Source organism: Bacteroides rodentium JCM 16496 (genome assembly GCF_000614125.1).
GTDB lineage: Bacteria > Bacteroidota > Bacteroidia > Bacteroidales > Bacteroidaceae > Bacteroides > Bacteroides rodentium.
The window spans coordinates 173,014-216,488 of the sequence record NZ_BAKJ01000001.1; the positions used below are offsets into that span (position 1 = coordinate 173,014).

At 53.0% G+C, this 43,475-nt stretch carries 25 protein-coding genes and 9 pseudogenes (1 of these 34 running past the window's edge); 19 read left to right on the plus strand and 15 right to left on the minus strand.

Translation table 11 applies throughout. The features are described from left to right. The 9 genes and pseudogenes from JCM16496_RS00655 to JCM16496_RS00695 all read left to right on the plus strand — a co-directional run. Positions 1 to 332, plus strand: partial view of a glycoside hydrolase family 9 protein gene (locus JCM16496_RS00655; protein WP_025831619.1) — the 3' portion only. 2,122 nt of this gene lie to the left of the window's left edge; 332 of the gene's 2,454 nt are visible here — the last part of the coding sequence; its start codon lies beyond the left edge, outside the window; its stop codon occupies positions 330 to 332. Between the two features lie 12 nt (positions 333 to 344). After that, positions 345 to 1,370, plus strand: a complete 1,026-nt coding sequence (locus JCM16496_RS00660) for a heparan-alpha-glucosaminide N-acetyltransferase domain-containing protein (RefSeq protein WP_244440165.1) — start codon at positions 345 to 347, stop codon at positions 1,368 to 1,370. 205 nt (positions 1,371 to 1,575) lie between these two features. After that, positions 1,576 to 2,975, plus strand: a pseudogene (locus tag JCM16496_RS00665) (family 10 glycosylhydrolase). Then, complete coding sequence (locus JCM16496_RS00670) at positions 2,972 to 3,724, plus strand: carbohydrate-binding family 9-like protein (RefSeq protein ID WP_025831620.1); 753 nt, start codon at positions 2,972 to 2,974, stop codon at positions 3,722 to 3,724. The pseudogene JCM16496_RS00665 and the gene JCM16496_RS00670 overlap by 4 nt, the downstream one beginning before the upstream one ends. A gap of 150 nt (positions 3,725 to 3,874) precedes the next feature. Continuing rightward, positions 3,875 to 4,990, plus strand: a complete 1,116-nt coding sequence (gene prfB, locus JCM16496_RS00675; protein ID WP_005830350.1) for a peptide chain release factor 2 — start codon at positions 3,875 to 3,877, stop codon at positions 4,988 to 4,990. An 80-nt stretch (positions 4,991 to 5,070) separates the two neighbouring features. After that, on the plus strand, positions 5,071 to 5,205 hold the full coding sequence (locus JCM16496_RS24510; protein WP_005830349.1) for a hypothetical protein: 135 nt from the start codon (positions 5,071 to 5,073) through the stop codon (positions 5,203 to 5,205). Between the two features lie 19 nt (positions 5,206 to 5,224). Then, positions 5,225 to 5,692, plus strand: coding sequence for a CYTH domain-containing protein (locus JCM16496_RS00685; RefSeq protein ID WP_025831621.1), 468 nt, complete (start codon positions 5,225 to 5,227; stop codon positions 5,690 to 5,692). A 34-nt stretch (positions 5,693 to 5,726) separates the two neighbouring features. After that, positions 5,727 to 7,022, plus strand: coding sequence for an MgtC/SapB family protein (locus tag JCM16496_RS00690; protein WP_025831622.1), 1,296 nt, complete (start codon positions 5,727 to 5,729; stop codon positions 7,020 to 7,022). A 149-nt stretch (positions 7,023 to 7,171) separates the two neighbouring features. Beyond that, positions 7,172 to 9,703, plus strand: a complete 2,532-nt coding sequence (locus JCM16496_RS00695) for a TonB-dependent receptor (protein ID WP_025831624.1) — start codon at positions 7,172 to 7,174, stop codon at positions 9,701 to 9,703. Positions 9,704 to 9,854: 151 nt separating this feature from the next. Here JCM16496_RS00695 and JCM16496_RS21210 read toward each other — a convergent pair. The 4 genes and pseudogenes from JCM16496_RS21210 to JCM16496_RS00730 all read right to left on the minus strand — a co-directional run bounded on the left by JCM16496_RS21210 (position 9,855) and on the right by JCM16496_RS00730 (position 18,516). Then, positions 9,855 to 11,185 (minus strand): annotated as a pseudogene (locus JCM16496_RS21210) (glucoamylase family protein). A 25-nt stretch (positions 11,186 to 11,210) separates the two neighbouring features. After that, a pseudogene (gene bglX / locus JCM16496_RS00720) lies at positions 11,211 to 13,552 on the minus strand (beta-glucosidase BglX). A gap of 297 nt (positions 13,553 to 13,849) precedes the next feature. Then, entirely contained in the window at positions 13,850 to 15,370 is a 1,521-nt protein-coding gene (locus JCM16496_RS00725; RefSeq protein ID WP_025831631.1) for a RagB/SusD family nutrient uptake outer membrane protein, read from the minus strand. An 83-nt stretch (positions 15,371 to 15,453) separates the two neighbouring features. After that, positions 15,454 to 18,516: pseudogene (locus JCM16496_RS00730) on the minus strand (SusC/RagA family TonB-linked outer membrane protein). A gap of 237 nt (positions 18,517 to 18,753) precedes the next feature. Between JCM16496_RS00730 and JCM16496_RS00735 the strand changes: the two are divergent. Further along, positions 18,754 to 18,996 (plus strand): hypothetical protein, encoded by a 243-nt coding sequence (locus tag JCM16496_RS00735; protein ID WP_128809372.1) that lies wholly within the window; start codon positions 18,754 to 18,756, stop codon positions 18,994 to 18,996. Further along, complete coding sequence (locus tag JCM16496_RS00740) at positions 18,977 to 19,411, plus strand: type II toxin-antitoxin system VapC family toxin (protein WP_244440166.1); 435 nt, start codon at positions 18,977 to 18,979, stop codon at positions 19,409 to 19,411. The genes JCM16496_RS00735 and JCM16496_RS00740 overlap by 20 nt, the downstream gene beginning before the upstream one ends. A gap of 95 nt (positions 19,412 to 19,506) precedes the next feature. On the opposite strand, the pseudogene bglX (JCM16496_RS00745) reads toward JCM16496_RS00740, so the two are convergent. The 9 genes and pseudogenes from bglX (JCM16496_RS00745) to JCM16496_RS23205 all read right to left on the minus strand — a co-directional run bounded on the left by bglX (JCM16496_RS00745) (position 19,507) and on the right by JCM16496_RS23205 (position 34,777). After that, a pseudogene (bglX, locus tag JCM16496_RS00745) lies at positions 19,507 to 21,796 on the minus strand (beta-glucosidase BglX). A gap of 13 nt (positions 21,797 to 21,809) precedes the next feature. Continuing rightward, a complete protein-coding gene (locus JCM16496_RS00750) occupies positions 21,810 to 23,213 on the minus strand; it encodes a glucoamylase family protein (RefSeq protein ID WP_025831635.1) in 1,404 nt (467 codons plus the stop codon). A 17-nt stretch (positions 23,214 to 23,230) separates the two neighbouring features. Next, positions 23,231 to 25,329, minus strand: a pseudogene (locus JCM16496_RS00755) (family 43 glycosylhydrolase). Positions 25,330 to 25,338: 9 nt separating this feature from the next. Continuing rightward, positions 25,339 to 26,887: pseudogene (locus tag JCM16496_RS00760) on the minus strand (RagB/SusD family nutrient uptake outer membrane protein). 18 nt (positions 26,888 to 26,905) lie between these two features. After that, positions 26,906 to 29,927: pseudogene (locus JCM16496_RS00765) on the minus strand (SusC/RagA family TonB-linked outer membrane protein). A gap of 178 nt (positions 29,928 to 30,105) precedes the next feature. Beyond that, positions 30,106 to 31,890 (minus strand): helix-turn-helix transcriptional regulator, encoded by a 1,785-nt coding sequence (locus JCM16496_RS23195; protein WP_244440167.1) that lies wholly within the window; start codon positions 31,888 to 31,890, stop codon positions 30,106 to 30,108. After that, positions 31,818 to 32,957, minus strand: coding sequence for a ligand-binding sensor domain-containing protein (locus JCM16496_RS23200; RefSeq protein ID WP_244440168.1), 1,140 nt, complete (start codon positions 32,955 to 32,957; stop codon positions 31,818 to 31,820). The genes JCM16496_RS23195 and JCM16496_RS23200 overlap by 73 nt, the downstream gene beginning before the upstream one ends. Positions 32,958 to 33,265: 308 nt before the next feature. After that, positions 33,266 to 33,529 (minus strand): DUF4248 domain-containing protein, encoded by a 264-nt coding sequence (locus JCM16496_RS00775; protein WP_128809373.1) that lies wholly within the window; start codon positions 33,527 to 33,529, stop codon positions 33,266 to 33,268. 168 nt (positions 33,530 to 33,697) lie between these two features. Further along, positions 33,698 to 34,777, minus strand: a complete 1,080-nt coding sequence (locus tag JCM16496_RS23205; protein WP_369346645.1) for a DUF3987 domain-containing protein — start codon at positions 34,775 to 34,777, stop codon at positions 33,698 to 33,700. On the opposite strand from JCM16496_RS23205, the gene JCM16496_RS23210 reads away from it, so the two are divergent. Beyond that, a complete protein-coding gene (locus JCM16496_RS23210; protein WP_244440170.1) occupies positions 34,735 to 34,938 on the plus strand; it encodes a hypothetical protein in 204 nt (67 codons plus the stop codon). The genes JCM16496_RS23205 and JCM16496_RS23210 overlap by 43 nt on opposite strands. A gap of 46 nt (positions 34,939 to 34,984) precedes the next feature. Here the strand turns inward: JCM16496_RS23210 and JCM16496_RS23215 are convergent, their stop codons facing one another. Next, positions 34,985 to 35,953: a BT4734/BF3469 family protein gene (locus JCM16496_RS23215; RefSeq protein WP_244440171.1), complete on the minus strand. Its 969-nt coding sequence runs from the start codon at positions 35,951 to 35,953 to the stop codon at positions 34,985 to 34,987. Positions 35,954 to 36,140: 187 nt separating this feature from the next. Further along, the gene (locus JCM16496_RS00785; protein ID WP_128809374.1) at positions 36,141 to 36,719 is read right to left on the minus strand and encodes a hypothetical protein; all 579 of its coding nucleotides are present in this window, start codon (positions 36,717 to 36,719) and stop codon (positions 36,141 to 36,143) included. A 259-nt stretch (positions 36,720 to 36,978) separates the two neighbouring features. Here JCM16496_RS00785 and JCM16496_RS00790 point away from each other — a divergent pair, with 259 nt between their 5' ends. The 7 genes and pseudogenes from JCM16496_RS00790 to JCM16496_RS21215 all read left to right on the plus strand — a co-directional run. Further along, positions 36,979 to 37,494, plus strand: a complete 516-nt coding sequence (locus JCM16496_RS00790) for an HU family DNA-binding protein (protein WP_025831640.1) — start codon at positions 36,979 to 36,981, stop codon at positions 37,492 to 37,494. 155 nt (positions 37,495 to 37,649) lie between these two features. Further along, positions 37,650 to 38,090: an N-acetylmuramoyl-L-alanine amidase gene (locus JCM16496_RS00795; RefSeq protein WP_025831642.1), complete on the plus strand. Its 441-nt coding sequence runs from the start codon at positions 37,650 to 37,652 to the stop codon at positions 38,088 to 38,090. A gap of 23 nt (positions 38,091 to 38,113) precedes the next feature. After that, the gene (locus JCM16496_RS22600) at positions 38,114 to 38,218 is read left to right on the plus strand and encodes a smalltalk protein (RefSeq protein WP_159102424.1); all 105 of its coding nucleotides are present in this window, start codon (positions 38,114 to 38,116) and stop codon (positions 38,216 to 38,218) included. Between the two features lie 111 nt (positions 38,219 to 38,329). Then, entirely contained in the window at positions 38,330 to 39,532 is a 1,203-nt protein-coding gene (locus JCM16496_RS00805) for a hypothetical protein (RefSeq protein WP_025831643.1), read from the plus strand. 38 nt (positions 39,533 to 39,570) lie between these two features. After that, a complete protein-coding gene (locus JCM16496_RS00810; RefSeq protein ID WP_025831645.1) occupies positions 39,571 to 41,829 on the plus strand; it encodes an RHS repeat protein in 2,259 nt (752 codons plus the stop codon). A gap of 14 nt (positions 41,830 to 41,843) precedes the next feature. Then, the gene (locus JCM16496_RS00815) at positions 41,844 to 43,019 is read left to right on the plus strand and encodes a DUF6443 domain-containing protein (protein ID WP_025831647.1); all 1,176 of its coding nucleotides are present in this window, start codon (positions 41,844 to 41,846) and stop codon (positions 43,017 to 43,019) included. Next, a pseudogene (locus JCM16496_RS21215) lies at positions 43,016 to 43,475 on the plus strand (hypothetical protein); the annotation flags it as partial. The gene JCM16496_RS00815 and the pseudogene JCM16496_RS21215, both read left to right, overlap by 4 nt.

Sequence of the window (43,475 nt, forward strand, 5' to 3'; positions counted from 1 at the left end):
GAAATATTGCCGTACATTTGTCTACCGGAAAGGCTGCGGCTATTTGTGCCAGAGTATTGGAGGACAAGGCACTGAAAGACATTGCGGAACAGCAGCTCTTCTGGATTGTGGGCAGGAATCCTTTCGGACAGTCCATGATTTACGGTGAGGGAAGCAATTATCCGCAGCTCTACACGGCACTGCCCGGAGAGACGGTGGGAGAGATACCGGTAGGCATGCAGTCCTACTTCAACGAAGATGCCCCCTACTGGCCGCAGTTCAATACCGCGACCTACAAGGAGGTATGGGGCGCTTCGGCCGCCCGTTGGCTGATGTTGGTTTCTGAATTTTAAAGTTGAAAAGATATGAATGACAAGACTGTTTATTCGCGGCGTAACCTTGCCATCGACATGCTGAGGGCGTTGACCATGTTCACCATGATTTTTGTCAACGACTTCTGGAAAGTGCATGACGTGCCCCATTGGCTGGAGCATGCCGCTTATGGGGAAGATTTTATGGGGCTGGCGGATATCGTATTCCCCTGCTTTTTGTTTGCGGTGGGAATGTCCATACCTTACGCCATTGAGCGCAGATATGCCAAGGGCTTCTCGGCAGAGTCCACCTTGGGGCATATCCTTTCCCGCACCTTTGCCTTGCTGGTGATGGGGGCATTTATAACGAACTCGGAGTTCCGGCTTTCACCGGAAGCTCCCTATCCGATAGGAGTATACTGGTTCTTGATGGCCATAGGCTTTATCGGTGTGTGGAACCAATATCCGAAACCGGCTTCCGGCACTCAGAAGAACCTTTTCCGTGCTTTTAAGATAATCGGAGTATTGGTTCTTCTCTACCTTGCCTTCACGTTCCGCAATCCGCAGGGAGGTGTATTCGGTGCCTATTGGGGAATATTGGGCTCCATCGGCTGGACCTATCTGGTATGTGCCGTCATCTATATCTTCAGCCGTGACCGGTTGCAGTATCTGCTGCCTGCCTGGGGTACCTTTATCCTGATATGCCTGCTGGGTACGCCTTTGCGCGAGGGCTTTGGCGGTGAGGCTATCCTTGCCTTTCCCGAACGCAACTTCTATCAGGGCATGTTGTCCATCCTGCATATCGGCAACGGGGCTTTACCCGCATTTACAATGGGAGGTGTCATCCTTTCCATTCTCAGCGCCCGCTATGCCGGCAAGGGTGACGGCTGGAAACTCCGCAATGGGCTGACGGTTGCCGTTCTGCTTCTGCTGGCCGGCATCGGGACACACCATTTCTGGATTGTGGCCAAGATAGGTGGCACTCCTCCCTGGGTGTTCTATGTAACTGCCATTTCCGTGGGGCTCTACACCCTGCTCGGCTATCTGGTCAGCCATCAGGTCACGGCTGGTTCAACCTGATACGCCCTGCCGGAACGGCTACGCTGACCACTTATCTGGTACCTTATGTCTTCTATGGCTTTGCCGATGTGACCGGTGTTGTCCTGCCGGACTGGTTCACACATGGATTCATGGGGCTGGTCAACTGCCTCTGTTTCGCCTTTGTGGTAATCGGCGTTACCTGGGTGATGGAAAAACTGCATGTTAAACTTAAAATTTAGATAGAATGAAAAAGAGCTTTTTACCTGCATTCTTGCTGCTGTTCCTTGCGCTGGGCATGTTCTCGTGCCAGCAGGGAGCTAAGGAAACAACCAAGGAATATCCCATGTTCTGGACGTGGCTGGACTATCGTCCCGGCATGAACTTCGACTCCATCTGCCAAGTGATGAACGACATCGGCATGGACGGAATTATGCTGAATGCGCCGACTCCCGACGATTACCGGGCTGCCATACCGGTTGCCCATAAACACGGAATCGAAGTGTATGCCTGGCTATGGACCATGAACCTGGAACACGACCGTGACAAGATATTGAAGGAACATCCCGAATGGTTCAGCGTGAACCGTAACGGCAAGAGCCTGGCAGACACTACCGCCTATGTAGCTATTACAAGTTTCTCTGCCCGGCATTGCCCGAAGTCCGCGAGTTCATCAAGGAAAAAATCAAGGCCTACTGCGAAGTGGAAGGCTTGAACGGCATTGCCATCGACTATCATCGTTTTGTGGATGTGGTGCTTCCCACCACCTTGTGGCCCCATTATGGCATTGTGCAGGACCGTGAATACGCTGCGTGGGATTACGGTTACCATCCGGAGATGCTCAGGTTGTTCAAGGAGCAGTACGGTTATGACCCCCGCGAGCAGGAAGACCCTTCGCTTGATGTGAAGTGGCGCCAGTTCCGTTGCGACCAGATAACCGAAGTGGCCAATATGATTGCCGAAGTGGTGCACTCCTACGGCAAGACAATGGCTGCCTCCCCGTTCCCCACCCCGAAGATGGCTTCACGCATGGTGCGCCAGGACTGGGGCAAATGGAACCTCGACATCGTGTTCCCGATGGTTTACCATACCTTCTATACGGGCGATGCCAGCTTCATTTCCGACTGTACGGTTGAGAATGTACGCGACAAGAACGACATGACCACACTATACTGCGGCATGACCGCCACGGACGGGCCGATGATGTTTGAGTGCATGGATGCCGCCTTGAACAACGGCGCCCAGGGAATTGCCGTATTTACGATGCTCGGTCTGCGTTCTCCGGAGGTGAAGAAGCAGTTCAAGGCTTATACGGACAGTGTCAGAGCCGTGCGTGCCGCCAACGGTGGAGTGATAAAGGCAACCTATCCTAAGGTGGCCGAACCGGATCCGTTCAAACACCAAGGCATTATGAAACTGATGCAGGAACGCATGCAGCAAATCATAGCCACGGCTGCCGGGAAGGAAGAGCTGGCTCCGCTGGCACTGGGCGAGTACAAGGAGATGGATTCCTACGACGCAACACGCTGTTATCAGGTGGTAGACAATAATAGCAAGACTACTTTTGATGTGACGTTCTATCTTTACGGCGATGTCGTTTCCGGATGGGATGTAACAGCGGCAGACAAGGATTCTTCTAAGAAATGAAAGGACGTTTTATGATAGTGAGAGATTACGGGAGCAAACTTTTTCTGCTCTTGGTGTTTTCGATGGTAGGCATGGTTTATTGCAATGCTCAGAGTGGAAAGAGTTTGTCCGTAAGGAAAGTAATGTGTACGGCTTCACCGGAAGGTGGGGCTGTGCCGTCCTTGCTGGACGAAAACGGGATAGAGTTTCAGCCCCTTGATGTGGTCAACTGGAAAGACTATCCCTACAAGCCGGAAGTGAGTTTCCGCATTGCCCATACCGGGCATGAGATCCTGCTCCACTATAAAGTGAAGGAAGCCGATGTGCGTGCTGTGGCTGCCGGAGACAATGGCCGGGTATGGGAAGATGCTTGCGTGGAATTCTTTGTATCTCCCGAAGGCGATGATTGCTATTACAATTTCGAGTGCAACTGCATTGGCAGGTTGCTGGTTCAGGGAGGTGCAGTCAATGAGCGTCGTCCCACGGCAAGCCCGGAGGTGCTGGGTATGGTGAAACGTTGGAGCTCGTTGGGTAGCGAGCCTTTTGAGGAACATCCGGGTGAGTGCAGCTGGGAACTGGTGATGGTCATTCCCGTTTCTGCTTTCTTCAAGCATTCCGTCGATTCTTTGGATGGAAAAACAATGAAAGGGAATTTCTACAAGTGTGGTGACAAACTCCAGACTCCCCATTTCCTTTCTTGGAACCCTATCCTGCTGAAACAGCCTATGTTTCATTGCCCCGCCTACTTCGGAACGTTGTCTTTTGAATAGTCTGGGCACGGACTCATCTTCTATACCACGACTTATTGAGCTGATAGCTGCGAAATTATGCGTTTTTTTCATACCTTTGCCGTCCGAAGTGGGATTGATAATACCAACTTCAATCGTCAAATCGTAAATTGTCAAATCGTAAATAGACTCATGATTACCGCAGAACAACTGAAAGATATCAAAGAACGTACCGAGGCGTTGAACCGCTATCTGGACATTGAAGGAAAGAAAATACAGGTGGAAGAAGAGCAGCTCCGCACCCAGGCTCCCGGTTTCTGGGACGACCAGAAGGCTGCCGAGGCTCAGATGAAGAAAGTGAAAGGCTTGCAGCAATGGATTTCCGGCTACAATGAGGTAAAGACCTTGACTGACGAGGTACAACTGGCTTTCGACTTTTACAAAGACGAACTGGTGACTGAAGAGGAAGTGGACGATGCCTATGCCAAGGCAATCACTGCTGTCGAGGCCCTCGAACTCAAGAATATGCTTCGCGAGGAAGCCGACCAGATGGACTGTGTGCTGAAAATTAACTCTGGTGCCGGTGGTACGGAGAGCCAGGACTGGGCAAGCATGCTGATGCGTATGTATCTGCGCTATGCCGAGACTCACGGCTATAAGGCTACTATCGCCAACCTGCAGGAAGGAGACGAGGCAGGTATCAAGACTTGTACCATCGAGATTTCCGGCGATTATGCCTACGGCTACCTGAAAGGTGAGAACGGTGTACACCGCCTGGTACGTGTTTCGCCCTACAATGCCCAGGGCAAGCGTATGACTTCTTTTGCATCCGTGTTTGTCACTCCTTTGGTAGATGATACCATCGAGGTGAACATCGAACCTGCCCGCATGTCATGGGATACCTTCCGAAGCGGTGGTGCCGGTGGACAGAACGTCAATAAGGTAGAATCCGGTGTCCGTCTGCGCTATCAGTATAAGGACCCATATACGGGCGAAGAGGAAGAAATCCTGATTGAAAATACCGAGACGCGAGACCAGCCCAAGAATCGCGAGAATGCTCTCCGCCTTCTCCGTTCCATGCTTTACGACAAGGAACTCCAGCACCGCATGGCCGAGCAGGCAAAGGTGGAAGCCGGTAAGAAGAAAATCGAATGGGGTAGCCAGATTCGTAGCTACGTCTTCGACGACCGCCGCGTGAAGGACCACCGTACCAACTTCCAGACCAGTGACGTGAACGGCGTGATGGATGGAAAGATAGACGGCTTTATCAAAGCTTACCTGATGGAATTCGCGGGAAGCGGAGAATAAATTTTTTCTCTTTCATTTGCATTCTTCCCGAATTTCTTCTTACTTTGTTCATCGTTGAACTTTAAACTATAAAACACACCATGGGAAAAAGTAAAAAGAAAGCAATGCACAGCCAGAAGGAAGAGCAACAAGCCAAGAAAGTGATGATGACGATGGGAGTAATAGCCATTGTATTGGTCATTGCCATGTTCGTGGCTTACTCTTACTGGGGCTGATAAAATCACTGGAAACGACATGCCGCAGGAGATAGAACGGAAATTCCTCGTGACGGGAGAATACAAGCCACAAGCGTATGCACACAGCCGTATCGTACAAGGATACATCAGCAGTGCACGTGGACGGACGGTACGGGTGCGCATCCGCGATGAACGGGGATTTCTCACCATCAAGGGTGCATCCAATGAATCGGGAACCAGCCGCTACGAGTGGGAAAAGGAAATTCCGCTGTGCGAAGCGCGGGAATTGCTGAAACTGTGCGAACCGGGTGTCATCGACAAGACCCGTTACCTGGTGCGCAGCGGACAGCACGTCTTTGAGGTGGATGAATTCTATGGCGAGAACGAAGGGCTGACTGTGGCCGAGGTGGAACTCTCCTCGGAAGACGAGCCTTTCGTGAAACCTGCATTCATCGGACGGGAGGTGACGGGAGACGTCCGCTACTATAACTCGCAACTGATGAAGCACCCTTTCACCACGTGGTAACAAACCAATTGTATGCCGTACTTGTTTAATCGTCATGGAGAAACTTTACGACTACCTGCCAAGAGAACTGGTCACCTTCCTTTTGGTCACCGTATTCTCTTTACTCATCGGGCTTTCACAGCGTAAAATCAGCTTGAAGCGCGAAGGGGAAACTACGCTTTTCGGTACCGACCGCACTTTCACCTTTATAGGCATTCTGGGCTATCTGCTCTATATACTCGACCCTACGGGCTATCGTCTGTTCATGGGAGGAGGAGCCATTCTGGGACTGCTGCTCGGACTGAACTATTATGTAAAGCAGTCACAGTACCATGTGTTCGGAGTAACCACCATCATCATTGCACTCATCACCTACTGCATTGCTCCCATTGTGGCCACACAGCCGTCGTGGTTCTACGTCATGGTCATAGTGACCGTCCTGCTTTTCACCGAGCTGAAACACACCTTCACGGAACTGGCCCAGCGCATGAAGAACGACGAGATGATTACGCTTGCCAAGTTCCTTGCTATCAGCGGCATTATCCTGCCGATGCTGCCCAATGAGAACCTTATTCCCGGCATCAACCTGACGCCATACAGTATTTGGCTGGCCACGGTGGTTGTATCGGGCATTTCCTACCTTTCTTATCTGTTGAAGCGCTATGTCTTCCATGAGTCGGGCATTCTGGTTTCGGGCATCGTGGGAGGCTTGTACAGCAGCACGGCTACCATTTCCGTACTGGCGCGAAAGAGCCGCAAGGCCTCTGCGCAGGATGCTCCCGAATATGTGGCGGCCATGTTGTTGGCGGTCAGCATGATGTTCCTCCGTTTCTTGATATTGATAGGTATTTTCAGCCGGGAGACGCTACTGGCCATTTATCCCTACCTGCTGATAATGTCGGTGGTGACGGCAGCCGTGGCATGGTATCTGCATTCCAAGCGGAAACGGGTGGACGACGGCACGCAGACCACGGAGGACGAGGACGGCAGTAACCCGTTGGAGTTCAAGGTAGCGCTGATTTTTGCCATGCTGTTTGTGGTGTTCACTATCTTGACCCACTATACGCTGGTGTATGCCGGCACGGGTGGACTGAACCTGCTCTCTTTCATTTCGGGGTTCAGTGACATTACTCCTTTCATCTTGAACCTGCTTCAAGGAACGGGCAGTGTGGCGGTGCTGGTGATTACGGCTTGCAGCATGCAGGCTATTGTCAGCAATATAGCGGTAAACATGTGCTATGCGTTATTCTTTGCCGGCGGAAAAAGCCCTTTGCGCCCGTGGATATTGGGAGGATTTGGCTGTGTGATTGCCGCAAATATCTGTCTGTTACTTTTCTTCTATTTCCTCTAAATTGCTTTCTTTTTGCTTTTTTAACTCCGAAAGTCTCGTAAATGCATGAAAAGGGGCTATTTTTGCCGAATTCATTGTGACAAAACTCTAACAGAATACGTCTAATTCCAAGACAATAAACATGAATAGTCACTAAATATAAAAACGCAATGAGAACAAAATGGACTGTGCTGCTATGGATGCTGATGATTTCGGGACTGCTTGCAGCGCAAAACACGGCAAACACTTCTTTCCAGGTTAAAGGAATTTTGCTTGACTCACTCACCCAGGAGGGTGAACCTTATGCTACCATTAAAATCGTGAAGAAAGAGGCCCCTGCAAAGGCGCTGAAAATGCTGGTAACGGACATGAAAGGCCAGTTCCAGGAGAAAGTACCCGGTACGGGCAACTTCGTGATGACCATCACTTCCGTGGGACGTACTCCCATCGTGAAGGACTTTTCTGTGAAGGCAGGGGAGAAGCTGGTGGACTTCGGCACGCTGTATATCGTAGATGCCTCCAATGAGCTGGGGCAGGTGGAAGTAGTGGCGCAGAAGCCTCTGGTGAAGGCAGATATCGACAAGATAGAGTACAATGTGCAGGACGACCCTGACGCCCAGTCGAACTCCGTGCTGGAAATGCTTCGCAAGGTACCGTTGGTAACGGTGGATGGCGAGGACAATATTCAGGTGAACGGGAGCAGCAGCTTCAAGGTATACGTCAACGGAAAGCCCAACAACATGATGAGCAACAACCCGACGGAAGTGCTGAAAAGTATGCCTGCAAACAGTATCAAGCATATTGAAGTGATAACCAATCCCGGCCCCAAGTATGACGCCGAAGGTGTGGGCGGTATTCTGAACATCGTCACCGTGGGCAGCGGACTCGAAGGCTATACGGCTACGTTCAGTGCCAACGTCAGCAACCGCGGTGCAGGCGGCGGGGCATTCGGTACCATAAAGAGTGGAAAGCTGACCGTCAGCGCCCGCTACAATTACAATTACAACGACCAGCCCCGCAACTACAGCAGCGGCAGCCAGCACGTGACACCGGAAGCTGTTACGGAGAATTCTTCCAATCTGGACTATGACGGCAGCAACAAGGGACACGGTTCTTTCCAGTCGGGCAGCATGGAGGCCAGCTACGAAATAGATACATTACGCCTGGTCACCATGTCTTTCGGACTTTGGGGCGGTGGGAACAAGAGTAACGGCTCTACGGACTACATCGCTACTTTTCCGGAGAACATAAACGCTGCTCCCATTTACAGCTACTCTGCCTTCAACCGCAGCAAGTCTTCCTGGTATTCCATCGACGGAGGTATCGACTACCAGCGTCTGTTCAAGGTCAAGGACCGCATGCTGACGTTCTCCTACAAGATAAACACCCGTCCGCAAACGTCGGATTCCTATACGGAATATGAAATAGACAATGGCTATAACCCCGATTGGGCGGACTATCTGAACCGCTTGAAGAACCAGCATAACGACGGTGAGCAGAATACCACGGAGCATACGTTCCAGGCCGACTATACCACGCCTATCGGCAAGCTGCATACACTGGAGGCAGGTGCCAAGTACATTCTGCGCAACAACTCCTCCGAAGACGACCGTTTTGATGCGGACGATACCGGAAAGTATGAATACAACAAGGACCAGAGCTCGCACTACAAGCATTTGAACGATATTATCGCCGCCTATCTGGGATATGGACTGAAGGTGAAGAGACTTTCGGGCCGTTTGGGATTGCGCTACGAGCATACCATCCAAGATGTGAAGTATCTGGTGGGCCGCGGCGAGGATTTCACAAAGAACTTTGACGACGTAGTGCCTTCCGCTTCCATCGGCTACAAGCTGACGGATATGTCCAATCTGCGTTTAGGATACAACATGCGTATCTATCGTCCGGGAATCTGGTCTCTGAATCCTTATCTGAATGATACGGACCCCTCCTATATCAGCCAGGGTAATCCGGAGCTGGACAGTGAGAAGAGCCATGCTTTCAACTTGAGTTACAGTAACTTCACACAGAAGTTCAATATCAATATCTCGGCCCGCTACTCGTTTACCAACAACAGTATTGAGAATGTGACAAGGCTCATGCCCGATACGGAGATTGAGGGATTGAAGAACCCCACGGGCAAGGATGTGCTTTATTCCACCTATGCCAACATCGGTAAGACCCGTTATGCCAGTGTGAACGGTTACGTCAACTGGAATGCCACTCCACGTACACGTATCTACATGAACATGAGCGGCAATTACTCTTATCTGGAGGGTAGTGAAGGCATGCGTAACGATGGCTGGAGCCTCTTTGCCTACGGTGGTGCACAGCAGACGCTGCCCCATGACTGGCGCATCAGTCTGAATGTCTTCGGACAGACACCGTGGATTATGCTGCAAGGTAAGGGCAGCAGCTTCTTTGATTATGGCTTGAGCGTCAACAAGTCCTTCCTGGACAAGCGCCTCACCTTGTCTGCCTTTGCCAGCAACTTCTTCAAGAAGTATATGGACCAAAGCTCCACCACCGAAGGCAACGGTTTTATACGTGAAAGCAACTATAAGTACAGCCGCCAACGCTTCGGCATAAGTGTCAGCTACCGTATCGGCGAGCTGAAGGCAAGCGTGAAAAAGGCTGCGCGCACTATCAGCAATGATGATGTGAAGAGCGGTGGCAGCGGTTCCGGTGGCGGCGGTGAATAAGTTGTAAATACATGAGGGTGTCAAAATTCACCACAGATTACACAGATTTGCACAGATAAGCATCTTTGATTATCAGTAGATTAAGTCCATTCTGTGTTAATCCGTGTAATCTGTGGTGAATTTTGACACCCCCCATTTTTATGATAGTAAGTTACTTGCTGACTGTTGAGAACCCCAACTCCTTCAGCCCTTTCTGCACATCCGGATGACTCATGAAGAGCTTCCACAGCAGCCCCGACCGGTAATTTTCAATCATGACGGCTATCGGGCCCTGGTCAATGGCGAGGTAACGTTGCGGATACCAGTTGTCCGTTTCGCTGAAAGCATCGTAGAAGCCATAGGGGCCGAAGACCTTATCTCCCATCTCGTAGAGGTGGCGCATCACTTGCAACGACTGTTCCGGGGTATAGACGATGGATGACAAGGCGGCGGTTGGAGAGATGACTCCCTGGTCGTCGCGCTCGTTGGGAGCGTGGGCGGCATATCCGTTGACGGAGTAGCTGGCTGTCAGCCCCCAGCAGTCGGGCCCGAAGCCTTTGTAGTGCTTGGGGTTGCGGACACAGTAGGCACGGTTCACGAGCGTCAGGTTACGCATCTCGTCGAAGTAGTTGGCGCAGTATTCATCCTTCAGCGGTGGGGTCGAGGCCGAGGAACGAGTATTGCGCCCAGAAGAGCGGTCCGGCTTCTGTGCCTTGATAGCGCAGATGCAACTCGATATTCTCCACTTTATGGGGGGCTACAATGGCCCCGTTCTGCGCCCATCCCTCGTGATAGACTGTTGCAGGCACGCCGTGGGTAGGCGAGGCGGCGGCAAGGATATACATGATGAGGCATTCGTTGTAACCGTGTACGGGAAAGTTCATTTCCCAACCGTATTCCGGACTCCAGTGCCAATAGAGCACGTTCTGGCCGTTCTGGCGGTAGAAGTTCCAGTCCACTTCGCGCCACAGCTTGTCGATGCGGGCGGCGAGGGCTTGCTCTTGTTCACTTCCGTTTACATAGTACTGGTGGACAGAGAGCAGCGCCTGCATGATGAAGGCTGTTTCCACCAGGTCGCCGCCATTGTCTTTCCGCCCGAAGGTTTCACCTTGCCCGTATCGCCATACCACCAGTGCGGGTAGGCACCGTGGAAACGGTCGGCGGTTTCGAGGAAGGAGACGATTTTCTCCATCCGTTCCAGCCCTTCCTGGCGGGTGACATAGCCGCGGTCTATACCGGCAAGTATGGCCATGATGCCGAAGCCGCTTCCGCCGGACGTGATTACGTTCCGGTCGTTCTCCGGATAGACACCGTCCATGTGGATGCGTTCGCGTGCCAGTCCGCTGTTGGGCTCGGCACCTTCCCAGAAGTAGTTGAAGGTGCGGCGCTGCACGGTGTCCATCAGGCATCGTCACTCAGCCGGTCTTCTTTGGCGGCGGGGCTTTTGCATTGCGTGAAACCGAGCAACAGCAGGAACAATAATAAACTGTATTGTATTTTCATGTCTGAATATGTTTTCTTATTCCTTTTACTTGAGTGTCAATTTAGCCGTTTTCGTAGCCTGGCTGCTGCCACCTATCATCACATCGAACTCTCCCGGTTCGGCCACGTGGTTGAGGTCGTAGTCGTAGAAGCGGAGCAGCTCGGGGGTAATCTTGAAGGATACGGTCTTGCTTTCGCCCGCTTTCAGGAACACCTTTTCGAAGCCCTTCAGTTCGCGTACGGGGCGGGTGATGCTGCCTACGAGGTCGCGGATATAGAGCTGCACGACTTCTGCACCGTCGCGCTTGCCGGTATTGGTCACGGTGACTACGGCAGTGGCGGAGCCGTCTTGCCCCATGACCGGGGTACTGAGGGCGATGTCGCTGTACTGGAAAGTGGTGTATGAGAGGCCGTATCCGAAGGGATACAGCGGTTCATTGTCCACATCCAGATAATTGGAGCGGAACTTCTCGAACCAATTGCCGGCAGCCAGCGGTCGTCCGGTATTCTTATGGTTGTAGAACAAGGGTATCTGCCCCACGTTCTTCGGGAAGGTCATGGTCAGCTTACCGCTTGGATTCACGTCGCCGAACAGCACGTCGCCAATGGCATAGGCCGCTTCGCTGCCACCGAACCATACGTTCAAGATGGCGGGTACGTGTTCCTGCTCCCAGGTGAGCGTCAGCGGGCGGCCGGTGAAGAGGGTCAGCACAACGGGCTTGCCGGTCTTCAGCAAGGCCTCCAGCAGGGTGCGTTGCACGTCGGGGATGCCGAGGTCGGTACGGCTCGAACTTTCACCGCTCATTTCGGACGATTCGCCCAGGGCGGCTACAATCACGTCGGCACCGGAGGCCACCTTCAAAGCTTCGTCCAGCAGTTCCTTATCCGTACGGTTGTCCCGGCCCAGCGACCGGCCGAACAGGGTGGCGCGTTCCTCGTAGGCTGCATCACCGATGAGGTTGCTGCCTTTGGCATAGGTGATGTTCACCCGGCCGGCTGTCATCTCTTTCAATCCTTCGTACAGAGAGGGATAGTCGTCCAGGCGTGCGGCAACACTCCAGGTACCGGGCATGTTGCTGCGGGTATTGCCCAGGGGGCCGATGACGGCGACGGTGCCTTGCTTCTCCAAGGGAAGCAGAGCTCTCCCCCGGCCCCTCCCCCGTAGGGAAGGGGGGCTGCGCTACCGTTCTTCAGCAGCACAAAGCTTTCGGTGGCAATCCGGCGGGCGGCGGCGCGGTGCTCGCGGGTGAAGATGTCGCGTGCGGGACGGCTGAGGTCGCAGTATTTGTAAGGGTCATCGAACAGCCCTAACTTGTATTTCGCTTCAAGGATGCGGCGGCAGGCTGCATCCAGCGTCTTCATGGTTATTTTGCCTTCGGTGAGCGACTTTTTCAACGTGCCCACGAAACCTTCGCTCACCATATCCATGTCCACACCGGCGTTGAGCGCACGGGCAGAAACGGTCTGCAGATTGCCGATGCCGTGCTCCACCATTTCGGAGATACCGGTAAAGTCGGTCACCACAAAACCGTTGAAGCCCCATTGCTTGCGCAGCACGTCTGTCATCAGCCAGCGGTTGGCGGTGGCGGGCACGCCGTCCACTTCGTTGAAGGAGGCCATCACACTGCCCACTCCGGCGCGGACGGCTGCTTCATAGGGGTACATGTATTCGTTGAACATGCGGTTGCGGCTCATGTCTACCGTGTTGTAGTCGCGTCCGGCTTCTCCGGCACCGTACAGTGCGAAGTGCTTGACGCATGCCATGATTTCGTCGTTCCGTTTCAGTTGGTCGTTCAGGTCTTTTCCCTGATACCCCAACACCATGGCGCGGGCGATGGCGCCTCCGAGGAACGGGTCTTCGCCCGACCCCTCGGATACACGTCCCCAGCGTGGGTCACGGCTGATGTCTACCATCGGACTGAATGTCCATGAGATGCCGTCGGCACTGGCTTCTGTAGCGGCTATGCGGGCAGACTGCTCGATGGCTGCCATATCCCACGTGCAGGAGAGGCCGAGGGGGATGGGGAAGATGGTCTCATAGCCATGTATCACATCCATGCCGAACAGCAGGGGGATGCCCAGGCGGGAGTTTTCTACGGCCAGTTTCTGTACGTCGCGTATCTTGGCCACTCCTTTCAGATTGAAAAGCCCTCCCACAAGCCCCTGCTCAATCTTCTTGGCCACGTCGCTGCTCTTTGCCTGACCGGTGGTAATCTCTCCGGTCACGGGCAGGTTGAGCTGGCCGATTTTCTCTTCCACAGTCATCCGGCGCATCAGTGCGTCGATGAATCGGTCCATGTCCTGCGGAGACTTCTGCGCCTGCACGGTGGAGGCGCCCATCAAGGCAGCTGCGAGCAGCAGGCTTGTTCTCTTGAAAAATTTCTTCATATTTATATAGGTTTTACTGTTATAAAAATATTACAACAACTGTTCTCTTCATAATCTCCAGTCTCGACGGTGGTATCCTCTGTCGTTATGTAAGGCTGTCTCTGTCGTTATATGAGGCTGCCTCTGTCGTTATGTGAGGATGGCACAGTCGTTATCTTTGAATACCCCGCCGAAAGATGCTTCTGGCGGGGATTTTTGGCATCCGGACAGACAAGGAAGCTTGTTCGCGCATTTTTGCCCATCGATGATAAAACTTTACGCAGACCGGTATGCTCGATGCTTTCTGCACAATGGTTGTCAATAGTCGGGGTTCTGTACCAGTACTCCGTTCGATTTGTCTATCTCTGTCTGGGGCAGAGGCAGCAGCGCATTCTTGTCCTGATAATTCTTTCCGGCAGCTTGCAGCACTTCTTTGGCAATGCCCCAGCGCACGAGGTCGTAGAAGCGGTCGGGCTCCAGTGCCAGTTCTACGCGGCGTTCGTGGCGAATGGCGTCACGCAGCACAGACTGGCTGGCAGATTCTACCTTCGGAAGCACGTCTGCCAGTGTGCCGCGGGCATGGGCGCGTACTTGTTCCAGATACCCGGCGGCTTCGCCCGTCAACCCTTTCTCGTTGGCGGCTTCGGCAGCCATCAGCAGCACGTCCGGATAGCGGATGAGGCGGATATTTACCCAGAAGCCCATGCGGGTGTACTTGCGGCGCAGTGTCGGGTCCGTGTAGGCCTTCTTGTTGAAGTAGGCACCCATGGCGGTGGATACGGGTGACTCGCCATAAGGCTGGTTGGTATTCTCCGGTGTGATGGGCTCGTCCGTGCTGTGGCGGAAGTAGAGCAGTGTGGCGTCCCGGCGCGGGTCGCCCGGCTCAAAGGCCTTGCCCATCAGTGAGGTGGCCATGTGCCAGCCCCATCCCAGGTCCCACTCGCCGGCTCCGCGTACCCCTTGCACCTGGCAGAACTGGCTGCCGATGCTGGCGTCCTCTTTCATGGCGTCGGTGGCTTCACATTGCAGTTCGAAGATGCTCTCGCCGCAGTTTTCCCCTTCTACGGTGAAGACTTTGTCGACCGGTGTATTCAGGTTGTAGATGCCCGACTTTATCACTTCGGTGGAGGCTGTGTACATATTGTCCCAATCGTTCCGCATCATATAGGTGCGTGCGTGCAGGGAGCGTGCGGCGCCCCAGGTCAGCCGTCCCGTATAGTCGCTGTCCCACCGCAGGGGCAGGCATTCTTCGGCTTCGGTCAGGTCTTTGTCAATCTGCTCGTATATCTTTTCCGCCGTGGACTTGGGCACGTTGGCATCGGAGGCTTCCACTACCTTGATGGTGACCAGCGGCACTTCGCCAAAGGCGCGTACCAGGTTGAAGTAGCACCAGGCACGGAAGAAGAGCGCTTCGCCACGGTTGCGGATGGCTTCGGTGTCGTCCTTGTGTCCGCTCTTCTCAATGTCGTCCAGGATTTCGTTGCACTGGTAGATGATTTTGTAGTTCTGTCCCCAATAGGCATTCAGCGGCCCGTTGGAGGCAGTGTATTCGAAGTCGTCCCACATGGCGGCCTCGTTGCTGCCGTCGCCGGCGTCACTGCCTTTCTCGGAGTCTTCGCTGCGCACCATGTGCACCATAAAAGCAGGAATGCCGGCAGTGATGTTGTACGAACGCATCAGGTAGTAGACATTGAATATCTTCCCGCCGACAAGGGCGTTAGGAGAGTCATCTTCCGTGAACTGCCCCAGCGGGTCGCGGTCCAGGAAGTCGTTGCAGGATGTCAGTGAGAGGGCTGTTGTACCCACCAGCAATGTAAATATGTATTTTATCAGTTTCATAAATTTATATTTTTCATTCCCCGTTCCCTTTGAAGGAGTCGGGGGAGGTTTGAAGTTACTCTTTCTTAGTTAGGGGAGAGGCTTTAGAACGTCAGATTAAATCCGAACGTATAAACCGCCGGCATCGGATAACTGCCGTCGTCCACCCCGAAAGCGATGGCCGAGCCGCCCAGTTCCGGGGTATATCCGGTGTTGTGCTTCCAGGTCTTCAGGTTCTGTATGTTCACGTAGAGCTTCAGTGCCTGCATGCCTATCTTCGAAATCAGTGCCTTGTCGAAGTTGTATGCCAGCGACACGTTGCGGATGCGGAAGAAGGAGCCGTCCTCTATGTAATACTCGGAGTTCAGATTGTTGATGGTATGCTTGGTGTTCAGCAGTGGCTGGGTGTTGCTGGTACCCTCGCCGTGCCAGCGGTCCATGCGTTGCTCCATGAAGTTGAACTGGCTCCAGTTGTAGTTGTCCCAGGTGCGGTAAATCTGATTGCCGCCCTGTCCCATCATGTCTACTGCCAGCTCCCAGTTCTTATAGCCCAGTCCGAGCGTGAAGCCGTAGGTGATGTCGGGGGTGGGGTTACCAATCATCGTACGGTCTGCCGTGGTGATTTCTCCGTCACCGTTCACGTCGCGGAACTTCAGGTCGCCCGGGGTGACGGTTGCCAGTGTGTTCTTGGGAGAACGGTCAATCTCCTCCTGGGTCTGGTAGACGCCTTCCACCTTGTAGCCGTAGAAGTAGCCGATGGGGTATCCTGCCATGGTGTAGCTCTGCTGCTTGTCTCCGGCTATGATGGAGTAGCCTTCCTGCACGAGGCTCAGTACCTTGTTCTTGATGGTGGCAAGGTTCATACCGATGTTGTAGTTCCAGTCGCCTATTTGGTCGCGCCAGCTCAAGGCAAGCTCTACGCCCGAATTCTCGATGGAGCCGAGGTTGCCGATACCCGGTACGGTGCCCGAGATGCCCGGCACTTCGGCCAGCAGGTCTTTGGTTTTCTTCTTGTAGTACACCCCTTCAAAGTGCAGGCGGTTGCGGAGGAAGTTGGCTTCTGCACCGGCTTCCCATGCTTCTACCTTCTCCCAGCGCAGTTTGGGGTTGGGCAGGTAGGCAAGCTGGTAGCCCGGATAGATGGCGGACGGGGTGCCGAACACGGCGGAGTAGGCATTCGTCAGCAACGGTTCGGCGGGATAGGCACGGTCCAGGTTCTGGTTGCCCAGTGTGCCCCATGAGCCTTTCAGTTTCAGCATGTCCAGCCAGGTGATGTCCTTCATCCATGCCTCCTCGCTCATCAGCCAGCCCAGGCCGACGGAGTAGAAGTTCTGCCATTGGTTGCCGGTGTAGGAAAAGGCGGAGGAGCCGTCCCGGCGGTAGGAGCCGTTGAACAAGTACTTGCCCTTGTAGTTGTAGAGGATACGTGCCAGTACGGACACGGTGGAACGTTCCCACTGCGTGCTGCCGTTGGTGGCGGTGGCTGCGTCGCCTATGCTGACATACCATTTGTCGGGATTGTCCGGAATGACCAGGCCTACCCCTTGGGTACGGGCGCCGTTCAGATTCTCGAGCTTGTTGTAGTAGGTGGTGAAACCGGCGGTAGCGTCAGGCTGTGGTCGCCCCAGGAGTTGGTGTAGGTCAGCAGATAGTCGCTCTGTACCTTCATTTCAGTCTCTTTGGCTTGGGACACTCCGGTCTTGCCGTTGCCCAGCGTGGCTATGTCTCCCTCGACGCTTGCGTCATACACCTGGATAACCGGGGTGTACGTCCGCGTGCTGTTCGAGGCATAGTCCAGGGAGAACATGGCCTTGAACTGGAAGTGTTTCAGGAAATCCCATTGGCCGTATACGTTGCCCGAGCCACGGTAGTTCTCGGCTTTCGTGGTATTCGCCTTCAGGTCCACGTCCACCATCGGGTTGTTCATCTGTGCCTTCTGGAATCCGGGCAGTGAAGTGTAGAGGCCGTACTCGGAGTTGAATACATGCGCCACCGGAGCTGCGCGCAGGGCTGTAGCCACACTCTTCGTGTCGGCGGGCAGCATGCGTGCCCCGTTGAATTGGAAACCTACCTTGAGGTTGTCCGTCACTTTATAGTCGTTGCTGATGTTCAGCGTGATTTTGCTGTACTTCTCGTGCTTGATGTTGCCTTGCTCGTAAGCATAGCCCGCACCGAGATAGAAGCTGTTCTTGTCCGAGGCACCCGTGATGCTGATGTTGTTGTTGGTGATGAACCCGGTCTGGAAGATTTCATCCTGCCAGTTGGTGTTTCCCGTCCAGTCCGAGAAGTTGTATTCCGGGTTGCCTTCGTTCCTCAACTGTTCGTTGTACAGCAGTTTGAAACCTGCCGCATCCGTCAGTGCAATTTTGTCGGTGACGGACTTGAAACCGAACGAGCCGTTGATATTGACGCGTGTCTGTCCCTCTTTCGCCTTCTTGGTGGTGATGATAATCACACCGTTGGCACCGCGCACCCCGAAGATGGCGAGCGACGACGGGTCTTTCAGTATCTCCATGGATTCGATGTCCTGCGGATTCAGGAAGTTGATATTGTCGTTGAACAGTCCGTCCACCACATAGAGTGGCTTGTAGCCGTTGATGGAGTTTGTTCCGCGTACACGGATTTCCGGGTCGGAGCCTGCCTTGCCGGAGTTTATCACCTGCACGCCGGCAATCTTGCCTTGCAGTGCGGATACGGGGTTGACCACCGGCTTGTTGGCGATTTCGTCGCCTTTAATGTTGGTGATGGAGCCCGTAAGGTCCCGCTTCTTGGCGCTGCCATAACCGATGACCACGGTTTCGGCCAGCATCTGCGAGTCGTCTTTCATCTGGACGTTGATTACCGACTGGCTGCCTACCTTGACAGCTTGCTTCACCATGCCTACATAGGAAAAATCCAATGTGTTCTCCGGGGTGGCCTGGATGGAGTACCGGCCGTCTATGTCGGTAATCACGCCATTGGAGGTTCCCTGCACCAATACGGTGGCACCAATCAGCGGGTCACCCAGGGCATCGGTCACGGTACCGGTTACTGTTTTCTCCTGCGCCGATGCGGCGACACTTGCCAGCAGGCACACCGTCAGAAACAGGTTTCTCAGTCTTCCGGTTTTCTTCTTGGGAAGGTTTAGGTTCTTCTTCATTGCATTGATTTTTTAGTGGATAAATCATTCAGTTTTCTCCTCTGAACAATCAAAATGCAAAAAAGATTTGCTTCTTTTTTAAATCTGTGCCTTTTAACACAAACTTTCTTCTTAATTTGCAGGAGTCTGTGTTGTACCTCTACGGAAATGTGTTATCTTTGCCAAAAAAGCGAAGACAGGCTGCACCTCAGCATAAAAAATGAACGAGTTCATTTTATTCTGCATTCGGTTTGCACTATCTTTGCCGAAAAAGAAAGGATGTGATATGGATACCGCAGTTTTAAATGCAAACAGTTACTGGAATGTACTGAAGGACCTGAGCAATGAAGTTAAGCTCGATTTGATTGCCCGCTTGAGTAATTCCTTGCTTCATAAGGACAAGAAAGACGAAATTTCGGCCAAGCGCTTTTATGGGGTGTGGAAAGATGCCGACTATCCGGCTGCGGATGATTTGAATGCCGACATCAAGTCTGCCCGTAAGTTTAAAGATGACATTGAAGCTTTCTGAAGTGATGGAAAAATACCTGCTTGATACGAATATCTGCATTTTCCTTTTGAGGGGAAAGTATGATGTGGATAAACGGATTGATGAAGTCGGTTTCACCAATTGCTATATTTCCGAAATAACGGTGGCTGAATTGAAGTACGGTGCAGAGCTGGGGCGCAAGCAAGGCCTGCATCAGCGGCAACTGGGGCTGGAAAAGTTCTTGGAAGTTATTCATATATTGCCCATAACGGGGGCTCTTGATTTGTTTGCTTCGGAAAAGGTGAGGCTTCGGTTGGCGGGTACTCCGGCCGATGATAATTTTGATTTACTGATAGGGTGTTCGGCCATAGGACATCAGATGGTCATGGTTACAGAGAACGTCAAGGATTTCAAGAATTTGTCGGGAATCAGGATTGAGAACTGGATTAAGAGGTAAATCGGAACTGCGTTGTTCAACGCAGCAACCTGATATAAAGTGAGGGCAGCCCGGTTTCTACCGGACTGCCCTCTTACCTAAAAGCAAAACTATACCTATTTCAACTCAAAACTTGTAGTCTTTACATCGCGGCTGTTGGGTCCAATCATTACATGGAACTCGCCGGGTTCGTATACATACTGTATGTCGTAGTTGTAGAACTTCAGCAATTCGGGGGTAATGGTGAAGGTCACCTGCTTGCTTTCGCCTTTCTTCAGGTGGATGCGCTCGAAGCCTTTCAGCTCTTTCACGGGGCGGGTAATGCTGCCCACCAGGTCGCGGATATAGAGCTGTACGATTTCATCTGCATCGTAGTTGCCCGTATTGGTCACGGTTACGGAAGCGGTCAGCTTGCCGTCCGCATTCAGTTGCTTGGAGCTGAGCGTGATGTCACTGTACCGGAAGGTGGTGTAGCTCAAGCCATAGCCGAAAGGATACAGCGGGTCGTTGCTCACATCCAGGTAGTTGCTGCGGAACTTCTCAAACCATTTGCCTTCTTTCAGAGGACGACCTGTATTCTTGTGGTTGTATGCCATAGGCAACTGGCCCACATTCTGCGGGAAAGTGGTGGTCAGCTTACCGCTGGGGCAAACGTCTCCGAACACTACGTCGGCAATGGCGTCGGCAGCTTCACTACCTCCGAACCATACATTCAGGATGGCGGGAACATTTTCATTCTCCCAAGTCAGCACTACGGGACGTCCGGAGAACAATACCAGTACTACGGGTTTGCCCGTTTTCAGCAATGCTTCCAGCAGGTGGCGCTGTGCGTCCGGCATTTCCAGTTCGGAACGGCTGCTGCTTTCACCACTCATTTCGGAAGACTCGCCGAGGGCGGCTACAATGACATCGGCTTGTGCGGCTACTTTCAGGGCCTCGTCCAGCAGTTCTTGGTCATTGCTGCGGGGCAGTTCACGACCGAACATCGTGGCGCGTGTCTGGTAGTCGGCATCGTACATCAGGTTGCTGCCTTGTGCATAGAGAATGTTGGCCTTGGAGCCGACAGAGTTCTTGAAACCTTCCAGCAAGGTGCTGTATTTGTCTGCTGTGGCTGCCACACTCCAAGTGCCCGGCATGTTGGCACGGGTGTTGGCAAGCGGGCCAATCAAGGCGATGTTGCCTTTGCGCTGCAAGGGCAGCAGGTTGTCCTGGTTCTTCAGCAGCACGAATGTCTCTGTGGCAATCTGGCGGGCAATGGAGCGGTGCTCGGGAGTGAACACTTCTTTTTCGGCACGCTTCACGTCACAGTATTTGTACGGATTGGCAAACAATCCCAGCTTGTATTTGGCCTCCAGGATGCGTCGGCAGGCTTTGTCAATGTCGGCCTCGGTCACTTTGCCTTCTTTCAGAGACTTTTCCAATGTGCCGATAAATCCGTCGGCTACCATGTCCATGTCTGTTCCGGCGGTCAGGGCACGTGCGGATACTTCCTGCAGGTCGCCGATTCCGTGGTCTATCATTTCGGAGATGGCTGTATAGTCTGTCACCACGAAGCCGTCGAAGCCCCATTGGTTGCGCAGTACGTCGGTCAGCAGCCAGTGGTTGGCAGTGGCGGGTACTCCGTCAATCTCATTGAAGGAGGTCATGGCGCTACCTACGCCGGCCTCTATGGCAGCCTTGTAGGGAGGGAAGTATTCGTTGAACATACGGTTGCGGCTCATATCCACCGTGTTGTAGTCGCGGCCGGCCTCTCCGGCACCATACAGTGCGAAGTGCTTTACGCAAGCCATTATCTCGTTGTTGGCACTCATATCCTTGCCTGATAACCGCGAATCATGGCTTGTGCAATGGCCGAACCCAGGAAGGGGTCTTCACCGTTGCCTTCGGATACACGTCCCCAACGGGCATCGCGGCAGATGTCCACCATCGGCTGAATGTCCAGCAGATACCGTCTGCACTCGACTCAATGGCGGCGATACGGGCCGATTTCTCTACGGCCTCCATGTCCCAGCTGCACGAGAGTGCCAAGGGGATGGGGAATACCGTTTCGTAACCGTGAATCACGTCCATACCGAACAGCAAGGGGATTCCCAGGCGGCTGTTCTCTACAGCCAGTTTCTGTACTTCGCGGATGTTCTTCACCCCTTTCAGGTTGAACAGACCGCCGACTTCGCCGTTGCGGATTTTACCGGCAACGTCGCTGCTCTTGGCTTGTCCGGTGACGATGTTTCCCGTCACCGGCAGATTGAGCTGACCGATTTTCTCGTGCAGTGTCATTTTGCCCATCAACTCCGTAATGAACTTGTCCATGTCCTGCGGAGTGCCTTGGAGTGTGCTTTCTTTGGGCGTTGCCGTCACGGTGAGGGCAGAGAAAGCCAAGGCTGCTAATAATGAGTATTTCTTCATGATATATAGAAAATTATTTAGATGCTATTTGTTGGAAGCCCAGCTTCTGCAGACCTTCCTGCACTTCGGGGCAGCTCATGAAGAGTTTCCATAACAATCCGGTACGATAGTTCTCAATCATCGGGGCAATGGTGCACTGGTCGATGGCCAGATAGCGGGGCACCGTCCAATCACTTCCTTCGGAGAAGGCATCGTAGAAACCGTACTTGCCCCAAATCCAGTCGCCTTTGGCATAGAAATACTTCAGTGCACGCATGGATTCCTCCGGTGTGTAGGGGAAGCTGGACAAGGCTGCCGTCGGCGTGATGACGCCGTGGTCGTTGTCACCCGGGCAATGGGCTGCATAGCCTTTGGTAGAGTAGCTGGCTGTAAGTCCCCAGCAGTTCTCGCCGTAGCCTTTGAAGCCTTTTGGGTTCTCCACGCAGTAGCGGTAGTTGGAGAGGGCATGGTTGCGCACCACGTTCCAGTAGTTGGCATAGCGGTCACTGAGGTTGCGCGGGTCCAGACCGATGTGCGAGTATTGCGCCCAGAACAAGGGACCGCCCAGTTTCTCGGCTCCGTTGTGCTTCAGCTCCAGAGGCAGGCCGTAGGGGGCAGAGTCGGACTTGATGCCGCCGCCGCGTGCCCAGCCGTTGTGGTAGGCCGAAGCCGGAACGGGATAAGTAGGGGAGGAGGCTGCGAGCACATACACAATCAACGCTTCGTTGTAGCCTTCCAGCGGGAAGTTCATTTCCCAGTTGTATTCGGGAGACCAGTGCCAGTAGATGACGTCCTTGCCGTTCTGATACCAGCTGAACTCCATTTCCTTCCATAGTTGGTCAATTTTCTCTGCCAGTGCCTTTTCCTGCTCGTTGCCGTCACGGAAATACTGGCGTACGCAGAGCAGGCTCTGCATCAGGAAGCAGCTTTCCACCAGGTCGCCGCCATTGTCCTTTTGTCCGAAAGGCTTCACCTCTCCGGTCGGACCGTACAGCCAGTGGGGCCATACGCCGTGGAAGCGGTCGGCACGTTTCAGATAATCGGCAATTTGGGTCAGGCGCTTCACACCTTCGGCTCTGGGGATAAAGCCACGCTCTATGCCCACCAGCAGGCCGGCAACACCGAACCCGCTGCCACCGATGGTGACGACGCTCTGGTCTTTCTCGGGATATTCTCCGTCCAGGTGAATGCGTTCGCGTGCCAGTCCGGAGGTCGGTTCCGCACCGTCCCACATGTAGTTCAGATGTACCTTCTGGATATAGTCCAGCATTTCGTCATCCGAAGCGAATGATGCGGGACGTACTTCCTCTGTGTCGGGCTTTTCTTCATTTCCGTTTCCTTTCCCGCCTTCCTTCAGGTCGGAAGAGCAGGACGCGCAGCTCGCCAGTGTGGAAATCAGGAACAAAGCCAGCACATGTATCATTATTGGTTTTTTCATATCTTTATTTCTTGTGTTTAATTTTTTGTCGTCTTACACAATGGAGAACGACCGTTTTCGTTCAGTGCCTCGATGGTGAAGTAATAGTCCGTATCCGCATCCAGCCCTCGGAAGTCATATTCTGTCTGTCCCAGTACCGTGATGGCATTGTACATCTTGTCTTCGGCAGTGCCGTAGTAGATGTTGTAGCCATAGGCGTTTGTCTCGGGCTGCCAGGAGATAAGGGCATTCCGGCGGTCTTTCCTGTCACGTTTCACGGTCAGCCCTTTCGCGGTTTGCGGAGCGTTACCGTCACCGTTTCCGAAGACGCGGAAGCCGGACAGAGCGACATTTCCCGTAGGCATGTGCACATTCTCGTATTTCAGATAGCGGGCACGCAGCGGCTCGTTAAGCTCGATATAGTCGTGCGGACAATCCCTGTCGCTGTCACTCTTGTCTATGACCAATGTCCATTCTTTTCCGTTTTCGGAAGCAAAGATACGGTATTGGTGATAAATATCCATGGCGCGGTTGTGCTGAACTGCCTTATGGTCGTAGAAATTCAACTGTACGGCGCGTATGTTCTTCGTACCGCCCAAGTCTATCCTGGCCCATTCGCGGGATTGCCGGAGCGTGCTGCCCAGTAGGTGCGCATACTTTCGTCCGTCAGGTTGGAAGCTGCGTGGATGCTGTCTGTGGAAGAAACTTCCACCGGCTTGCCGTAGGACAAGAGCATCCATCCCGTAAAGCGGTCTTCCGGGCTCTTTATATCCATCGGTTCCGCCCAGTTGGGGTAGTCACCGAAGGCAGTGGACGAATACATGACCCCATCCTTGTCGAAAGCCACCGGATAGAGACCGATGCGGCGTTCGAACTTGTACTTCAGGGAGAGCATGCAGGTGGCCACGTGCCAGTAATTGCCTTTCACGTCGCGGAACGTGCCTCCATGACCGGAACCTTGCACATAACCACCCGGCTTGTAGCACATCGGGTTGTGCTTCTGGTAGACAAACGGGCCCAGCGGGGAATCCGAAACATATACGCCGTCGGCATAGACTTTGAATTCAGTGCCCGGAGCACCATATTGGAAATAATATTTGTCATTGTGTTTGGTCATGTAAGCGCCCTCTGTGAATGGGCGGAGTGTCACTTCATCGTCATTGTTCATGCCGAAACGTTCCCAGCCGTGTTCTTCAGGGCGGAGCATCATGACATCGTGAATCTTGCTGATGGGGTAGAAATCATTCCGGTCCAGTTCTACCGCTTTCAAGGGATATTCATTGCTGGAGCCATAGTACAGATACAATCTGCCGTCGTCGTCCAGAAACAGACAAGGGTCCCACGAAGGAAGTACGTTCTTTTCGATGGCACGTCTGAAGCGTCCCGTTTTGGGATGCGTGCTGTACCACACGGCCAGACCTTCGTAGGTGGAGCCGGTATAGAACAGCGTGTCGCCGCTTACATAGGCGGCCGGCGCACACTGGTCATCGTCCGTAGGCTTGCGCTGGAAGCTGGCAGGAACGAAATCCCAATCCACCAGGTTCTTGGAATAATGAAAACCGCCCTGGTTGGTGGAGAACAGAAAATATTCTCCCTTGTATTCCACAGCCATCGGGTCGGCCGAGGAACGGAACGAACCGTTGGGGCGTACATTGTTGTTGAAAGGCTCGAAATTGTAGCTGATGTTCATCGGATTGCAGAAGGTACGCGACAGAGGCGCCTGCGGGTCATACCACCGGGTTGCTTGGGCCGGACGGCGGACTGCGGCGGCCTTGTGTACCTCCTCTTCCATCATCACCTCAATATCGGTTTCATCCAGTGCAAGGACTCTGTCTACTATCTTCTTTCCGGGATAGTAGACGTACAGACGTACGTCGTTCTCTGCTCCTTTGATGGCAAAGCTGCCGTCTTGGGCGGTAGTGCTGTGCATGGGGCTGGCGAAGAACATGACTGTGGCGCCTGCGAGTGGCCGGCGGTTGGTGTCCAGTACGTGTCCTTTTACGATACGGTCTTGGGTCACAGTAATGTAGTAGTCGCTGACCTGCCCCTTCACAACTTTGATGGAATCGTCCGGGGTTGCCTTTGCCGCCAGGGCGGCAAAGGCTATTCCACAGCTGATTAGGATTTTTCTTATCATGATATAGGTTTATTCGGCAATTCTGTCAATAGGTTCCAGTTTCAGGTCGGGCAGGTCATCCAACTGATTGGCAGGAATGGGCCAATAGGTCTTTTCCGTTGTCCATCCTTTGGGACCGAGTACAGTGGCGGCATCGCCGGTACGCACCAAGTCCACATAGCGGGCACACCATTCGCCGCAAAGCTCCATCCGGCGTTCGTCCATCACGTCTTTCAAGGTCACACCGGTTTTGGTGCTCATGCCTGCACGCTGGCGCACTTCGTTGTAGCTGCATCTCCATCCTTGCCCAGTCTGACTTTGGCTTCGGAGTTCATCAGCAGCACTTCGGCATAGCGGATGATACGCACATTGTTGTTGGCTCCGTAGGTTGTGCGTGGCAGGGTCATCTGATTGTAGGGAAGGTAACCTTTGCCGTTCCAACAGTCGGTCTTGGTGGCCGATGTGGGACCTACCTGCCAACCTTCGCGCGTCTTGCTCAAGGCTTTCAGGAAAGAAGTTTCGGCACGCACACCTTCGCCACGGGCTTCGGCCCATGCCACGAACTCGGGTTCGTAGCCGATGAAGTTCCAGCCGCCTATGGACTTGGTGCCTTCGCCCTGCTTGTAGCTGACGGTGCCGTCTGCGTTCACAACTTCATCATACCTTTCCGCCATGTTCGGACCCTGGAAATTGAACCACTGGTCTACGCCCAGGTAATCGCCGGAACCATTGCCGTAGTCCGTCACCTGGCATTCGAACAAAGACTCGTCACACAACTTTCCGGGAATCTTGAACAGCTGGTAGAAGTCGTCGTAGAGACGGAATCCGCCGTTCTTGATGATGTCATCGGTCAGTGTCTCCACTTGTGCATAGTCCTCTTTCAGCAGATAGATGCGGGCGGCCAATGCTTGGGCGGTGAAGGCTGTCACGGCTCCTTTGTGTTCCATCTGGTTGGGACGCATGCGGGGCAGTTTGTCGATGGCATAGTTCAAATCTTCCAGCATATAATTATAGACGACCTCTACGGTAGAACGGCGGAAATCGGTCTGCAGGTTGTCACGATAGATGACGGTGGGACCGAAATTGGTCACCAGACAATAGTAGGCCCATGCACGGATGGTACGTACTTCGCCGCAATAGGATTCGTAGGTTTTGTAGTCTTCGCTTCCTGCAGCAAGATATTCGGCATAACCGTCGAGGCTTTGCAGGGCGGCATTGGTGATGCGGATGATGTCGTAGAAGTTCATCCATACCTGGTTCAGTGCCCAGAATGAGTTGTTGTAGTTGAACTTGCGTCCGAAGGCCACGGCATCGCCTGGTCATCGGTACGGCCCGACCACACGTCACCGTCGCGGGTGAACATCAGTAGTGCGTTGCACCAGTGCATGCCTTGTGTGCGTACTTTGGAGTAGGCGCCTACTACGGGTTGATACATATTGTTCTTGTTGGTAAAGTCCACGCCTTGTTCGGGAACTTTGTTCTCCGGATCAATTTCTATGAAATCGGTGCAAGCGGTGGTTCCTCCCAGTACCATCATGGCCGGAAGCATATATGCGAATGTTTTCTTTAAGAATTTCATTGTTTTACGTTTTAGGGTTTAGAAATCTATTTGCACTCCAAAAGTATAGGTTGAAGTCAGAGGGTATACTTCGGTATCCCAACCTTCGGCATCCGACACTTCGGGTGTGAAGCTGTTGGCCTTGAAGGTAGTGAAGGGGCGGTCGGCCGTCAGTGAGAGGCGGAGTCCCGGCATCACGTAGCTGCCTATCTTCAGGTTCTTGAACGAGTAGCCCAGCGTGATGTTCTGGATGCGGAAGTAGTCGGAGCTTTCTACGAAATAGGAAGCGTTGTTACTGTCTGATTTGTTCCAGGTTTTGAGAAGAGCCTTGGCCGACGGATGTTCGTTGGTAGAGCCTGCACCCGTCCAGCGGTTCTCGTACTGTGCACGGTCAAAGTTATAGTAGTCGGCTGCATAGCGCAGGGCACGCTTACGGTTCCACAGTTCGCCGCCTGCTTGTCCGTAGGTAGTGAGGCTGAAGTCGAAGTTCTTATAAGAGAATCCGGCATTGAAGCATAAGTAAAGCTGGGCACGTATGAGCCCAACACCTGCTTGTCGTTTCCGTCTATCACATGGTCGCCGTTCACGTCCTGGTAGATGAAGTCGCCGGGTTCCAGTCCGTTGGCCACGGCGATGGGGTCGGCAGCACATTGTTCGGGAGTCTGGTAGATGCCGATGACCTTGTAGCCATAGAATGAGTTCATCGTCTCGCCCACCATATTCACGGTCTTTCCGCCTTTGATGATTTTCATGTTTCCTTTCAGGCTTTTCACTTCGTTGTGCAGATAAGAGAGATTGACGCCGATGTTGTAATTGAAGTCCTGGCCAATCTTGTCGTTCCAGTTCAAGGAGAGGTCGATACCGGTATTCAGAATCTGTCCGTTATTACCGGCCAGCAGCTCGCCGCTCATCGGGAGCTTGGGTGAAATCACGGCGTTGTCAGTCAGACGGTAGTACCAGTCGATGTCGGCGTTCAAGCGGTTCTTCAGTGTACTGAAGTTGACACCCACATTGGTTTCGTTCACTACTTCCCAACCCAGCCAGCTGAAGTTGGTGGTGTTGATGAACCCGTCGATGGCGGTATTGGGACCGAATACGGACTGTACGTTCTGTATGCTTGCGAAGCCTGCACTGGCAGCAATCTTGTCGTTACCCAGCTTACCCCAGCTGGCACGCAGCTTCATGTAGTCGAAGATGTTCTGGTTCTTCATGAACGGTTCTTGGGAGATGACCCATGCGGCACCGATGGAGGGGAAGTAGCCCCATTTGTCGTTGTACTTGGACGAGCCGTCGGCACGGAAGGTGAACATCAGCATGTACTTGTCGTTATAGTTGTAGTTCAGTCGGGTGAAATAGGAGAGACCGCGGTATTTCCAGCCGTCGTCTTTCACCGTAGCGCCTTCCTTGTTGCCCAGTGCGATGTATTTCCACACGTCCTCACCTTCGGGCACGTTGGTGGCGGTACCTTCGAGCAGGCGGTATTGCTCTTGACGCATGGATGCACCCAGCATACCGGTAAAGGAGTGTTTGCCCCACTTGTCGGTGTAAGTGGCCACGTTGTCCCATATCCATTTGTAGTAGTTGGTGTTCTTTTTGGTGAGTTCGGTAACCTCTTTCTTCTGGTTGGTGCCTACATAGTAGGTAGGGGTGAACTCGGAACCGCGAATCATCGAGTAGTCGTAGCTGTAGCTGCTGCGTATATTCAGCTTGTCGGGGATGAGGTTGAGCTGTGCATAGAAGTTGGTCAGCACTTGGTAGGTCTCGTTCCGGTTGTCGTAATAGTTGGCAGTGGCTACCGGGTTGTTGAAGTTGTTGGTCAGGCCCACCTGCTCGGGCGATGTGTACTTCTTGGGGAACACGGTGTCGTCGCGGCGGTCATCGTACACCGGGATGATAGACGGTGTGTTGTATGCCTGTTGCCATGCGGCATTCTTGGGAAGCTGCTGCTGCGAGTTGCTGAATACGCCGTTGAAACCTATTTTCAGCCATTTGCGGGCTTCGTAGTCAAGGGCGGCACGGAAGTTCAGGCGGCGGTAGTAGTTTTCCACGTCCATGATACCGTCTTGTGCCAGATAGCTCATGCCGGCGGAGTAGGTCGCTTTTTCCGTACCACCGGAGATATTCAAGCTGTGGTTGGTCATCATGGCTGTGCGCAGCAGTTCGTCATACCAGTTGGTATCGGCATCGAATTGCAGGTTTTCCATATTGCCGCCGAATTCGGCTACTGACTTTTCGAAATCGACCGGTAAGCTTCCGGGTTGGCTTCCAACATCATGGTGGCATACTCGTGAGAGTTACACATCTCCAGCAGGTTGGTGGCTTTCTGAATACCTACATAACCGTTATAGGTAATCTTGGCATCCTGGTTGCGGCTTCCTTTCTTGGTGGTGATGATTACGACGCCGTTGGCGGCGCGTACACCGTAGATGGCCGATGCGGATGCGTCTTTCAAGATGGTCATGTCCTGAATGTCGGAATTGTTCAGGAAGTTGATGTTGTCGTAGAACATTCCGTCCACTACATAGAGAGGAGAGGTGTCACCGAAGGAACCCATACCGCGGATGGTCACTTTAGGACCGTCGCCCGGCGTTCCGGAATTGATGATGTTGACGCCCGGTACCTTTCCCTGCAATGCTGCCATCGGGGAGGAGGTAGGAACATTGATAAGTTCTTTCTCTTTGACGACGTCAATCGGGGCCGTCAGGTCTTTCGCCTTGGCCGAACCGTAACCGATGACTACGACTTCTTCCAGCAGTTGTGCGTCTTCACGTAGCTTTACATTGATGACGGATTGTCCCGCAGCGCTTACTTCCTGCGGCAACATGCCCAAATAGTTGAATACGAGAGTTGCGTCTTGGGGGACGCCGTTCAGTACATAGTTACCGTCGAGGTCGGTAGCTGCTCCAATGGTAGAGCCTTTTACTACAACCGTGGCTCCAATAATCGGTTCGTTGTTCTGGTCAACAACAGTTCCTTTGATGGTCTTTGTTCCTTGTGCCAAAACAGTCAGTGGCAATGAGAACAAAATCATGAATAGAAGAAATAAAGTTTGCCTTCTCATAAACTAAATTTAAGAGTTAATAATTCTGCCGGCAAAGGAAGTAATTACGGCATGTGAGGCAAAAAAAATCACTACCACGATAATACGTTTAGGGTAAAAAGGAGTACCGTTTTACTACGTTTTTGTGCTGTTTCCCTCTAATAATCAGTTTGTTGTGGTTGAATGATTTGTAGTCGCTTTATTTCAGGTCGATGAGGAAATCCACTAATCCCGTTCCGTCGGGAATATCCAGTTTCTTGCGCAGACGGTAGCGTGCCGCCTCTACTCCCCGGATGGTGAGGTTGGTCATTTGCGCAATGTCTTTTGTAGAAAGATTCAGGCGCAGCAGTGCACAAAAACGGAGGTCGGTAGCGGTAAGACTGGGATAGCGTTCGCGCAAGTTACGGAAGAATTTCTCATGAATCAGGTCGAAATTGTTCTGGAATACATCCCAAAATTCCTGTGTCTCGATGTTTTCGTTGATGAGCTTCAGCAGAGATTCGAGGTTCTTGCGTCCATATTGCCCTTTCACCAGGGACTCTTGTACGACAGTACGGAGTTTCTCCAGGACCTCGTTCTTGGCAAATACACCCAGCGCCATGCTGGCAAGGTCTTTACTTTTTGCCGACAGTTCGGCTTCCAGCAATTGCTGTTGCTGCAGGGTTATCAGATGCTCCTGCTCGCGCATCTTGATGTTCTGCTGCACCTGCTCTGCCTCATACTCCTTCCGTTTCTTTGCCATGGCACGGTTGGCGCGCCACTTGGAGAAGAAGTAGACAAGCGCTGTGAGAACCATGAGATAGAGCGCAAAGGCATAATAAGAGAGGTAGAAAGGGCGGGCTATGGCAAAATGATATTCCACCTCGCCGATTTTCTGTCCCAAATCATTATAGGCTTCTGCCCGGAATGTGTATTCTCCGTAATCCAGGCTACCGTAGCGGATTTCGGGCTCTTTCAGGTCCGATGTCAGCGCCATGCCTTGTCCTCCTTGCAGGACATAATGGAAATGTACGGACAATTTATTGTAATGCGGCAGGCTTACCGAGAACAGCAAATCCCGGTAATTGCTTTCCAGTTCGACATTTCCGGACAGAGGCAGGCGTTTCTCCTTTTTATCGGAAGAGGAAGCAGTGACCGAGCTCAGTGAGAGGGCGGACTCCAGAGCCGGACTGAGGCTGTCTGTGCTTTTGCTGTAACTGGCGATTCCGTTGTTCAGATTAAAATAGACAACGTCATTGTCGACGAACACATTGTTGTAGTTCTCTATGCATGGAGAATCGAACAGTTCGATGAGAATGCGCTGTTTCACGATGTACTCTCCATCCGCGTACTCTACCAGTACGTACTCATGCGAACCGGACAGCCAGAAGCGGTCGTTCGTGACGGATACCACAGAATGGGCATTCCTGATATAGGGCAGAATGGCATTCAGCTTTTGGAAGGGGATAATCTGCCGGGCGATGTCGTCGTAGGTATAGAAACCGTTGGGGCTGGAAAAGACGATGCGTCCCCGCATCTTCATTACCTGGATAGGGCCGACGATGTATTCCGAGCCTAAATGGGAGATGTGGCGTACGCTTTTTACAGCCGACAAGTCATCGTTCAAGACAATTTTATAGACTCCCTGATACATGTGCGAAGCCCAGATGACACCGCTTTGGTCCACCTCCAAGTGCATGACCGGTGCAATGAAGCCGTCTATGACATGCGAAAAGGTCCATTGCCCGTTCTTCTTTTTATAGATACGCAAATTGGCGTAGGATGATTCCAACAGTATCTCTTCGCCATAGAGGGTGCACTTTATCAGACACGTACTGCTGTTGGTATTGCTTATGACGGAAACGTTCCCTTTTTCGCTTATTAATAAGGTATGGGCATTGTTGCCTGCAAAGAGTTGCCCGTCAATGTCCTTCACATACCAGTTCTGCCCTTCGGAATGGGGAAGCAGGCGCAGATTCCCGGTAGTCTGGTGGTATTCGTACAAGCCTGGTTGGTGGCCAGGTAGAAACAGTCATCCCGGTGGGCTATGTCGTACACCATGCCCAGCTTGGTTTCATGGTTGGCAGGGGTCAGCAGCATGACGGGGGAGTTGTGGTGGATGTATGCGATGCCGTCGTCCAATGCTGCCCATACGTTGTTGTCCTTGTCGCAGAACAGCCCCAGGACCGTGTTGTTGTCCAGGCGGTTGTCCAGGTTGAAGTGCCAGAGGCAATGTCCTTTGCGGTCGATGGCGTATATGCCGTTCAGGACCGTGCCTATCATGAATATGGAGTCATTGGTCATTACGGCACGGTTCACCCGCTGTTTTTTCAGTTCCGTATCAATGTCCGTCTTCCAGGGAGTGATGTCACCGTTGTAGCGGAACAATCCGTTGTTCTCTGTCACCATCAGGAAGCTGTCGTCCCCGTCGGGCAGCAATGCCACTACATTGTCATCGTTCACTTGGCTGCGGGGGAAGAGATGATGGAAATCCTTGCCGTCGAATTCATAGAAGTCCTCATCAATCATCTGTGTGTAGATATGTCCGTTCCGGGTGTAGAAGTAGAGCGGCTGTTGCCGTCTGTTGCGGAAAGCGCGTACCATCTTCCCGTCGTAGGAGAACCAGGCGCTGAACGACTGGAAGTAGATGCGGCCGTCCAGCTCTACAATGTTCCATATCTCGTTGTTCTCCATGGGGAAATTCTTCAGGAACTTGCTCAAAGAATGGTACCGGAGGGTGCCTGCCTCCGTATACTTGAAATAGCCGAATTCCTCGAACGCCCCCACATAGATGCGGTCTTCTTTCACATACACCGAACGGACAATATGGTTCCCCGGCACTTTGTGGAGTGCCCAGCGATAACCGTCATATACCAGGAGTCCCTGGCTGTTGCCGAAATACATTTCGCCGTTGCTGCCTTGCGCACATGCCCAGTTCTGATAGCCGGCTTCATAGTCTTTGGCCAGGTAGTTGGTGACGGCGGGCATGAAGGAAGAAGCGCCGGCCTGGAGAGGGAGGATGGACAGCAGGAGATATAGCAGCCAATGCAGGGCGGATGTATTTTGTTTCATTTCTTTTCTGGTTGGTTTAATAAACTGTTTTGATTTTCTTTTTTCAGGTTTCCTCAGCATCTTCTGAGTTTGTTTCTGAGGAAGAAAGCTGAAATAAAAACAGTTTCAAAGTGTTTTCCGGGGAGCAAATATACAATAAGAAAATCAGAATACCGTGTGCCGGTCGAAGAAAATCCTTCCGGTACGGCGGCACGCCTTTTCCGGAAGCGGCTATGTTCCGCCGTGAAACATAGCCGCTTTGCGCATGGATGAGTGCTGCTTTGCCGCGTGGATGAGTGCCGCTTGCCTGCCGGGTGTGGGGGCCGGCATCAAGGCACGTCGAGGTACTCTACCAGCAGGCGCACTTGCCGGGTGGAGAAGCAGATGTCGTTCTTGCCCTCGCGTCCGCTGTGCATGCGGGCGCAGAGCTCGGGATTGTGGCGTATCCATGTGTTCAGCCGGTTCATGGCGGTACGGGGCGACACGCAGGGAGAGTATAGCTGTGCCAGCTCCACCTTCAGATAAGGGCGGATGATGAACGGTTTTTCTTCTGCGTTGATGTCTTCGATGTTGACGAACTTTTTTGTTTCCATGATGATTTCCTCCATAGTTGGGATGTTAATTTATAATGAATATGTTTCAGTGTGCCGAGGGCTCATTTGGGGCTCAAGGCTCACTATAGGCCCCCTGTGGAGCAGAGCCTGCGGTCTTTTGATACCTTTCGTTCTGCTTCTCAAGGATTTGCATGCTGACGGCCTTCTTCAGCCATCGCTTTCCGGTGGCGCGCGACGCGCCTTGCACCTGACGGCTTCCAAGAACTCGGTGTAAGAGAATTTCGCGGGCAGAGAGGCCAGTGCCAGCTCCATGCGACCGGGTTTCTGCATCAGTCTCGGCTTTTCCAGCGTGGCAGGCAGGGCGCTGCTGAGCAGGCGGGCGTGCTCTACGGTGGTGAAGGCTATCATCATGGCCGCATGGAAGTCATTGTCGGTACAGACGTACTCCTTGGCATAGGGATAGTCGGCATACTTGCGGAAGACGGTGAACGTGGCTGCCAGGCGCATGGCTTGCAGTCCGCAACGCAGCACGATGCCTGCCGTGGCCTCGCTCCCGTCGATGGCTGCCTTGCGCAGCAGTCCGGCAAAGGCTGCCGTGTGCTCCTCCCACTGTGCGGGCGTGAAGGTGACGAGCGTGGGCGACTGGAGCAGCAGGCGGTGCATCTCGAAGAGCTCTTCGCCCAGCTTCCGGAAGTGCTGCATCCGGTCGATGTTGCCGTTGTGGGGGCCGCAGTTCTCCCACACCAGTTCCTGCCGGCGGGTGTAGAACATGAAGCGGCTGTAGAGTCCCGACTCGAGCGAGCGGAAGAGGGAGGTGAACTGCTCCTGCGTGCCCGAAAGGCAGACGGCAAGGTGTGGGGAGGCGGCGAACTTCGGTTCTCCGTCAATCTTGAACGAGGAGGCCACTTCTTCGTGCTGGAAACACTTCAGGAGGATGTCTTCAAAGTTGCCGTAGTCCTGGCTGAAAGCGCTGGTCAGGGTGACGATTTCCGTGGAGACCATGGTGCACCCCACTGCCTCCGCAGCCGCCAGACTCTCGATGAGACGGCTCTTGCTGGTGGTGGCGGGCAGCTTGAAGTATTGCATGACGGGTGCCTGCGGCTTCAGCCCGATGTCTGCCTTGCGCTTCTCGCACTTGGCGTGCCGTTGTTCTTCCTCCCAGGCCAGCGTGTTGCGGTCGAAGGCTTGCTGGCGGTCGCGGTTCTGCTGGCGGTAGTACTCGTCGGTGCGGTTCAGCAAGGCCGATGTGCAGGCAAGCACCCCCTTTCCGGCAGCGGCGGGCGCCACGATGGCAGGTAGGAGTGGGGCGAGACATAGCGGTCTTTATAGAAGAAGCCGACGTGCGGAAAGAGGGCGCTGCAACTGTTCAGGCTGCCCAGCAGCAGGATGTCGCGTTCGCGCCGGTTGGCGGCATTCTCCGTGCAGCGCAGGAAGAAGGAGGGGCATAGTCCGAAGACCTCGTCGGGAATGTAGGGCATGTCGCCCCGCAATCCGTCATTTATTTCCAACAAATCTTCCTCTTCCGTCTCTTCCCCCTCCGGCTGGGGAAACCCATAGTGAGCCTTGAGCTAAATGAGCCTTCGTGTCCTTGCCTTCGGAGGCGACTTTGTCGTTAATGAACTGATAGCCAGTCGTTACCCGCTGGCGGATGTCACGCTCGGTAAAGTCGGGCATGGCATTGCGTCCGGCATAGAGCGCCGTCAGCTGTTCCAGCTCTTCCGGCGAAAAACCTTTACGTGCGGCGGCGCGGCCCAGCTTCAGCGCGATACTGTTCCGCTGTCCGGTCCGGAACGGGTATTCTTGCTCAAAGCAGGCGATGAAGTTTTCCATGAATCCGGAGCCGCTTGCCGGGAGCTGCCGGGAGGCGGGCTTCGGTGCCGGGGTGTAGACGAAGGGCACGACCTGCGGATTGAGGCAGGCCTGCGGGTCCCAGGAGTAGTAGCAGGGTTGTGTCAGCGTCTTGCACTTATCGTCGTAGGGATGGCGGACATGGCGGCTGATGGTCTCGCCTACGGCTGCGTAGAGCGGTGCATAGCCTGCCTCCGTGTCTTCGCAGCGGATGCGGACGAAAATCTTCACCCCTTCGCCGGAGATGCTGATGAAGGTGGCGGCAACGAAAGGAAGCTCTTCGGCCAGCTTCTTTACTTCTTCCGTGCGGGCATCGGTGTGGTCGAGGTCGATGCAGAGGATGCCGCTCAGCTCGCGGCGGTCGGTCACGGCATGTCCGCCTTCGCAGACGGCAGAGGGGGTGATGCAGGGCATGCCGCCTTTGATGGCTTGCGCCTCCGCCTCCTTGCCCTTCCGGGACTTGAGCAGGCGGTATGCCAGCACGCGCTGCTTGAGTTCATCGCTGCGCACGGTGGCGAGGAACTGTTCGAGCGTGATGGTTTGTGCACATTTGCTGCGCACGTTGGGGAATCTGGAGAAACGGATGATTCCGGGTGTGGGTACTGTACTTTTCATATTCTTCCGAGTTTTTACAGTCGGACAAAGGCACTGTTGCCTTTGCACGATGCAAAGCTGTGAAGAATAAAAAGGGGAAAATCGGGCTTTTTCTACACTTTTGGAGAAAATATGGCTGATAATCAGTGGATTACTACGAATAAGTGTAGCGGTTGTTTTTCTTGGGTAATTAACATCTTTTAGCGGTTCAGGTGCACGAGCAGTTCCTTTTGGCGCGTTCCAGCTCTTTTCTTTCTTCTTCCGCCGCTTTCTTTTCCGCTTCGAGCCTCTTGTTTTTCTTCTGTTCGTTCTCTTCCAGTTTCTGGTTAATCAGACGGTCGGTTTCTTTCAGCAGGGAGCAGAGGCGGACGCTCAATTCTTTGTCGGTCTTCAGCAGTTTCTTCAGTTGTTCGAAGAGCTTCTTGACGGCACGCATCTCAATCCCTCCGGTGGTGGGGGTACCCATGTAGGCTGCACCTGCCATCAATCCTCCCATCAATCCTTCCAACAATCCTCCTGCTCCTGCCAGAGCCCATCTTGTGAGTCGTCTCAATATGTGGGGATTGCCTTCCCGGCATGCGCTTATCACCTTGACGAGCATTTCCGTTCTCGTCTCTGTTCTTTCCATCATCTCTCCGGCTGCCTGCCTGATGGCTTCCAGCCGTTCTACTCCGGCATCCGGCAGTTCTCCGGCCCACTTGGCGGCTTCTTCCTGGTCCCGTTCCATTTCACGGACCGTATTTTCGTTCAATCCCGTCAGGGAAAGTTCATCCTTTTCTTCTTTCATTGTAGCTGTAAGTTCAATGTTTATGTGCTGCAAAGGTAACTTCTTTTTCCTTTCTACCCATAAATAATCCGTTTTAAACTTCACTTCGCACGAGTTCGCACGATTCGGCATCTGCCTCCTGGCGTTTTCCGCACCTTTGCCATGTCCTCAGGGGAAGAGGCGGGGATGCGGGACAGACGTCGCCCTCTTCTTCCCTCTCCTCTGCGGACAGAGAGCTCTCTTTTTTCTTTAAACTATTTACTGTTAAATTATTAAGATTATGTCAGTAACCTACAAACGTATGTTCCGCAAGAACCCGACCAAGACGGACGGCTCGGGTCTGTATCATCCCCAGCTCGTCATCTGGGGCAAGTCCGCCACGCTCGATACGCTCTCCATCCAGATGAAGGAGAATAGCTCCCTCAGCCTGGGCGACATCCGGAGCGTGCTGATAAACTTTGTCAGTGCCATGCGCACGGAACTTTACAACGGGCATTCCGTCAACGTCGACGGTTTCGGTGTCTTCAGCCTCTCTGCCTCCACCGTGGGCACGGAGAACAAGAAAGACTGCCAGGCCGACAAGATAAAGGCTGTCCGCATCAATTTCCGTGCCTCCAGCGCCATCCGCCCCAGCCTCGACACCGCCACCACCCGCGCCGAAGAGCGCATAGATTTCGTGGATTTGGAAACGCAGCTCGCCCGTCTGAACCTGAAACCTTCGGAAGACGGCGAAGACAGCGGCGGTTCCGGCGGAGGAGGCTCGGACGGAGACCAGGGAGAGAATCCGCTGGGATAAACTTATTTACGATTGGACGATTTACGATGTACGATTGAAATTCGTACTGTTAAATAATCGCACCTACGCAGGCATTTATGATACGAAGAGTAATCTCAATCGTACATCGTCAAATCGTCAATTACTACTCGCTACTAACAACTAATTACTAACCAATGAGAAAAATCAACTACATCGTGGTGCATTGCTCCGCCACACGCGAAGACCGTTGCCTGACGGAGCACGACCTGCTGGCGGCACATCGCAGCCGCGGTTTCAAGTGTATCGGCTACCATTACTACATCCGCAAGGACGGCACAGTGCTCGGTACCCGCTCCCTGGAACTGCCCGGTGCGCATTGCCGCGGCCACAACGAACATTCCATCGGCATCTGCTATGAGGGCGGGCTTGACTGCCACGGATATCCCAAGGACACCCGCACGCCGGAACAGCGCTCGGCCCTCCGTCTGCTGGTGGCACAGCTGCTGAAGCACTTTCCCGATGTCCGCGTCTGCGGCCACCGCGACCTCAGCCCCGACCTGAACGGGAACGGGGAGATTGAACCGGAGGAGTGGGTGAAGCAGTGCCCGTGCTTCGAGGTAAGCAAAGAACTGTAAAATCATTTAAAACACAGAACATTATGAAGATAACAAAAGAAACCTGGAAAGACATCCTGAAGATTGTGGGCACCATCATTGCCACCATAGCCAGTGTGCTGGGCGTGCAGGCGATGCCACTGCTGTAAAGCCGTTCGGTTTATTTTAAATTAGGCTTGCAGTAAGCCGGTGTATAGGCTTGCTGCAAGCTGGTTCTTTCTTGAGCACAAACATTCTACCAATATAAAATAATAATAATCATGAAGAAGAATATACTATGGCTCGTCCTGCTGCTCTGTTCCTTGCAACTGCAAGCTCAAACAGAATCCATACAGCGTGTTAACATCAAATCTCCCGAAGTTGCCGCCTTTACCAAGGTGGGAGAAGTTCCGGTCAGCTTCTATACGGGTGTTCCCCAGATTTCCATTCCCATCTACGAAGTGAAATGTGGCAAATTGAGACTTCCCATAACTCTGGACTATCAAGCCACTGCCATACAAGTGAATCAGGAATCTACCTGGGTCGGCTTGAACTGGCTGCTGAACGCAGGCGGAGTAGTGACAACACAGATAACCAAACCCGAAGCGGGAACGCTGAAAAAGGACTGGGAGTTCTTGTACAATAGTCTGAATCTCCGTACAGTGAATACCGATGGCTTGGGACGCTTCTATAAAATGGACGGAAATCATGAAAGTGGTTGGCGCGGCAGTTATGGCTACAACCGTTTCAAATGCATTCCATATCCCAAGACAACCGACATATCTTTTGCACTTTATGCAAAAATGCTGGATAACCATGAAGGCGAGGCGCAATCCTATACAGCCGATTTCATGGGTCGGCATATAGAATTCATCTACCATCCGTTGCAGGAGAAGTTCATAGTAACGGGGAAGGGACCTATCGTAAAAATTGCGGGAGGAGCCACCGGCATATCCAAGATAACCGATGCCGACGGTATAGAATACACATTCGGAATCACAGAAACCAACTCTCCGGATTCTTATACCACGGCTCCTTATGCCAAGCGGAACGTTTCGTATTACCTGACCCAAATAAAACATCCTGACGGGAAAACCATCCGTCTCAGCTATAAGCAATATGGCTCTATCCGTATGTTGCCCGAATTGCAAGAGTACTGGCATTACGGTTTGACCAATACGGTTGATTATAAGGTTGAGAAACAACTCTCTGATTTAGTGAAGATAAACAACTACTATTTATATGAGATAACAACCGATGAAGAAACAGTGCGCTTTAATGCAGGGACTCGTACCGACCTGATGGGAGGGCGTAAATTGGAAAGCATTGAAATTAGAAGCAAGGCTGACCAACTGTTCAAGCGCTTCCGCTTTACGTACGATTATTTTGCAGGCAACGGTGTGGAGGCAATCGGCTTCGCGAATATTACGAGAGCCGTAATCTTCTGCCAAACTACAGTTTGCTTTACTCGGATGCTGAGGTAAACAATCGCTTGCGCCTTGTTTCCTTGCAAGAAGAAACGATGGTAGGAAGTACGTTAAAGAAACTTCCGGCTCATCAGTTCACTTATCAAGGAGAGCTTCCCGGTAAAAGTTCCTCTGCATGCGACTATTGGGGACATTATAACGGGCAGTCCAACAAGACGCTTCTGCCCCCTCTTTCCTTGGCAGGCGAAACGGGTTACAACAATTTCCCTTACTCCCTTCCTATGCAAACAGCCAACCGTAGGTGTAATCCTGCCACTATCACAGCCGGTATGCTTTCCCAAATTACTTACCCTACCGGCGGAAAGAGCAGTTTCAGTTACGAACCTCATTCTTTCACGAACTACACCTATCTGAAGCTGGGACAGACAATATCCAATGCCAAGCCTTTGTCAGTTTATGCCATGACAAGTAACTGCAACTCGACCATCCCGGCAGTAAACACCGAACCCAAAGACTTCACCATAGAAAACGACATGCTTGTGGAGATGACCATTCGACATTCGTGTCCGGCAGAGTTGTCGTGGAGGGATATGCTGGGAAGTCCGGCAATGTTGATGGTCTATGACCAGCATCTTTCAAGTACAGCCATGCATCCCTATAAAATATGGGCACTTTCTCCGGCTGATACGCTTCGCGCGGAGGGGAAGGGAACAAAAGTGGTGAAACGTGTGGAGTTGGTTATGCTCCCGGCAGGCAAATACCAGCTACGCCCCCAGATTTCTGCACCCCAGATTACCCCTTACCCCAGTTTTCCCGGAGAAAAACGAGTGGAGATGTGGGTTAAAAGTACTAATTCCTTCATGTCCCAAGGTGGAGGGGTCCGGATTAGGGAGATTCGTCAGACGGACGGGAACGGGAATACAATCGTTTCCCAGTACGGCTATACCCAGGAGAGCGGCATGTCTTCGGGCCTGATGATGTATCCTTTGCGATTTTCACGCAACAAGCTCCAGGTCTATCAGGCAGAAGCAGGCCCGGGCCATAGTGAAGGCGGTAGTTCCATCGATCCCGTACCTCCTGCAGCAGTGCTGAAAAACTATTGGTCGGTCCGGTCGGAGAATATGGCTTCCGGCAGGGGGACATTGGTGGGATACAGTCGGGTGACTCTGACACGCGGCAACGGCAAACAGGTTTATGAATTCTGGAACAAGAACGACAAGAATTCTTCGTTTGACTTCTATCCGCCTTTTGATGACCCCCGTAACGGCAATTTGTTGCGTGAAGCGGTCTATTCGTCGAACGGCAACTTGCAGCGCGAGACAGAAAACACCTACAGTGTGCTGAAAAAGGAACATCATTTTGTAAACGCCCTGGTAGAAGACATACATAGCGGTGCCGAAGGTTGCAGTAGTTCCGGAGTCGACAACAAATATGCGCACTCATGCGGTGGAGGCCGTGTGCTGTTCTGCATCTATCCTTCTTCCAGATTCTGGATTGAATGTACCAACCGTATAGCCAAAGAATACACCGATAAAGGCGTATTGACTACCGAATACCGATATGCTTATAACCCATGGAACCTGCAGCCATCTGCCGTGCAGACAATTCATGATTCTTCCTTGAGCGAAACCGTGCATATGCTTTATCCGCAGAACTATGCAGGAAACGGTTATCCCCAAACTTTGGTGGACAATCACATACTGAATGTGCCGATCGAAACGGTCAAAGTGACCGACCGGGCAGGAACATCAACAGTGACGGTCGGGGAACTGTACCGATATAACGAGAAAGGGCTGCTGACTTCGCATTCCCGTCTCAAACTGTCTGCCCCGCTTGCCGTAGGCAGCTTCAAGTTCTCCAACAAAAGTATAGGGGTTATCGGTACCGATACGCTGACCAGGGGTATCTATTCCCCTTCGGCAGATTATAGCGCTGACGCTTCCTGCACCTATACTTCAGGCGGCAACTTATCCACAATAACGGAGAAGCAGACGCTGACCACGGTCTATCTGTGGAGTTACAACAAGCAGCACGTTATTGCGGAAATAGCCAATACAACGTATGCCAAAGTCAAGGAAGCCCTGGGGTATACGGATGCCCAGATGACTACACTCGAAAATTCGGCCGCTCCGGACGTGGCTTCCGTCCGTAGCAAGCTGGATACCTATTACATGGGAACCGCCTCGCAAGTCACCACCTATACCTGGTCGCCGTTCGTGGGCATTACCTCCGTAACCGGTCCGAACGGGAATATCACCCGCTACAGTTATGATGCCTTCGGCAGGCTGCAGAGTGTGACCGACCACGAAGGGAAGACCGTACAGGCCTATGAGTATAATTACAAGAACCAATAAACACCGATACAGTCATGAGAAAGAAAATATATTGCCTGATAGCTCTGCTGATACTTGCCGTCCATGCCATGGCACAAGTGTCGTCACAAAACTATGTCCGCACCACTACAATGCTGAATGCCGACGGGAAAAAACTCTTGGATGAGATAATCTATTACGACGGTCTGGGACGTCCGTTCCAGACTCTGCAGAAGGCATCGGAAAACAATGTCGTGAAAAGCCGTCTTGCCACCCTGCAGGAATATGACGCCTTGGGCCGTGAAGCCAACTCCTGGTTGCCGATAGCTCCTGCTGCCGACTATACTGCCCCTGCCTCCTTCAAAAGCAGCGCACCGGGAAACTACGGCAATGATGCCGCTCCTTACAATCGCCCGGTCTATGAGAATTCTCCATTGAACCGACTGACCGAACAGTACGGTCCCGGTTCGGCATGGGCGAAACATCCGGCAAAGACAGCCTATACATCCAACACACTCGAATCGCCGTTGCACTGCATCCGGTATACGGTCAGCGGAAGCTCGTTGGCAGGCGGCACCAAATATCCTGCCGGAGAACTTGCCGTTGTTTGCGCTCAAGATGAAGACGGCCATCTCACTTACACCTTTACGGACAAGCAGGGACGTACCCTGCTCGTCCGCCGGATGAACGGCAGTGCTCCGTATGACACCTATTACGTGTATGACGACCTGGGGCGATTGCGCTATGTACTTTCGCCGTCCGTCGATGGCAATATCGCCGTAGCCAATCTGGCGCTGTATGCCTACCGCTACGAGTACGACAGTTTCGGTCGTTGCTCCAAGAAGTGGCTTCCGGGAGCCGGGAGTTCGGACTATACAGAATACGTCTACGACCTTGCCGACCGCGTCAGCTTCACGCAGGACGGCAGGCAGCGTGCTGCCGGAGGCAATAAATGGATGTTCTATCTGTACGACGCTTTGGGACGATTGACCGGCAAGGGGAATGTACGGGAAAGAACGCCTCTTCAAGTCCGGTGGTACACGTACAGAACTTCTACGACAATTATGACTTTCTGTCGCAATCGGGATTCACTAACCGTACTTGGTTTCCTGCCGCCACAGCGCAGGATAAGTCCAACGCCCGGAATTATCAGACGGGCAGCATCCTCTCCCTGCTTGGCGGCACGGGCAAGGTATATGTTGCCAACTATTATGACGTCAAAGGGAGGGTGACACGTACCGCCCGTTCGCAGCCGGACTTCTGCCTCAAGCAGGAGACTGCCTACACCTTTACGGGGAATCCTCAGACCATAAACGAATGGCACTACAAGGACGGTACGCCTACCGTAAGCGGGAAATATACCTATGCCTACGACTCGTGCGACCGCCCGGAAAGCGTGAAGTTTGACCTGAACCACAGCGGGACATCCATCACACTGGCAGCCTACACGTATGACAAGTTCGGCAGGCTCCAGAGCCGGGAGTTCCATGGCGCAAGCACCAACAAGCTGACCTACGCCTACAACCTCCGCGGCTGGCTGACGGGTATCAGCGGAAGTAAGTTCACCCAGACTTTGTATTACAATACCGGCACCGGTGCTGCTAAGTACAACGGCAGCATCAGCAGTATGACGTGGAAGGCAGGGAATGAAAGCATTATCCGTGGCTACAAGTTCACTTACGACGGAG

Bases quoted from the DNA above. Each gene is read 5' to 3' on its own strand.
- JCM16496_RS00690 (WP_025831622.1), top strand. From the start codon at position 5,727: ATGGAGAAACTTTACGACTACCTGCCAAGAGAACTGGTCACCTTCCTT.
- JCM16496_RS00810 (WP_025831645.1), top strand. From the start codon at position 39,571: ATGGTAGGAAGTACGTTAAAGAAACTTCCGGCTCATCAGTTCACTTAT.
- prfB (WP_005830350.1), top strand. From the start codon at position 3,875: ATGATTACCGCAGAACAACTGAAAGATATCAAAGAACGTACCGAGGCG.
- JCM16496_RS00795 (WP_025831642.1), top strand. From the start codon at position 37,650: ATGAGAAAAATCAACTACATCGTGGTGCATTGCTCCGCCACACGCGAA.
- JCM16496_RS00725 (WP_025831631.1), bottom strand. From the start codon at position 15,370: ATGAAACTGATAAAATACATATTTACATTGCTGGTGGGTACAACAGCC.
- JCM16496_RS00775 (WP_128809373.1), bottom strand. From the start codon at position 33,529: ATGGAAACAAAAAAGTTCGTCAACATCGAAGACATCAACGCAGAAGAA.
- JCM16496_RS00805 (WP_025831643.1), top strand. From the start codon at position 38,330: ATGAAGAAGAATATACTATGGCTCGTCCTGCTGCTCTGTTCCTTGCAA.
- JCM16496_RS00735 (WP_128809372.1), top strand. From the start codon at position 18,754: ATGGATACCGCAGTTTTAAATGCAAACAGTTACTGGAATGTACTGAAG.
- JCM16496_RS23215 (WP_244440171.1), bottom strand. From the start codon at position 35,953: ATGAAAAGTACAGTACCCACACCCGGAATCATCCGTTTCTCCAGATTC.
- JCM16496_RS00815 (WP_025831647.1), top strand. From the start codon at position 41,844: ATGAGAAAGAAAATATATTGCCTGATAGCTCTGCTGATACTTGCCGTC.
- JCM16496_RS00685 (WP_025831621.1), top strand. From the start codon at position 5,225: ATGCCGCAGGAGATAGAACGGAAATTCCTCGTGACGGGAGAATACAAG.
- JCM16496_RS00790 (WP_025831640.1), top strand. From the start codon at position 36,979: ATGTCAGTAACCTACAAACGTATGTTCCGCAAGAACCCGACCAAGACG.
- JCM16496_RS23210 (WP_244440170.1), top strand. From the start codon at position 34,735: ATGTGCAGGCAAGCACCCCCTTTCCGGCAGCGGCGGGCGCCACGATGG.
- JCM16496_RS23200 (WP_244440168.1), bottom strand. From the start codon at position 32,957: ATGAAACAAAATACATCCGCCCTGCATTGGCTGCTATATCTCCTGCTG.
- JCM16496_RS00660 (WP_244440165.1), top strand. From the start codon at position 345: ATGAATGACAAGACTGTTTATTCGCGGCGTAACCTTGCCATCGACATG.
- JCM16496_RS00785 (WP_128809374.1), bottom strand. From the start codon at position 36,719: ATGAAAGAAGAAAAGGATGAACTTTCCCTGACGGGATTGAACGAAAAT.
- JCM16496_RS00740 (WP_244440166.1), top strand. From the start codon at position 18,977: ATGACATTGAAGCTTTCTGAAGTGATGGAAAAATACCTGCTTGATACG.
- JCM16496_RS00750 (WP_025831635.1), bottom strand. From the start codon at position 23,213: ATGAAAAAACCAATAATGATACATGTGCTGGCTTTGTTCCTGATTTCC.
- JCM16496_RS00695 (WP_025831624.1), top strand. From the start codon at position 7,172: ATGAGAACAAAATGGACTGTGCTGCTATGGATGCTGATGATTTCGGGA.
- JCM16496_RS22600 (WP_159102424.1), top strand. From the start codon at position 38,114: ATGAAGATAACAAAAGAAACCTGGAAAGACATCCTGAAGATTGTGGGC.
- JCM16496_RS24510 (WP_005830349.1), top strand. From the start codon at position 5,071: ATGGGAAAAAGTAAAAAGAAAGCAATGCACAGCCAGAAGGAAGAGCAA.
- JCM16496_RS00670 (WP_025831620.1), top strand. From the start codon at position 2,972: ATGAAAGGACGTTTTATGATAGTGAGAGATTACGGGAGCAAACTTTTT.